The sequence below is a fragment of the Erythrobacter westpacificensis genome (assembly GCF_039542285.1).
Classification (GTDB): domain Bacteria; phylum Pseudomonadota; class Alphaproteobacteria; order Sphingomonadales; family Sphingomonadaceae; genus Alteraurantiacibacter; species Alteraurantiacibacter westpacificensis.
Genome location: NZ_BAABHV010000006.1, coordinates 1 through 57,671 on the forward strand (window position 1 = coordinate 1; position 57,671 = coordinate 57,671).

41 protein-coding genes, 1 pseudogene and 1 riboswitch (1 of these 43 running past the window's edge) are annotated in these 57,671 nt (G+C 64.1%); of the genes and pseudogenes, 27 read left to right on the forward strand and 15 right to left on the reverse strand.

Annotated elements, in window-relative coordinates; genetic code table 11:
* From ABFX23_RS03555 to gcvPB, 11 genes and pseudogenes are all read left to right on the forward strand, one after another.
* Positions 1-253 (forward strand): annotated as a pseudogene (locus tag ABFX23_RS03555) (hypothetical protein); the annotation flags it as partial.
* 790 nt (positions 254-1,043) lie between these two features.
* Positions 1,044-2,198, forward strand: a complete 1,155-nt coding sequence (locus tag ABFX23_RS03560) for a TolC family protein (RefSeq protein ID WP_346031750.1) — start codon at positions 1,044-1,046, stop codon at positions 2,196-2,198.
* Positions 2,191-4,320, forward strand: coding sequence for an ATP-binding cassette domain-containing protein (locus ABFX23_RS03565; RefSeq protein WP_346031751.1), 2,130 nt, complete (start codon positions 2,191-2,193; stop codon positions 4,318-4,320). The genes ABFX23_RS03560 and ABFX23_RS03565 overlap by 8 nt, the downstream gene beginning before the upstream one ends.
* Before the next feature lie 57 nt (positions 4,321-4,377).
* Positions 4,378-5,517 (forward strand): beta-barrel domain-containing protein, encoded by a 1,140-nt coding sequence (locus tag ABFX23_RS03570; RefSeq protein ID WP_346031752.1) that lies wholly within the window; start codon positions 4,378-4,380, stop codon positions 5,515-5,517.
* A 241-nt stretch (positions 5,518-5,758) separates the two neighbouring features.
* The gene (locus ABFX23_RS03575) at positions 5,759-6,004 is read left to right on the forward strand and encodes a hypothetical protein (protein ID WP_346031753.1); all 246 of its coding nucleotides are present in this window, start codon (positions 5,759-5,761) and stop codon (positions 6,002-6,004) included.
* Complete coding sequence (locus ABFX23_RS03580) at positions 5,935-6,156, forward strand: transposase (protein WP_346031754.1); 222 nt, start codon at positions 5,935-5,937, stop codon at positions 6,154-6,156. Before ABFX23_RS03575 ends, ABFX23_RS03580 begins: the two co-directional genes overlap by 70 nt.
* A gap of 417 nt (positions 6,157-6,573) precedes the next feature.
* Positions 6,574-7,331, forward strand: a protein-coding gene (locus ABFX23_RS03585; RefSeq protein ID WP_346031755.1) for an IS5 family transposase whose coding sequence is annotated in 2 segments (ribosomal slippage) — positions 6,574-6,910 and positions 6,910-7,331 — 759 coding nt in all. Because the reading frame shifts where the segments join, the coding sequence is not laid out codon by codon here.
* A 682-nt stretch (positions 7,332-8,013) separates the two neighbouring features.
* Positions 8,014-8,128, forward strand: a riboswitch (glycine riboswitch).
* 51 nt (positions 8,129-8,179) lie between these two features.
* Positions 8,180-9,310: a glycine cleavage system aminomethyltransferase GcvT gene (gcvT, locus tag ABFX23_RS03590; protein WP_346031756.1), complete on the forward strand. Its 1,131-nt coding sequence runs from the start codon at positions 8,180-8,182 to the stop codon at positions 9,308-9,310.
* Complete coding sequence (gcvH, locus tag ABFX23_RS03595; protein WP_346031757.1) at positions 9,310-9,684, forward strand: glycine cleavage system protein GcvH; 375 nt, start codon at positions 9,310-9,312, stop codon at positions 9,682-9,684. Before gcvT ends, gcvH begins: the two co-directional genes overlap by 1 nt.
* A gap of 3 nt (positions 9,685-9,687) precedes the next feature.
* Complete coding sequence (gcvPA, locus tag ABFX23_RS03600) at positions 9,688-11,049, forward strand: aminomethyl-transferring glycine dehydrogenase subunit GcvPA (RefSeq protein ID WP_346031758.1); 1,362 nt, start codon at positions 9,688-9,690, stop codon at positions 11,047-11,049.
* A 5-nt stretch (positions 11,050-11,054) separates the two neighbouring features.
* Positions 11,055-12,626 carry an aminomethyl-transferring glycine dehydrogenase subunit GcvPB gene (gene gcvPB / locus ABFX23_RS03605; protein WP_428831642.1) on the forward strand — a complete coding sequence of 524 codons (1,572 nt, stop codon included), beginning with the start codon at positions 11,055-11,057 and terminating at the stop codon, positions 12,624-12,626.
* A gap of 224 nt (positions 12,627-12,850) precedes the next feature.
* On the opposite strand, the gene ABFX23_RS03610 is transcribed toward gcvPB, so the two are convergent.
* The 6 genes from ABFX23_RS03610 to ABFX23_RS03635 all read right to left on the reverse strand — a co-directional run bounded on the left by ABFX23_RS03610 (position 12,851) and on the right by ABFX23_RS03635 (position 23,628).
* On the reverse strand, positions 12,851-14,272 hold the full coding sequence (locus ABFX23_RS03610) for a sugar MFS transporter (protein WP_346031760.1): 1,422 nt from the start codon (positions 14,270-14,272) through the stop codon (positions 12,851-12,853).
* Between the two features lie 114 nt (positions 14,273-14,386).
* Positions 14,387-16,783: a glycoside hydrolase family 3 protein gene (locus tag ABFX23_RS03615; protein WP_346031761.1), complete on the reverse strand. Its 2,397-nt coding sequence runs from the start codon at positions 16,781-16,783 to the stop codon at positions 14,387-14,389.
* 78 nt (positions 16,784-16,861) lie between these two features.
* Entirely contained in the window at positions 16,862-18,067 is a 1,206-nt protein-coding gene (locus tag ABFX23_RS03620; protein ID WP_346031762.1) for an MFS transporter, read from the reverse strand.
* A complete protein-coding gene (locus tag ABFX23_RS03625; protein WP_346031763.1) occupies positions 18,064-19,119 on the reverse strand; it encodes a LacI family DNA-binding transcriptional regulator in 1,056 nt (351 codons plus the stop codon). Before ABFX23_RS03625 ends, ABFX23_RS03620 begins: the two co-directional genes overlap by 4 nt.
* Positions 19,120-19,125: 6 nt before the next feature.
* Positions 19,126-20,100 (reverse strand): glycoside hydrolase family 16 protein, encoded by a 975-nt coding sequence (locus ABFX23_RS03630; RefSeq protein ID WP_346031764.1) that lies wholly within the window; start codon positions 20,098-20,100, stop codon positions 19,126-19,128.
* A gap of 180 nt (positions 20,101-20,280) precedes the next feature.
* Positions 20,281-23,628: a TonB-dependent receptor gene (locus tag ABFX23_RS03635; protein WP_346031765.1), complete on the reverse strand. Its 3,348-nt coding sequence runs from the start codon at positions 23,626-23,628 to the stop codon at positions 20,281-20,283.
* 268 nt (positions 23,629-23,896) lie between these two features.
* Between ABFX23_RS03635 and ABFX23_RS03640 the strand changes: the two genes are divergently transcribed.
* Both ABFX23_RS03640 and ABFX23_RS03645 read left to right on the forward strand, forming a co-directional pair.
* Positions 23,897-25,423 (forward strand): tryptophan halogenase family protein, encoded by a 1,527-nt coding sequence (locus tag ABFX23_RS03640; RefSeq protein WP_346031766.1) that lies wholly within the window; start codon positions 23,897-23,899, stop codon positions 25,421-25,423.
* Between the two features lie 58 nt (positions 25,424-25,481).
* Complete coding sequence (locus ABFX23_RS03645; RefSeq protein WP_346031767.1) at positions 25,482-26,195, forward strand: response regulator transcription factor; 714 nt, start codon at positions 25,482-25,484, stop codon at positions 26,193-26,195.
* A 76-nt stretch (positions 26,196-26,271) separates the two neighbouring features.
* Here the strand turns inward: ABFX23_RS03645 and ABFX23_RS03650 are convergent, their stop codons facing one another.
* The gene (locus tag ABFX23_RS03650; protein WP_346031768.1) at positions 26,272-28,980 is read right to left on the reverse strand and encodes a TonB-dependent receptor domain-containing protein; all 2,709 of its coding nucleotides are present in this window, start codon (positions 28,978-28,980) and stop codon (positions 26,272-26,274) included.
* Between the two features lie 94 nt (positions 28,981-29,074).
* Positions 29,075-30,655 (reverse strand): hypothetical protein, encoded by a 1,581-nt coding sequence (locus ABFX23_RS03655; protein WP_346031769.1) that lies wholly within the window; start codon positions 30,653-30,655, stop codon positions 29,075-29,077.
* Positions 30,656-30,928: 273 nt separating this feature from the next.
* Here ABFX23_RS03655 and ABFX23_RS03660 point away from each other — a divergent pair, with 273 nt between their 5' ends.
* The 11 genes from ABFX23_RS03660 (at position 30,929) to ABFX23_RS03710 (ending at position 43,178) form a co-directional block, all read left to right on the forward strand.
* A complete protein-coding gene (locus tag ABFX23_RS03660; protein ID WP_346031770.1) occupies positions 30,929-31,291 on the forward strand; it encodes a tetratricopeptide repeat protein in 363 nt (120 codons plus the stop codon).
* 186 nt (positions 31,292-31,477) lie between these two features.
* Positions 31,478-32,122: a lytic transglycosylase domain-containing protein gene (locus tag ABFX23_RS03665; protein ID WP_346031771.1), complete on the forward strand. Its 645-nt coding sequence runs from the start codon at positions 31,478-31,480 to the stop codon at positions 32,120-32,122.
* Positions 32,123-32,124: 2 nt separating this feature from the next.
* A complete protein-coding gene (locus ABFX23_RS03670; RefSeq protein WP_120077605.1) occupies positions 32,125-32,418 on the forward strand; it encodes a TrbC/VirB2 family type IV secretion system protein in 294 nt (97 codons plus the stop codon).
* 13 nt (positions 32,419-32,431) lie between these two features.
* Positions 32,432-32,713: a VirB3 family type IV secretion system protein gene (locus ABFX23_RS03675; protein ID WP_120077604.1), complete on the forward strand. Its 282-nt coding sequence runs from the start codon at positions 32,432-32,434 to the stop codon at positions 32,711-32,713.
* Between the two features lie 52 nt (positions 32,714-32,765).
* Entirely contained in the window at positions 32,766-35,204 is a 2,439-nt protein-coding gene (locus ABFX23_RS03680; protein ID WP_346031772.1) for a VirB4 family type IV secretion/conjugal transfer ATPase, read from the forward strand.
* Entirely contained in the window at positions 35,201-36,406 is a 1,206-nt protein-coding gene (locus tag ABFX23_RS03685; RefSeq protein WP_346031773.1) for a TrbL/VirB6 family protein, read from the forward strand. Before ABFX23_RS03680 ends, ABFX23_RS03685 begins: the two co-directional genes overlap by 4 nt.
* Complete coding sequence (locus ABFX23_RS03690; protein ID WP_346031774.1) at positions 36,406-37,197, forward strand: TrbG/VirB9 family P-type conjugative transfer protein; 792 nt, start codon at positions 36,406-36,408, stop codon at positions 37,195-37,197. Before ABFX23_RS03685 ends, ABFX23_RS03690 begins: the two co-directional genes overlap by 1 nt.
* Positions 37,198-37,220: 23 nt before the next feature.
* Complete coding sequence (locus ABFX23_RS03695; protein WP_346031775.1) at positions 37,221-38,369, forward strand: TrbI/VirB10 family protein; 1,149 nt, start codon at positions 37,221-37,223, stop codon at positions 38,367-38,369.
* A gap of 68 nt (positions 38,370-38,437) precedes the next feature.
* Positions 38,438-39,448 (forward strand): P-type DNA transfer ATPase VirB11, encoded by a 1,011-nt coding sequence (gene virB11, locus ABFX23_RS03700; protein WP_346031847.1) that lies wholly within the window; start codon positions 38,438-38,440, stop codon positions 39,446-39,448.
* Positions 39,449-39,498: 50 nt separating this feature from the next.
* Positions 39,499-41,694, forward strand: coding sequence for an RNA degradosome polyphosphate kinase (locus ABFX23_RS03705; protein ID WP_346031776.1), 2,196 nt, complete (start codon positions 39,499-39,501; stop codon positions 41,692-41,694).
* A complete protein-coding gene (locus ABFX23_RS03710; protein WP_346031777.1) occupies positions 41,691-43,178 on the forward strand; it encodes a Ppx/GppA phosphatase family protein in 1,488 nt (495 codons plus the stop codon). The genes ABFX23_RS03705 and ABFX23_RS03710 overlap by 4 nt, the downstream gene beginning before the upstream one ends.
* On the opposite strand, the gene ABFX23_RS03715 is transcribed toward ABFX23_RS03710, so the two are convergent.
* A complete protein-coding gene (locus tag ABFX23_RS03715; RefSeq protein ID WP_346031778.1) occupies positions 43,175-43,747 on the reverse strand; it encodes a nuclear transport factor 2 family protein in 573 nt (190 codons plus the stop codon). The two genes, ABFX23_RS03710 and ABFX23_RS03715, sit on opposite strands and share 4 nt — an antisense overlap.
* A gap of 80 nt (positions 43,748-43,827) precedes the next feature.
* On the opposite strand from ABFX23_RS03715, the gene ABFX23_RS03720 reads away from it, so the two are divergent.
* On the forward strand, positions 43,828-45,258 hold the full coding sequence (locus ABFX23_RS03720; RefSeq protein WP_346031779.1) for a carotenoid oxygenase family protein: 1,431 nt from the start codon (positions 43,828-43,830) through the stop codon (positions 45,256-45,258).
* Positions 45,255-45,575 carry a TraR/DksA family transcriptional regulator gene (locus ABFX23_RS03725; protein ID WP_346031780.1) on the forward strand — a complete coding sequence of 107 codons (321 nt, stop codon included), beginning with the start codon at positions 45,255-45,257 and terminating at the stop codon, positions 45,573-45,575. The genes ABFX23_RS03720 and ABFX23_RS03725 overlap by 4 nt, the downstream gene beginning before the upstream one ends.
* A gap of 217 nt (positions 45,576-45,792) precedes the next feature.
* Here ABFX23_RS03725 and ABFX23_RS03730 read toward each other — a convergent pair whose 3' ends face one another.
* Genes ABFX23_RS03730 through ABFX23_RS03745 form a run of 4 tightly spaced genes read right to left on the reverse strand, consistent with a single transcriptional unit; the run spans position 45,793 to position 51,260 of the window.
* Positions 45,793-46,656, reverse strand: a complete 864-nt coding sequence (locus ABFX23_RS03730; RefSeq protein WP_346031781.1) for an alpha/beta hydrolase — start codon at positions 46,654-46,656, stop codon at positions 45,793-45,795.
* A complete protein-coding gene (locus ABFX23_RS03735) occupies positions 46,646-47,764 on the reverse strand; it encodes an NAD(P)-dependent alcohol dehydrogenase (RefSeq protein WP_346031782.1) in 1,119 nt (372 codons plus the stop codon). The genes ABFX23_RS03730 and ABFX23_RS03735 overlap by 11 nt, the downstream gene beginning before the upstream one ends.
* Positions 47,761-49,200 carry an aldehyde dehydrogenase family protein gene (locus tag ABFX23_RS03740; protein ID WP_346031783.1) on the reverse strand — a complete coding sequence of 480 codons (1,440 nt, stop codon included), beginning with the start codon at positions 49,198-49,200 and terminating at the stop codon, positions 47,761-47,763. The genes ABFX23_RS03735 and ABFX23_RS03740 overlap by 4 nt, the downstream gene beginning before the upstream one ends.
* A 53-nt stretch (positions 49,201-49,253) precedes the next feature.
* Positions 49,254-51,260, reverse strand: a complete 2,007-nt coding sequence (locus ABFX23_RS03745; protein ID WP_346031784.1) for a TonB-dependent receptor plug domain-containing protein — start codon at positions 51,258-51,260, stop codon at positions 49,254-49,256.
* A gap of 104 nt (positions 51,261-51,364) precedes the next feature.
* Between ABFX23_RS03745 and ABFX23_RS03750 the strand changes: the two genes are divergently transcribed.
* Positions 51,365-53,545 carry an outer membrane protein assembly factor BamB family protein gene (locus tag ABFX23_RS03750; RefSeq protein WP_346031785.1) on the forward strand — a complete coding sequence of 727 codons (2,181 nt, stop codon included), beginning with the start codon at positions 51,365-51,367 and terminating at the stop codon, positions 53,543-53,545.
* Between the two features lie 579 nt (positions 53,546-54,124).
* On the opposite strand, the gene ABFX23_RS03755 is transcribed toward ABFX23_RS03750, so the two are convergent.
* Together ABFX23_RS03755 and ABFX23_RS03760 are read right to left on the reverse strand one after the other, a co-directional pair.
* Positions 54,125-55,594, reverse strand: coding sequence for an aldehyde dehydrogenase (locus ABFX23_RS03755; RefSeq protein ID WP_346031786.1), 1,470 nt, complete (start codon positions 55,592-55,594; stop codon positions 54,125-54,127).
* 16 nt (positions 55,595-55,610) lie between these two features.
* Positions 55,611-57,671: the 3' portion of a PQQ-dependent dehydrogenase, methanol/ethanol family gene (locus ABFX23_RS03760; RefSeq protein WP_346031787.1), read on the reverse strand. 162 nt of this gene lie beyond the right edge of the window; only the last 2,061 of its 2,223 coding nucleotides appear in the window; its start codon lies beyond the right edge, outside the window; the stop codon is at positions 55,611-55,613.

Genomic DNA, 57,671 nt, shown 5'->3' on the forward strand with positions numbered 1-57,671 from the left:
ACGCGCCCTTGTCTCCATCAAGGCGAGCGCTGCCTTCAAGAGGCAGCTTCCCAATGTGCTATGGCAGCGAGTTTATCTCTCGGGACATGGATCTGTGGGCTACCAGCACGGTGTTATCCTCGACCTTTCCCGCCTTGAGAAGCCCGCGGACGATGCGTCCATCGGAATGTTCTACAGCAAGCTGCTCAGTGAGTGCATGAATGCCCACTGGTTCCTGTCGCCGCAAGGCGCTTGCGAAAAGCTGAAGGTCTAGCGTAGGCACTACAACGAAGAACGACCGCACAGGGTGATCGGGGATATCCCTCGATCATTCCGGCAAACCCGAACGGTGCAATGAGCCCACCGAATCTTGGAAAGGCAGAAAACTCCAGGCCCGGGTGGCCCAACGTTGGGTAGCAGTGCAGGTTAGGGCCGGACTCTAATTCATCTTGGAGAAAAATCCGGGCACTTCACCGCGAGAAGCCGGGTAGCGAATGTGACCGTAGCGCAGGTACCGCGTTTTTCGCTTGCAACGTGGTTGGCAGCGACCTAACACGCGACAAAATTCCGCAGTTCTCGTGCCTTGAGCGTCCTCGCTGAAAGCGCTGATTTTTGAGAATGGCGGATCTCTTTTCACTGGCCTCCGGTTTGGTTGCCTCAGTTTGAAAGGTCGCTCGGCTGCTTAAACTGATAGAGCGATTGCCTTGACCAAAACTGACGGATGTGGAGCTCCTTCCGGAAAGGATCCGAACAGCGACATCGATTGACTCCGTCCAGCCCGCTGACGCAGCAAAGGAACCTGCAAGCTTTCGAGGCTTCGCCCGACCTTCAAACAGAATCTTATGTCCATGAAACTATACGAACCAGTCGGCTTCTCGCGCAATATCGGCATCCCCCAATTGCGTCGAACTTGCGCGCGTTACGTGCTAATTCTCGCTTCGAGCGCTTCTCTAATGAGTTTTTCCGCTCAAGGGCTGGCGCAGGATGTGTACGGCCCACCAGTTCCACCCGAAATGCGCAGCGAAGTTGCCAACCTACCTCCGCCCCCGGCTATACCCGATCGCTTGGCCGAACTCAGTAGCCAAGCGGTTGAAACTTATCCCGCGATAAGTGCTGCAGAGTCGGCAATCCGTGCATCCAGCGCCGATGTACGTGCGGCTAAATGGCTGCGATTTCCGAGTGTCAGCGTCGGAACGCGCATGGATGGAGGCCAGATCGGCAACCTCGATCCGCAACTGACTATAGAGCAACCGCTATGGGCAGGAGGACGCATCACAGGCTCAATCGATCGCGCTGAAGCTTCTCGAAGTGTCGCCATTGCTCAGCTTGAGGAGACGGCACAGGAGATCGCCCTTCAGGTCATCAATGCCTATTTCGATTATGTCCGTGCAGCGCGCAGGGAATCTATTCTGCGCGACAGCTTGGCAGAGCATCTGAGACTCGTCGAATCGATGGAAAGGCGTGTGGAACAGGAAGTGAGTCCGCAGTCTGACCTCGAGCTCGCCAGTTCCCGCGCTTCGCAAGTGCAGCAGCAGCTGAGCGTTACTACCGCTCAGACGTACTCTAGTCTCCAGCGGTTGTCTGAACTTACCGGGCGAGAGATTGTTGGGCCGTTAGCCGTTCCAGAATATGCGCCGAGCCTTCATCATCCAACCACCGATGATATGGTCGTGCAGGCCCTTTCTTGTGATCCGCGAAGAAGGCGGTTGACCGCCGAGATCGATATAGCCGAAGCGGAGAGGAAGATTGCAAATGCTTCCATCTTGCCTCAGTTGAATTTGCAGTTCTCACATGACGATGTCTTTGGCAGTCGATTCGGATTGGTACTCACAGCTCAAACCAATGGCGGGCTATCAGGTTTTGCCCAAGCTGAGGCTGCAAGGCTTCGGCGGGAATCAAGCGAATTGCAGGTAAACGTTGCCGAACGTGAGCTAAGGGAACTCGTGCTCCTCGACGTGGTTGAGAACGTCACCTCCAGTGCTACTATCGACAGCAGCGCCGCGGCCGCACTCTCTTCCGCAACCGTGACTGAGTCCTTTGTCCGGCAGTTTATCACCGGCAGGCGAACTTGGCTCGATGTAATGAACGCGGTGCGAGAGAGCACATCAGCACAGATCACTCTGGTCGACGCCGAAACTACCGCAATGGTATCTACAGCGCGATTGCTTCTGCGCACTTGCAAGTGGCGGCCCGAATTAATGGACAACAATGATGACTGACAGTCTTCTGACACTGGTGGAAATCTTCGCACGACAGCGAGGCGTGGAGATGCCACCCAACTGGTCCGCTGAAGTCGATCTAGATCGGGTTGAGGCCAAGGGCGCACTGCATAAACTGGCAGAGGACGCCGGATGGAAAAAGCCGATCAAGGTCGATGGCCGCCCGCGTCCAAATCAATTTCCTTTAATCGTCTTCCAGCCGACCCAAGGTTGGGGAATTGCCGAGCAGTGGGAGAGCGTTGATAGGCTGCAGGTCAGAACAGAAAAAGGCACACGGCGCTGGCAATACAGTTCGGAGATGCTGTTCTTCGAGCTCGCTTTGCCGCGCGCAGTGGAGCGCGATAGTATTCCCAGTTCGCTTAGTGTTTTCTGGCGAGCAATTTTACTTCGTAAAAAAGTATTTATAGTCGCGATAATCGCAACCGTAATCATAAATCTCATCGCTTTGGCAACAGCGATTTTTTCAATGCAGGTTTATGACAGGGTCATTCCTCTTGGTAGTTTTTCTACCCTTTGGGTGCTCACAGCAGGTGTACTCTTTGCATTATTGATCGATCTAATACTCCGCACGACACGGTCCTTGATGATCGAGCGAGAAGCGGCAGATATCGATGCCGAGGTTTCCGAATTCTTTTTTGCGCGCACACAGGCAATTCGGCTCGATGCGCGATCCGGAGGAATCGGGACTATGGCATCCCAACTGCGGGGTCTTGAGCAAATTCGCGGTTTGTTAAGCTCCGCTTCAATTTTTCTTCTAGCAGATCTGCCTTTCGCAATTTTCTTCATATTTGTGATTGCGAGCCTTGCAGGAATCGTTGCCATTATTCCGGTGATCAGTTTACCGCTAGCTCTCGGCTTGGCTTTTCTCTTTGCGCGGTTGATTCGCAAGGATGCCAACAAGGCGCAAATCAGCGGAAACCGAAAAAATGGCTTGCTCGTCGAATCTCTCGATGCGGCTGAGACGGTCAAGGCCAATCGGGGCGGTTGGCAGATGCTCGGGAAATGGAATGACCTCATGGATGAGGTCCAATTACACGAACTACCTGTTAAACGCTGGTCAGCAATCGCCGCATCGGCGTTCGGTACGTTGCAGCAGGTAGCCTATGTTGCGATCATTGTCGTAGGGGCAATTCAAGTCGCTGCAGGTGAAATGACGATGGGTGCGTTGATCGCCTGCGCAATTATCGCGGGGCGCATCAACGGACCATTAGTCGGCCAATTGCCAAACTTTCTCGTCCAGTGGAGCTATTCTCGTTCTTCTTTGAACGCCCTTGATGCCGTCCTCGCGCTTCCTCTCGACCGCCCGACAGAAGTAGATACGCTTCGTCCAGAGAAGCTCAGCGGCTCTCTTAACCTCAATAACGTGCAGTTTACCTACCCTGGTGCTCGCAACGGCCTGATGTTGCCTTCGTTGGAGATCAGAACAGGGGAAAGAGTCGCAATCATCGGTGGCATTGGCTCGGGCAAATCTACACTGCTTCGGATCCTTGCAGGTCTTTATGCACCGATGGAGGGCTCTGTAACCATCGGCGGTCTTGATATGAACCATATTGCAGAAGACGTATTGCGACGGCATATTGGGTTCTTACCTCAGGATATCAGGCTCTTGAATGGAACCCTGAGAGATAACGTGCTGCTTGGGATATCTCATCCAGGGGACGACGCACTTCTCTCAGTATCAGATGATATCGGCCTGTCTCAAATGATTGCCTCTCATCCGATGGGTCTGGACCTGCCGATATCAGAAGGCGGTCGCGGACTTTCCGGGGGGCAGAGAACCTTGGCAGGCCTTGCAAGATTAATGCTTGGGCAACCCAAAATATGGCTTCTTGATGAGCCTACGGCCAATCTCGACCGGGCAACGGAGGCGCGGGTCCTCGATGCGCTTAAGGGTGCGATCAATGAGGACAGCACTTTGGTGCTAGTAACGCACCGCCTGCAACTACTATCGCTCGTTGATAGGGTGCTAGTGATGGCAAACGGTCAAGTAGTGTTGGATGGTTCACCGAAGGATGTACTAGCTAAACTCCAACCGACAAAAAATGATCGGACGGCTCAATCGAAAAAGTTCGTTACGGTGCAAAGCACCAGCACAGAGGCTGCGGCGATTGCAGATCGGTGAGGTCGGGCCTACTTCGCATGATAGCCGGATTCGCAAGTGATAAAGTTGAAGAATTAGATGTTTAAACAATCCACACTCATTATCGGAACGGCATTTCTGGCCGTCGCGGGTTTTTTCGGATGGTCCTTTTGGGCTGAACTCGATCAGATAACCCGTGCTCCAGGCACCGCAATACCGAGCGCGAGGACTCAGATCGTCCAGAGCGCCGAGGGTGGCGTGATCAGTGAAATGCGTGTGCGAGCGGGCGATCGGGTCGAGAAAGGCGATTTGCTTGTCGTGTTGGAGAAGGTAAATCAGGCTGCAGCCGTAGAAGAAAGCGTAGCCACAGTTGCCGATTTGAAGACCCGCATGGCCCGTATTCAGGCTGAGCTGTTCGATCGTCCTCTGGCTTTTCCTCCTGATGTACAGAATCATCCAGAGTTTGTCGCCAATCAGACAGCTCTTTATCATCAGCGCCGCAGGGCTCTACGAGAGGAGTTATCGAACCTGAGTTCGATGCTCCAGTTGGTTAACGAAGAGCTCGAAATGAATTTGCCACTAGTTGAGAGCGGCGACGTTAGCCGATCCGAAGTGTTGCGCATGCAGCGGACTGTCGCAGACCTGGAAGGGCAGATTTCCAGCACTAGGAACACTTATCTGCAAGAACTGCAAACCGAATACGCGCAAATTCAGGGTGAGCTTGCGACGGCTGAGCAAGCCTTTGCGCAACGCCAACAGGCTCTGCAGCAAACAGAACTATACGCGCCCACGGATGGGATCGTCGTAAACGTCAAGTACACTACAATCGGCGCAGTACTCCAGCCTGGCGATGAGGTGCTACAGATCGTGCCGACCGGCGAAGAGTTAATCGTTGAAGCTCGGATCCCCCCTGGTGATATCGCGTTCATTCGGGCGGGACAAGAAGCCTCAGTCAAGTTCGATGCTTATGATTCAGCGATATACGGTGCGGCTGTCGGGACTGTCACCTACGTAAGCGCGGACACTTTAACGCAAGAAACCGAGGATGGGCCGGTGACCTACTACGCCGCCCATCTAGAAGTTGACACAAGCTCGATGCGCCCGAGGCCGGAACAAGCAATCCTGATACAGCCCGGCATGTCAGCAACGTCCGAAATCAAAACGGGCGAAAATACCGTATTCCGGTATTTGACCAAGCCAATCACCAAGACATTTGATGAAGCGCTTGAAGAGCGTTAGGCTGCGTTTTTAGAAGGAGTTCCAATTCCGCTTGGTTCTGATTTTGCCTTGCACAGCTTCGCTTCTAAGACTGGTTTATGCGGAGCAGTCATGTGGCGCGAGAATTGTCAGAGGCGGAATGAGAGCTGATCTGTCCTTTGCTGCCGCCTGAAAAATGTTGATGCACGCGGCCGGCGGGGGATAGCCGAAGTTTCTTCAACGGCGTGCCGCCGTACTGCGCCTCGGTTGCCCCTGGCGCGATATGCATGAGCGCTACGTCAAGTGGAACTCGGTCTATGTCCGGTTCCGGCGCTGGGCCGAACAGCGCGTCCGGGATGCTGGAAACGCGGGGCGATTTGGGTCTCACCGACGACTTGCAGCATATGATCGACAGTACCAGTGCTCGCGGCCACGTCTCGGAAGTGGGCGGAAAAGGGGGTGTGCGAACGCTCTTGCTCCATCACGCGGCGGTTTTACGGGCAAATCCACGCCCTCTGTCGAGCCGTAGGCGTACGAAGCACCCAGGGACTGCCTGTCAGCTTCGTCCTGACCGGCGGCGAGGCTTCCGATTACACCACTGCCGAACCGCTGATGGCGCTGCCATTACCCAAACCCACAGCACTGCTGGCAGACAAGGGCTACGATAAGAGCGCTTGCTGACCCAAGGCATCCTGATGATCATCCCGCCGCGCTCGAACGCAAGGTCCCCAAGCACCCAGACTATCGTCGCTATCGGGATCGCAGCCGCATCGAGCCAATGTTCGGCAAGCTAGAGCAGCAGCGACGTCTAGTAACCGCTACGACAAGCCCGTGCTCTCCTTTGAGAGCTTCCACTGCCTGGTCGCGCGCCTATGGCTGAAGCACTTTACCAAAACGGCCTAGAGTTGTTCTTTTACAAGCAAGAGGTACAATTTCAACATAGTGGACTAAGCGATGCCGTGCAACTCAACCTGCCGCTGTCACAAGCGCTCGATTGCCGTCGACCCCATTTGCGTGCACTAGGGTCCGGACCCATAAACGGGATTCACACCGGCGCTGCAATGTGATTCACGTGCCTCCAGCAAGGAGGCTTGGTGAATGGCGGATTTCTTCTGGTTTTCGGATGATCAGTGGGCGCGGATCGAGCCGCTCTTGCCGAACGATACGCGTGGGATGCCAAGGGTCGATGATCGGCGCGTGCTTTCCGGGATTGTCCAGGCTCTGAAGAGCGGTGGTCGCTGGGGCGATTGCCCGGAACATGTCTACGGTCCGAAGAAGACGCTCTACAACCGCTTCCGGCGCTGGGCCGAGCGAGGTGTGTGGGAACGGATCTTCGCCCAGCTCGCCGGGGTCGATGGCGTCCCTGAAAGGCTCTTCATCGACAGCAGCTGCATCAAGGTCCACCGCACCGCCGGCGGCGCAAAAGGGGGGCCTTGGCTCATGGTATCGGCATCACCAAAGGTGGCCGGAACACCAAACTCCACGCCGTCTGCGACGAGAAGGGCCGCCCGCACGTCCTCCTGCTGACGCCCGGCAATACGCATGATGCCAAGGTCGCGATCCAGACCATCGACGCTGTGCCGCCATCCGACTATCTGGTCGCCGACAAAGGCTACGACAGTAACGCTTTGCGTTCCTGGCTGATCGAACGCGGCACCATCCCGGTCATCCCGTCGAAGTCCAACCGCAAGGTGCAGATCGAGCATGACCGACAAATATACCGCCAGCGCAATGTCGTCGAACGCATGTTCTGCCGCTTCAAGGACTGGCGCCGCGTCGCCACCCGCTTCGACCGCAATATCAAGACCTTCATGGCAACCATCGCCATCGCAGCCTTCGTCACGTGGTGGCTCTAATGAGTCCGGACCCTAGTCGCTGGACACAATATGTAGCTTGCTGTGTACCCCGATCAAGCTGGTCAATTCTGGCCTCCCGAGCGCCCGACACCTATGTATCGGCCAACTGCGCCAGACATTTGCGCAAGAAGGCGTCTACGACGAACGGGATGCGGAAGCGTTGGCCGCAGGTTAAGCTGCCGGAGACGAAGTCGAAGAGCCCGCGCTGGTTCGGGCCATCCGGCAGAACAGCCGGTCTGCGCGTGCCCAGCTCCCGCTTGCGACCGCCGAGGCGAAGCACCCTAAATCCTACATAGCGATAGGTGCGCAGCAACTTTTTGTGGTGGGGTGCGATACCTTCCCGCGCCCGCAGGTAGCCTAGGCGGTGATAGCCAAACTGGCTACTTCCCGCCGCCGGTCCGCGTGTCCGGTGCTGCAGCTCCCCGTCATCTGCCGTTGCATGCCAGCGACCAGGGCTTTGTTGAGGGCAGATAACTCTAGAGGACAATAGGCAGCTTTCCTGCGCATTCGGACCTTCAGGTGATTGACCCGCAAGCCACAATGCAGCAAGGGCAACCTTGCTTGTCGATTCGCATTTGTGAAAATCGGCTGGGCGCGCGGGAGACATCTCTGGACCTTGTCCGGGGAGGCCGAAGGAGCAACCGCCTCGGAAACTCTCAGGCAAAAAGGACCGCGCATCTGGTTCAAGCACTCTGGAAAGCGCCGCGGGATTCGTCTGCGGCCACCGAAGGGGTAAGCGACGCGCCATCGGCAAGGCGTCGACAAGTCTCTCAGGTTCAAAGGACAGAGGGGGCATGGTGAAAGGGCCCGGTTGCCGGGCGCTGCCACACTGCGCCGGGAACTTGTCCATGAGTGAAAACGACGATTTCGAAGACCAGCCGTCAGAAAAGCTGCCGCTGGATAGCTGGCACCGCAATCACGGCGCGCGCATGGTGCCTTTCGCGGGCTACGAGATGCCGATCCAGTATGAAGGCATCAAGGCAGAGCACGACTGGACCCGCAGCCACGCCAGCCTGTTCGATGTAAGCCACATGGGCCAACTGGCCGTCAGCGGCGAAAAGGCGGCGCACGAACTGGAGAAGATCCTTCCCACAGCCGTCGCCAAACTGCCCGAAGGCCAGATGCGCTATTCGCTGCTGCTGACCGAGGCCGGCGGCATCATCGACGACCTTATCCTCACCAACACCGGTTCGCACTTCGCACTGGTGGTGAATGGTGCCTGCAAGTGGGACGATATCGCCCACCTGCGCGAACACCTCGATGACGATGTCACTCTCACCCATTACGACGATTTCGCCCTGCTCGCCTTGCAGGGCCCGGAGGCGGGAGACGTGCTTGAGGCGCTGGTGCCGGGCACGGCAAAGCTGTCCTTCATGCGCGCAGGCCTGTTCCAGTGGAACGGCCAGCACATCTGGGTCAGCCGGGCGGGCTACACCGGCGAAGATGGTTTCGAGATTTCGATTCACCAGTCACACGCCGCCGCCCTCGCCGATGCGCTGGCGGCAGACAACCTGGTGAAGCCCGCTGGCCTCGGCGCGCGCGACAGCTTGCGCCTGGAAGCAGGTTTGCCGCTCTACGGACATGACCTGACGCTGGATACGGACCCCGTCAGCGCCGGTCTCGGTTTTGCCCTTGCGAAGTCACGCCGCGAGGACGGTGGCTATATCGGCCATGCTCCATCGATGGCCCGGCTTGAAGACGGCGGCACCGCCAGCAGGCGCGTCGGCCTCGCGCTCGAAGGGCGCTTGCCCGCGCGCGAGGGGGCGAAGGTCTATTCCGGCGATGCGCTTGTCGGCACCGTCACGAGCGGCGGCTTCTCGCCCACGCTGGGCCATCCCGTCGCCATGGCTTTCGTCGAAACCGAACGCGCCGAGCCCGGCACGCAGCTGACTATCGATGTTCGCGGCAAGCGCTTGCCTGCGCGCGTCGTTCCCCTGCCTTTCGTCCCTCACAAATATGTCCGCAAAGGAGCCTCCTGATGCCCCGTTATTTCACCGAAGAACACGAATGGATCGACGTCGAGGGCGACAGCGCCACCATCGGCATCACCGATTACGCGCAGGAGCAGCTCGGCGACATCGTCTTCGTCGAGACCCCGCAAGCTGGCACGGAACTCGCCAACGGTGCAGAAGCCGCGGTGGTGGAGAGCGTGAAGGCGGCGAGCGACGTCTACGCACCGATTTCCGGCACCGTGACCGAGGGCAACGCCGCGCTGGATGACGATCCGGAACTGGTGAACTCCAGCCCCGAAGACGAAGGCTGGTTCTTCCGCCTCACCGTGTCCGATGCCTCCGAACTGGAAGGCCTGATGGACGAAGCAGCATACAAGGCATTCTGCGAAGGGCTCGACTGATCCATGCGCTACCTCCCCCTCACCCAGCCCGACCGGCAGGAAATGCTGGACGTTATTGGCGCGGCCAGCGTCGATGACCTGTTCGCCGACGTTCCAAGCGAGCATTACCTCGATGGTCCCATTGAAGGCCTTCCGCTGGCGGCGGGCGAGATGGCGGTGGAAAAGCAAATGCGGCGGCTGTCGAAGCAGAACCTGGCCGCTGCCGATGCGGCCTTCTTCTGCGGCGCGGGTGCCTATCGCCACCACGTGCCCGCCACTGTCGACCACATCATCCAGCGCGGCGAGTTCCTGACTGCCTACACGCCCTACCAACCGGAAATCGCGCAGGGCACGTTGCAGATGCTGTTCGAGTTCCAGACGCAGGTCGCGCGCCTCTATGGCTGCGCGATTGCCAATGCCTCGATGTACGACGGCTCGACCGCGTGCTGGGAAGCGATCGTGATGGCCGCGCGGCTGACCAAGCGGAACCGCCTTCTGATGAGCAGCGGCGTGCATCCGCACTACGTTTCCGTTGCCCAGACCATGGCTCGGTTCACTCCCGGCCATATCGACTACGAGCTGCCCGTGCTCGCATCCGATCCCGGCGATGCCGCGCTGATCGGGCGGATCGACGACGAAACGAGCTGCGTCGTGGTGCAATATCCTGACACAATGGGCCGTATCCCGGACCTGCAGCGGATCGCCGATGCCGCGCACGAAAAGGGCGCGCTGCTGATCGTCGTCAACACCGAACCCGTGGCGCTGGGCGCGCTGGAAGCGCCGGGCAACCTCGGCGCGGATATCGTGGTGGGCGAAGGGCAGGCGATCGGCGTCGGCCTGCAATTCGGCGGGCCGTACCTTGGCCTGTTCGCCATTACCAATCCCAAGCATGTGCGCCAGATGCCGGGCCGCCTGTGCGGCGAGACGGTGGATGCTGACGGCAAGCGCGGCTTCGTGCTCACGCTCTCTACCCGCGAGCAGCACATCCGCCGCGAGAAGGCGACCAGCAACATCTGCACCAATTCGGGCCTGTGCGCGCTGGCGTTCTCGGTCCACATGACCCTGCTCGGCGAGAGGGGCCTGACCGCGCTTGCGGCAGAGAACCACCGCCTCGCCTGCCATGCGGCAGACCGGCTGGAGAAAGTGCCGGGCGTCAGCGTCCTCAACGAGGCGTTCTTCAACGAATTCACCCTCGTTCTGAACAAGGAGGCCCGCCCGATCGTGCGTGCGCTTGCGGACAAGGGCGTGCTGGCCGGTGTCGCGCTGGGCCGCCTCTTCCCCGATGGCGAGGGCCGCGAGAACGGTCTGCTCGTCACCGTCACGGAGACCGTGACCGAGGACGATATCGAAACCCTTGCCAAGGCTCTCGAGGAGGCGCTGTCGTGAACAAGATGAATGCAAGCGGCTGGAAACCCGGCACGCCCGTCTCCGTAGACAACGAAGGCGACTACCCCACCGTCACCGGCAACAAGGCACTGATGCTGGAAGAGCGGCTGGTGTTCGAACTGGGCACGCGCGAGACCTGCGGTGTCGACCTGCCCGAGCCGGACGCCGATGCGCCGAACCGCCTCGGCAAGTTCGCGCGGCAGAAGCCACTCGACCTGCCCGGCCTTTCCGAGCCGGAGACGGTGCGTCACTACACGCGCCTCAGCCGCCAGAACTATGCCATCGACCTTGGCCTGTTCCCGCTGGGCAGCTGCACCATGAAGCACAACCCGCGCCTGAACGAGAAGGTCGCGCGGATGCCCGGCTTTGCCGACGTTCATCCGCTGCAACCGGTCGACACAATCAAGGGCGCGCTGGGCGTGATCGACGAGCTTTCGCACTGGTTGATCGAGCTGACCGGCATGAGCGCCGTCGCCATGAGCCCAAAGGCCGGTGCGCATGGCGAACTGTGCGGCATCCTGTGCATCCGCGCCGCGCTGGAAGCGCGCGGCGACATGCGCAAGGTCGTGCTCGTTCCCGAAAGCGCGCACGGCACCAACCCTGCCACTGCTGCCTTCGCCGGTTACGAAGTGGAGAACATTCCCGCAGGGCCGGATGGTCGCGTGGATCTTGTTGCGCTGAAGGCCCGCCTCGGCCCCGATGTGGCGGGCGTGATGATCACCAATCCCAACACCTGCGGCCTGTTCGAGAAGGACATGAAGGCGATCTCGGATGCGGTGCACGCAGCGGGCGGCCTTGTCTATTGCGACGGTGCCAACTTCAACGCAATCGTGGGCCGGGTGCGACCCGGCGACCTTGGCGTGGATGCCATGCACATCAACCTGCACAAGACCTTCTCTACCCCGCACGGCGGCGGCGGCCCCGGCTCCGGCCCGGTCGTGCTGTCCGAAGCGCTGGCCCCCTTCGCGCCCCTGCCCTTCGTGGTGAAGGATGCGGATGGCGAGATCCGCCTGGTGGAAGAGGAGAACGTGGGCGACGAGTTCCCCGGCAGCTTTGGCCGGATGACCGCGTTCCACGGGCAGATGGGCATGTTCACCCGCGCGCTCACCTACATCCTCAGCCACGGCGCCGACGGCCTGCGGCAGGCATCGGGCGATGCCGTGCTGAATGCCAACTACCTGCTGCGCAGCCTCGACGACGTGCTGGATGCGCCCTTCGGCGAAGCCGGGCACTGCATGCACGAGGCATTGTTCAGCGACCACGGCTTTGCCGAGGGCATGTCCACGCTGGACATTGCCAAGGGTCTGATCGACGAAGGCTTCCACCCGATGACCATGTACTTTCCGCTGGTGGTGCATGGCGCGATGCTGGTGGAGCCCACCGAGACCGAGAGCAAGGCCACGCTCGACCAGTTCGTAACCGCCATGCGCTCGCTGGCGGAGCGGGCGAAGGCGGGCGACGAGACGCTGAAGTCCGCACCCCACCATGCCCCGCGCGCCCGACTGGACGAGGCGCACGCCGCGCGCAAGCCGGTGCTGGCTTGGGATGGATTTGGGCAGGATCAGGACGACGCCTGATCGGGCGGCCACTCGGCGCTAACCTGGAACACATGGAACACGGTCCTCTGGTGAAAACCCCGGGACCGTCATCCTGCGCGGCCCGCGTTGGTCCCAAACAGCGTCAAATCTGGATATCGGCGTGACTGCATGACTGACGCCGAAGCATGACGTGCAGCTCGTAGGAAAGCGGCGGCGCACCCGTAGGTACGCCGCCGCCTCTGCTATCAGCAATGTCGCCGCGATCAGGCCGGGCGGCGGGCGAAAATCCCGAAGCCGGCGATGATCGCGTAGCAGACTATCGGGATCACCATGGCCAGCGCCAGGTTGCCGCCGGTGGCATCGGCCACCACCCCGTAGAGCAGCGGCACGACCGCGCCGCCGAAGATGGCGACGTTGATGATGCCCGATCCGTCGGCCGCGAGCGGCCCCAGCTTCTCGCAGGCGAGCGAGAAGATGGTGGGGAACATGATCGAGTTCATCAGGCCCACGGCCAGCAGCGAATAGGCCGCGACTTCGCCCGACGTTAGCGCCGAGATGACGATCAGCGTGATCGCGCCAGCGGCATTGAAGGCCAGGATCTTGCCGGGGCTGAACACCCGCAGCGCAGCCGAACCGATGAAGCGGCCGACCATGGCTCCGCCCCAGTAGAGGCCGATCATCCAGCCGATCACTCTCTCCGGTTCGCCCAGCACACGTTCGGTGGACAGGTAGTTGATGACGATTGAGCCGATGGACACCTCGGCACCCACGTAGAGGAAGATGCACAGCGCGCCGTAACTGAAGCGCGAACGACGCAGCAGTTCGTTATCGTAGAGCCACAGCACCGGGGCCGCGAGAATGATGAGCACGCCCAGCCAGCCGCTCACTTGCAGGGCCACGAACACGCCGATGGCGGCCAGCGCCAGCCCGATCAGGTATCGCTTGGAGGAGACGAGCTCGCCCTCGCCCATGGTCTTCGCATCGTGCGGCAGGCGGTTGCGGAACATCCACACGGCGGCGGCCACCAGCGCGATCAGCGCGGCAACGCCGAGGTAGCCCTGCCAGATCGCCTCGCTCTCCGCGGCGCGGTAGGCCTGCAAGGCCGCGCCTTCCAACTGGTCTGCCGAAACGTCGGCCAGGCTGCCGAGAATTACGGCCGCCCCGACGATGGGAAAGACCGTGGTACCCAGCGAGTTGAACGCCTGCGCGAAGGTGAGGCGACTGTGCGAAGTAGACGGCGGGCCGAGCAGGCTGATAAGCGGGTTCGCCACCACCTGCACGATCACCACGCCGCTGGCGAGGATGAACAATGCACCAAGGAAGATGGCATAGGTGGCCGTCTGGCTGGCGGGGATGAACAGCAGGCAGCCCACGATCATCGTGCAAAGCCCGGCCACCGCGCCGCGCATGTAGCCGATCTTCTTCACCAGCTTCGCGCCGGGAATGCCAATCAGCAGGTAGGCGGCGAAGAAGCAGAACTGGATCAGCATCGCCTCGGTGTAGGAAAGCGTGAACAGCTCGCGCAGCTTGGGGATCAGCACGTCATTGAGCGACGTGATCCCGCCGAAAATGAAGAACAGGCCGAAGACGAAGTATTGCAGGCCCGGCGCGTTCACCGGGGGCGTATCGTCGTCCACCGCCGGGCGGGGATCGGTGCTGCTGGAAACATCGGGCGCCAGGGCCATGTCATTCTCCCTTGTGGCGGCCTGCCTTTTCGCCAGGCAGGTCCGCAAGAAACGGTAGTTATGGTCTGCCGCGACTGCCGCCGCAATCGCGAAAGACCGTTACGGATACGTATTCTAGAACGAGCACTCGGCGCCTTCTGGCAGTTCTGCGCGAGAGACCTCGGCGATGCGGAAGGAAATGTCCGCCTCCGTCGCAAAGGTGATGCTCTCGCCCAGCGTGCCCGCGCAGGCCTCGGTAATCACCATCTCGCGCCAGCCCTTCTCGAAAGCGTGGGCGAAATGCGGCGTCAGGTCGACGATGCCGTCGCCGCTTGTCAGCGTGACGGGGCCGGAGGGCCGCGCCAGCACTTCGTAGGTGATGCGGTAGGCACCGCCGCTGTCCTCGTCCTGCGCCAGCGTCAGCTGCGATCCTGCCGCCAATGCGATCTGGCGCGAATCCTCCTGCGCGTTGCGATCGTATCCGCGTGCGGTCACGCCGCCTGCGCTGCCGAGCAGGCTGGGCAGGGTTCCGGTTCCGGCAGTGGCCGTCACGCCCTCGCCAAGGCGGCCCGATCCGAACAGCTCGCGCGAGGGGCCGACCAGCAGCGCAGCGCAATCCTCGCGCAGCGTGCCGATGGGCGAGGTATCGGCGAGCGAACGCCCATAGCCGAAGGGGAATTGCGCGCCCTCCGGATTGTTCAGCGGTTCGCCTTCGCACTCGGCGGGCCAGTTGAACGACAGGCGACCCGTGGCTTCCTTCGCTCCGGTGAGAATGTCGGCAACGCCAGCACCCTCGCTGCCGGGCAGCCACGATGCGACGAAAGCGTCGGAAGCGTTGATCTCGCGGTTCATCCACAGCGGGCGACCCGAAAGGAACACGGCAACGGTGGGAATGTCCTGCGCCTGGAAGCTGCGGAGCAGCTCAAGGCCCTCCTCGTCGCGGAAGACGAGATCGGGACGGTCTCCTGCAAACTCGGCATAGGGACGCTCGCCGAACACGACCACGGCCACGTCCGGGCGCTGGGTGAAGCTGCCGTCTTCCGAAAGCGTGGCGGTACCACCGCTGCCTTCGATGGCGCTTTCCAGCCCTTCCCAGATGGAGGTAGCGTTCGGGAACAGCTCGCGGTCCAGCTCGCGTCCGCCCTGCCAGGTCAGCGTCCAGCCACCGGCCGCCTGGCCGATGTTGTCCGCCGCTGCGCCAGCCACCAGGACATTGGCACCGGCGGCAAGCGGCAGGACTCCGTCGTTCTTCAGGATCACCTGCGAGCGAGCCACGGCTTCGCGCGCGATGGCGCGGTGTTCGGGCGAGGCCAGCAGCTCGAACTGCCCGCCAACGCCGCGCTCCGACGGACGCTCCACGTTGTCGCCCAGCAGACCGGCGCGGTATTTCACGCGCAGCACGCGGGTCACGGCCTCGTCCACGCGGGCCATGGGGATGGTGCCATCCTCGACTTGCGCGATCAGGGTTTCCATCAGGCCCTTCCAGTCGTCGGGCACCATGTAGATGTCGAGGCCCGCCAGCAGCGACTGCGGGCAATCGGTGACGGTGCAACCGGCCACCTGACCGTGGCCGTTCCAGTCGCCGACCACCAGCCCGTCGAAGCCCATCTGCCCACGCAGCACGCCGGTGAGGAGTTCCTCGTTGCCGTGCATCTTGCGGCCGTTGATCGAGTTGAAGCTGGCCATGATCGCCTCGACGCCCGCCTCGATCGTGGCGGGATAGGGATAGGCATGAATTTCCATCAGCTCGGCAAGGTCGCCGGTGACTTCGCCCTGATCAACGCCGTTGTCCGTGCCGCCATCGCCGAAGAAGTGCTTGGCCGTCGCGATCACGCGTCCGTCGCCGAGGAAATCGGCATCGCCGGGCGTGCCCTGCAGGCCCTCCACCAGCGCGGCGCCCAGCGTGGCGACCAGTTCCTTGTTTTCCGAATAGCTTTCGTAGGTGCGCCCCCAGCGATCGTCCTGTGCCACAGCCACGGTGGGAGAGAAGTTCCAGTCGATGCCGGTCACCTCAATCTCAACGGCGGTCGCCTGCCCGATGCGGCGCACAAGGTCCGCATCGCCCGCCGCGCCCAGCGCGATGTTGTGCGGGAAGATGGTGGCACCCATCACGTTGGTGTGGCCGTGCACGGCGTCGGTGCCCCACATGGTCGGGATGACGGGCTCGCCGTTTGCCAGCGGCTGCACCGAGGCATCGAACATCTCATCGGCGTAGCGCAGCCACTCGCTGGCGGGCGCGTATTCGTCACCATAGGGGCCGCCGTTGCCGCCGTTGAGGTAGCTGCCGAAGCGGTAGCGCTCCATGTCTTCCGGCGTGAAGGAATTGATCTGCGGCTGGATCAGCTGGGCGATCTTGCGCTCCAGCGACATGCGCGAAACGATGTCCGCGATCACGGCGTCTTCGCTGTCCGCTACCGCTGTCGGCGTGACCGCAGCCGTCGTGGTTTCCGCTGGCACGGTCGCACATGCCCCCAGGCCAAGACCCAGAGCCGCCGCTGCCACACCTGCACGCAATCCAATCCCGAAACGCATTGACTTCCTCTTATGTTGGGAACGTTCACAATATCCCTACACGCAAACGCCGCTTTGGCAAGCACCTATTCGAACAGGCTATTCGGGACGCGGGATCGAGAAGAGCAGCGCGGCCGCCAGAATCACCAGCACGGCGAGCACCACGAACAGGCCGCCGAAGCCGAACACCGGCACCATGGCCAGCGTGAGCCCCGGCATCACCAGCGAAGGCACGGTGTTGGTAAGATTGAACAATCCAAGGTCGCGCCCCCTGTGCTGCGGACGCGGCAGCACGCGCAGGGTCTGCGCCGAATGCAGGGCGAGGAAGATGGAGGAGGCAAGGCCGAACACGGCATAGCCTGTCAACGCCAGCGGCAGGTCCGCCGCGCCCGCCATGCCGAGCAGCGCGGCACCGGTCACGGCGGCGCAGATCGCCAGCGGCAGGATCGGGCGATTGGCCCTGTCGGCCCAGCGGCCCACCAGCAAGGTTGCGGGAACCGCCAGGAACAGCACCACGCCGAACACCTGCGCCGCGTCGTTGTCCTCGATCCGCCCCGAAATGGAGCGCAGCCAGATGTAGAGGTAGGCGAACAACGCGGCCTCGGCGATCTGCACCAGCAGGCGGGCGATCCACATGCGCACCACCACCTGCCGCGGGCGCGGATCGACAGGCCCTTCCCGCCTCGGCACCGACGCCATCAATTCGGGAAACGCGCGCGGTCGACCGAACAGCAGCAGCGGCAGCACGCACGCCGCCACCAGCACGGCGACCAGCGCCAGGCGCGTGTCCGGTCCGGCTAGGCCCGGTATAGTCACCAGCACGCCCGATGCAGCGCCCATCGCCGGGGCAAGCGAAAGGAGGCCGCCGAGGAAGCCCTTCTGCCTGTCGGGCACAAAGTCGCCGGCCAGCGCGGCCAGCGGAGCCAGCATCATGTTGAGGCCAAGTTGCCAGGCCACCAGCAGGCCCAGCAGCGCGGGCAACCCCTCTGCGAGGGCCATCGCGGGCAGCAGAGCGCAGGTCAGCACCAGCCCCGCCGCGACCCACAGGCCGCGCTTGCCGGTCTTGTCCGAAAGCCAGCCGAACAGCACGTTGGAAAGGCTCGCCATCACCGCGCCCGCGAAAGCGCAGTAGGCCAGCCAGCTGACGTGCTGGCCGCCCGCCATCGCTTCCACCCGCACGGGCAGCAGGATGGTGAGGAAGGGGACATAGGCCATCGCCCCGCCTGCCGCGGCGAGGGCATAGAGCAGCATGAAACGCAGGTGCTGCCGTTCGCCCGCAGGCTGCGCGGCGAGCTGCTCGCTCACGCGGGTTTCGGCAGCGGCGCGACCGATTCGCGTTCGACCAGCCCGCCTTCGACCACCACCGGCATCGGCGGCAGTTCCTCACCCCGCTGCGTCTTGATCAGCAGTTCCACCGCGCGCGAGACGGTTTCCGCGATCGGCTGGTCTATCGCCGTCAGCGGCGGACGCACGAAGCGGACGACCGGCGTATTGTCGAAGCTGATGATCGAGAGGTCATCCGGTACGACCAGCCCCATTTCGTGGGCCACCGTATTCGTCGCCATCGCCATCTGGTCGTTGCTGGCGATGATCGCGGTGGGACGATCCGCCTGCCCCAGCAGGATGCGCGCCGACTGTTCGCCCGAGGCGAAGCTGAAATCGCCGCGTTCGCACAGGCCCTCGGTATCGAGACCGTGGGCCTCCATCGCGGCCAGCCAGCCATCCTTGCGCCACTGGCTGATAATGTACTCCCGCGAACCGGCGATGAAGCCGATGCGGGTATGGCCCTTCTCGACCAGGTAATCGGTCGCCATGCGCGCCAGCTGGTCGTCCCCCATGGTGATCGCCAGCCCGCCGTTCAGGCGCGCGCCGATCTTCACGTAGGGGATCTTGTGCTTGTCGAGCAGACCGGTGATCAGCTTGTTCTCGCCGTGCGGGGGGGTGAGGATCACGCCATCAGGCTGCAGAGCGGCAATCGCCCCTTTCAGCTCCCGCTCCACGTGATCCGAATGGGTATCTACCAGTTCGAACAGCAGGCGATAGCCATATTCGGCGCATTTCAGCATTCCGCCCAGCAGCATCTGGTCGATCCAGTCGCTGCCCTCGCGCGCGCGCCAGTCCTCTATCGTGCGCTCGCGATCGTTCAGCGCGAGGATGATGTAGCTGCGCGAGCCGCTCATGCGCTGCGCGGCGATGGAAGGCACGTAACCCAGCTTGTCGATGGATGCCTGCACCCGCTCCTTCATCTCCGGGCGGACGTTGGCCTCGTTGTTGATGACGCGGCTGACCGTCTGCAGGGAAACCCCTGCATCGGCGGCAACATGCTTTATGGTCACGGATTGTCGGCGGCGTGCCATGATGACTCAGTTTCCTGTACAGCCTCGACCGGTAGCGGCATCGGCATCGCATTGCCAGACGCGCACCCAGTCGACTTCCAGTTGCTTGGGAAAACCCTCGGTGGAGACGCCGCCAAGCGCGGTCGATTCCGGCCAGTTTCCGCCCACGGCAAGGTTCAGGATCAGGTGGAATTCGCGGTCGAACGGGGCCAGCGGATCGCTGCTTGCCCCGGTCCACCATTCAGAGGAATCGATGGATCCGTAGGGCACCCCGTCGAGCTCCCATGTAAAGCGGCCCTCTTCCCAGATCACGGCGTAGGTGTGCCAGTCGCCGTCCAGCACCTGCGGCGCGGAAACCTCGCGATTGGTGTATTCGTTGCCCGGCACCTGCGCGCCGTAGTGCAGCGTACCGAGGATCGAGTTCTCGCCGCCCTCTTCGCAGGTGTCGCATTCCACGCCGAGGTTCACCGCTTCGAGAATGTCGATCTCTCCCGACAGCGGCCACCCGCCATAGACCTCGTCTTCCGGCAGCATCCAGAACGCGGGCCACACGCCCTGCCCCTGCGGCAGGCGCGCGCGCATTTCGAAGCGGCCATAGAGCCAGTCGGCCTTGCCCTTCGTGGTGATCTTGCCGGAGGTGAATTGTTGCGTCTTCTGGTCGTCGGGATCGTCCTGGAACGGGGCCATGTGCGCGGGCCAGGCATCGCCTGTGTAGCTCTCCTCTCGCGCGGACAGCACCAGCGCGCCGTTCTCCACGCGCACGTTCTCGGCCCGCGCGGTGTAGCATTGCCGTTCCCGGTTCCCGCCGCCCCAGCAATCGGCAATGACATTCCAGCGCGAAGTATCGAGCTGAGGCGCGTCGAATTCGTCCGCCCAGACAAGCTGCCAGTTGCCGGTTGGCGCCTGAGATGTTGGGGGGGTCGGCGTCGCCGTGGAAAGCGGCGGCGGCATGTTGGCCGAGGGCGCCTCTCCGCCACCGCAGGCGGCGAGCGTGGTTGCCATCAGCGAGAAGGCGCTTGTTGCGCGCCAATCAGGCCAGCCTGCGATCATCGGTCCGTTCTTCCCTCTTCCGCCGTGCCAACCATCCCATAGCGGATAGCCGCAAGACACTGAAAAAATGGGCCCCCGCGTGGGAGCACGCGGGAGCCCATCTGGTCATCTCATCCGGAGGAGCTCCGACCCTTAGAAGTCGAAACGGACGAGGAAGGTGAAGCGGCGGTCGTTACGGAAGGCGGAGCGCGTGACGCGCGTGCCGTCGTAATCGATCACCTGGGAGGTTTCGGTCACTTCATCGAGCAGGTTCACGCCCTGCACACCGATCTTGATGGAGTCGGTGATGTCGTAGAAGATCGACGCGTCCAGCTGGCCGGTAGCTTCCTGCCAGATCGGCGAAAACGGGAAGATGTCGTCTCGCGGCGTGATCAGGAAGGCCGAACGCCAGTTGTAGGCACCGCGCAGCGCCAGCGGACCACGCTCGTAGAACAGCGTCGCGTTGACGGTGTGCTCCGAAATGCCCTGCAGCGGCTGGCCACCCACGAACGGGCCACCGTTGAGCGGAGCACCTGCGCTTGCCACCGACGGCGAACCGATGCCGGAGATCAGCGGGTTCGGGAAATCGTTGCCGTTCACATAGGTGTAGGTGAACTGGCTTCCCAAACCGCCGAGGATACCGGGCAGGAAGTCGTAGGTCTGTTGGTGGGCGAACTCGAAGCCGTACAGCGTGCCGCTGATGTCGTTGGCCGGACCGTTGATGATCACGTCCTGCGAAAGGCCGCTGGGTGCTGTGTAGTTCACGATGCCCGTACCGCGGCTGACGATGCCCGTAATGTCCTTCACGAAACCGGCAAGGGTGATCGAGCCGACATCGTCGAAATACCATTCGGCCGACAGGTCGTAGTTCCACGATTCCACCGGCAGCAGGTTGCGGTTTCCGGTATCGATGCTGAGCAGCGGCCCGGAGTCCACGCGGCCGCTGAAGCCTAGCACGCCGCCGGCGCTGAAGAGCTGCAGGTCCGGACGCGAGATGCCCTTCGACACTGCGCCGCGGATCACCCAGCCCGTGCCGCTGTCCAGGCGGATGTTGAACGCGGGCAGCCAGTGATCGAAGGTAATGTCGCGATCGTCGGGAATTGCTTCGCCGGTGAACAGCGTGGCGAATTCCGCGAGGCGGGCACCCGTCAGGTTGCAATAGAGGCGTTCCTGACCCGGAGGGGTCGGAGTCTGGCACAGGGCCTGGATCTCCGCCACCTGCACCACGCCGTCGCCGTTGCCGCCGATCGACGGATCGTCGAACTGGTTGGCCTGCGGGAAGCCGACCAGTGCATCCGTGTTCACTTTCGTTTCGACATAGCGCAGGCCGATGTTGCCAGCCAGCGACCAGCCGCTGCTGAAATCGTGGCCGAAGTCGACGCGGGCGTAGGCAGCCTTGGTGATTTCGGAAACACCGGAGATTTCCGGCGGGCAGAACGGATCGCAGGCAATGGTTTCGCCGTTGACGGGGTTCGTGTAGGTGCGACCGGCCACGCCGAGATTGAAGCGCTCGGGCGAAACCGAGAATTCCGAGATTTCATCCCACTGCGGCTGCACTTCACCGGCAAGGTAATCCGCCAGGAAATCGTCGCCGCCATAGAACCATGCCTGGCCCATGGGGATGGGCGTCGCCGCTTCGCCGCGCTGGAAATTGTCGGCGAAGGGATCGCGTAGGTTCGAATAATCCGGGAAATCGTCGGTGTAGGCGCCGCCCGCAATGGCGAATTCCTGCCCCGGCAGGCCGGTGTAGAAGCGACCGGGAATGAAGCCGTTGCCGAACGGACCCGGACCTTCGGAGAAGCAGCCCGCGCCTTCACCCCAGGGCGCGCAACCGCCACGGCCCGTCCACGGTGCCGAGAGGTTGCCCCAGGTACTGAAGTTGGTGTTGCGGGTGGTGCGATCGCGGTCCGCCCAGCGCGCGCCGAAGGCAGCCTTGCGGAAGAACCCGTCGCCGATGTCGTATTCGACGTCGCCGCGCAGCGTGTACATCTCGCCATCGTTCTGCTCGCGGCTGTCGAGGCCGAAGAAGTAATAGGTGTAGAAGCCGCTGGAAAAATAATCGTCCGGCGCGCCCATGGGCTTGAGGAACTGTACGTTGGGCGTTTCGCCCGTCAGATCAAGGTCGATATCGGCCCAGGTGCTCATGGCCCCGAACACGGAGTCGCGGGAAAGGTCGGACTTCACGACCTGGCCTTCGAAGTTGAAGCGCAGGCGATCCGTTACTTCGAAGAACACGTCGATTGAATAGTCTTCGGTGACGGTCTCGGTGTCACGAAGGAAGCGCAGGGAATCGACCGGAATACCGCCCCAGCCAAACGGGGTCGCATAAGGATCACCGACGAAATCGGTCAGGATGCCGGTCTGGAACAGGCCGTTCTGGTCATAGGTGAATTCAGTGCCGGGCCGCGCCTCAGGCGAAGCAATGCCGTCGTCCATGCGGCCGAGCAGGGCATATTCCTCGGTGAAGAAGTTTGCCTCCGACCGCAGGTACTCGGCGGTTACCAGGAAGCGGCCGTCGTTGCTCTCGTACTGCGCCACCGCGGAGATCGCCTCGCGGTCACGGTCGAGATCGGTCGTGCGCACACCGGCGTACTGCGGCACGATGACCGAGCCAGTGGGCGGGAAGTTGCTTTCATCGTAGTTCTGGACATCGCCGAAGCCGCCCGAGTTCACGTCGAACACGCGCAGACAGCCGCCCGAGAGGTCGGCGTTGCGGTAGCACGGATCGGCAACCTGAGAGGCGTCGGTACGGCTCTGCAGTTCGGAATAGGAATAGGACAGCTGCAGGCCGAAGGTGCCGATGGCGCTGTCGAAGGTGTTCGAACCCAAAATGTTGAACGTGGGCGACCACTCTTCACGAAGGTCGCCGTAGTTCGCTTCGATCGAGCCGGCGATGTTGAGGCCCGGATTGTCGAGCGGCTTGCGCGTCACCAGGTTCACGAGACCGGCGATCTGGCCTTCGATCATGTCGGCGGTGGTGTTCTTGAACACTTCCACGCGGCCCACGAGTTCGGGCGACACGTCCTCGAAGCTGAGGCTGCGGCCACCGGTGGCGGAGAAGATGTCACGCCCGTTCAGCTCGGAACGCACGTAGGGCAGGCCGCGGATGATGACGCCGGTACCTTCGACCGAGAAACGGTCGGGGTCGGAGGTCTTCTCGAAACGGCCGATGTTGACGCCGGGAACGCGCTGCAGCGCCTCGGTAACCGAACGGTCGGGCAGAGCGCCCACGTCTTCGGCGGTGATCACGTCGACCACGGTGTCGGCGTTTTCCTTGAAGTCCTGCGCCGACTGCAGCGAGGCGCGGAAGCCGCTGACGATGATGACGTTTTCATCCGCGGGCATGGCCTCGCCGGATTCCTGCTCCATCTCTTCTTCGACGGTTTCCTGCGCGTGGGCCACGTTGGCGGCCACCATGCACAGGGCAAGGCCGGAAACCCCGGCAAGTGCGCGGCCGCGGCGGCCGAAGGCTACAGTACGACTATCGATTCGAGCTGACACAGAATGCTCTCCCCTTTGATCCGCCAGCATTTTCGCCCGCGGTATCGCTCCAAAACTCGCAGCGCCCATGCGGCGCTTCACGCTCTGCATACCGATATTGTGAGCGTTCACAATAGCAAAAATGAACGTTCCCATTTGCTGATGCATGGTGTAACATTTTTGCATTACCCGGCCTCGTCGCCCTCTGCATCTTCGGCTTTCGGGCGGGTTTTACGAACAGGGGGCATTCAAGCTAGAACCGGGGAAACGGGAAATTGGCGAGAGACTGATGACTATTGAAAAGATCGTGATTGTCGGCGGCGGCACCGCAGGATGGATGGCGGCCGCACCGCTGTCTCGCCTGATGCAGGGCGGGCGGAATGGGGGGCACAAGCTGTCGGTCACACTGGTCGAATCCGAAGTCATCGGCACCGTCGGCGTGGGCGAGGCCACCATCCCGCCCTTCCGCGAGTTCAACCAGGCGCTGGAGATCAGCGACCGCGAGATGCTCTCCAACGTGCAGGGCACGTTCAAGCTGGGCATCCAGTTCGAGAACTGGGGCGCGAGGGGCGACAAGTACATCCACCCCTTCGGCAACTACGGCTACACCATCGGCGGCATGTCGTTCCACCAGGTGTGGCACCACATGAAATCGCTGGGCGACAACCGCCCGATCCAGGCCTTCAACGTGGAAACGATGGCTGCCTACTTCGGCCGCTTCATGCGCTCTGCCGACGTGAAGCGCGACGACCTGCCGCCGGTCAACTACGCCTACCACCTCGATGCCGGGCAATACGCGAAGTTCCTGCGCCGCTATGCCGAGGCGCGCGGCGTGGTCCGGCAGGAAGGCAAGGTCTGTGATGTCGAGCGCGATGCCGAGAGCGGCGACGTTACCTCCATCCAGCTGGAAGACGGCACCCGGATCGAAGGCGACCTGTTCATCGACTGCACCGGCTTTCGCGGCTTGCTGATCGAGCAGGTGCTGGAAACGGGGTACGAGGAATGGACGCACTGGCTGCCGTGTAACCGCGCCGTGGCCCTTCCCTGCAACCGCGACGACGGATCGCCGCCCCCGCCCTTCACCCGCGCCATCGCGCACGGCGCGGGCTGGCAGTGGCAGGTGCCGCTGCAGCACCGCAACGGCAACGGGCACGTCTATTGCGATGCCTTCATGTCGGCGGACGAGGCGACCGATATCCTGGTCAACAACATTGCGGGCAAGCCTACGGCGGATCCCAACCACCTGCGCTTCGTGACCGGCCGCCGAAAGAAGTTCTGGAACCACAACGTGGTGGCGCTGGGCCTTTCGGCAGGGTTCATGGAGCCGCTGGAATCCACCTCCATCCACCTGATCAACACCGGCATCAACAAGCTGATCGCCATGCTCAACCTCGACGGGGTGAGCGAGGCGACGCGCAACACCTTCAACCGGCTGACCGGCAAGGAATACGCGCGCATCCGCGACTTCTTGATCCTGCACTACAACGCCACCAGCCGCGACGACACCGAGTTCTGGAACTACTGCCGCACGATGAGCGTGCCCGACAGCCTGACCGAGAAGGTCGAGCTGTTCCAGACCACCGGCCAGATCTTCCGCGAGGAGGACGAGCTGTTTACCGAGACGAGCTGGGCCGCGGTGATGATGGGTCAGGGCATCCCGATGCAAGGCAACATCGCCATGGCCGATACGCTGGACCGGGGCGAGACGAAGAACGAGCTGGACGAGATCGAGAAATCGATCCGCTTCTTCGTCAAGAACATGCCGCCGCACGCGGAATACATCGCGAAATACTGCCCCGCCCCGCCGGTTGGCTGACGCAAGGGTGCGGCAACGAGAATTTGCCGCGCGTCTGTCATAGATCGGTCATGCAGGCTTGGCACTTACCGAACCGGAATTCACCGGGTCGGGGCCAATGGACCGTATCAGCATTTTCACGACTGACGCCGCGGCGGCACGCTTTGCCGAGTTCACGCAGGGCGAGGCCGTGTTCGTGTTCCGCCACTTGCCCCCCGAGGGACCGATGGCGCTGGTGGACGGACAGGCCTGGGTCTTCGTCGACTGGGTGATGGATAGCCTGTCGGGCCTCGAGATGGTGCGCCGCCTGCGCGCCGACCAACGCATGCAGGATGCCCACATCACCATGGTGCTGGAGGAAGACGATCCCGAGGATCGCCGCCGTGCGCTGAAGGCAGGGGCGGACGACTACGCCGTCGGCCCGCTGGACCGGCAGGCCATGCTCGACCGGGTGCTGGCGCTGTTCGCCCAACGCGCCTGTGCCCGCCGGGTGCAGATCATGGAACTGGGCGACCTGCAGATCAACGTCGCGGGCGAGCAGGCACGCTGGCAGGGCGACCTCGTCTGCCTGCGCCCTAACGAATTCCGCGTGCTACGTTTCATGGCGGAAAACCCCAACCGCGTACTTACCCGGCAGGAACTGATCGAGGCGCTGGGCAAGGATGGCGATCCCGATTACCTGCGCACCGTCGATGTGTGGATCAAGCGGCTGCGGCAGGGACTGCGGCAGGCAGGGGCCGGGCACCTGCTGCGCACGGTTCACGGGCGCGGCTACGTTCTCGACCTGATCTGATCTTTCCTATCGCCAATCACAAAAGGGACCCCTCGCACCCTGGCGAGAGGCCCCTCCCCTGTTTGCTGGACCTATCTTAGAACGTGAACGACAGCGATGCCGCCAGCTCGGTGCCGCGGTCGTAGGTGTTGATCTCGGCCCGGTTCACGCCGTCGGTCTGGAATTCCTCGTTGCGGCGGTTGAAGATGTTGCGCGCTTCCAGCTTCAGTTCCGCCTCGCTACCCAGCAGGGCAAAACCCTGCCGCGCGACGAGATCGACCGTGAGGCCGGGGTCTTCCACGATATCAGGGAGGCCCGAGGTGCCGCGACTGGTCACGCGCTCGCTGGCATAATTCACCAGCACGGTGAACTGTTGCAGCGTATCCACGTCCTCCAGGCTCATCTGGAAATTGACGAGGTGGTCTGACTGGCCGGTCAGCGGAACGCCGTCCACGAACAGGTTGCTGGCCGCCGTGTCGCCGCCGGGGAACAGGCGGGTGATGTCGCCTGCCTCAACCGAGATTTCGGAATTGGTGTAGGTGTAGTTGCCCAGCACCACCAGTTCCTTGCTCTCGAAGAAGCCGCCCCAGTTGTAGAGATCGAAGGTGTACTGCGCGTCGGCCTCCACACCCCACAGCTTTGCACTGGGGGCATTGGCGAAGCTGGTGAGCTGCGCATTGTCGGAGAAGCTGGAGAAGGCCTCGATCGGGTTCTCGATATCCTTGTAGAAGCCTGCCACCGAAATCCGGTCGCTGCCGCCGAAGTAGTATTCGCCGCGAAGTTCGAAGTTGGTCAGGCGGCTGTCCACCAGGAACGGGTTGCCGTTGAACTGGCGGTTGGTTTCCGGATCGTAATAGGTCTGGAAGATCAGCTCGCGGAACTGCGGGCGGGCCAGCGTCTTGGAGGCGTTGGCGCGCAGTTGCAGGTTGTCCATCGGCTCTACCGTGATCGTGGCGGCGGGCAGCCAGTAATCGTTGTTGAGCGCGGTGGAACTGGCAGAGTTCAGCGGCGTGTTGAACACTTCCACCGGGTCCACCGTCTGCTCCGCGTCCTCGTAGCGAACGCCGATATCCAGCAGCACGCCCAGCACCGGTTCCCACTCGATCTTGCCGTAACCGGCATGGACGGTGAGCGCGGACGCGAAGGCCGGGTCCGACTGGGTGGATTCGATCAGGCCGATGTCGAAGTAGTCGATGATCGCATCGCCCAGCAGCAGGTCCGGCCGCAGCAAGCCCACGCCGTCGGGGAAGCTGGTGGGCGCGTTGAACAGGAACTCGCGCCGTTCGGAAAAACGCTCGGTATCGCTGTAGGCATAGCCGACGGTCAGGCCCAGTCCATCAAGGACCGGGTAGCTGACATCGATGCCGCCCGCGTAAAGCTCTTCCTGCAGGTCCGAGAAGACGACCGAGGCATCGCCGGTCTGGCGGTCCAGCACGTTGATGAACTGGTCGCTCAGCGGACCGTTGGCGTTGTCGCGCACGTAGGTGAAGGTGTATTCGTAGGGCGCCTCGCGGTCGGTGCGGGCGTAGCCGCCGCGCAGGTCGATGCCGAGATCGCCGAATTCCAGCTCCGCTACCAGTTGCGTGTCGATCAGCTGGCGTTCGAACCACGCCGTCTGCTGCTGCACGAAGGAATCGTCGTCCTGAAAATCCTCGCCGGTGGAAAGGCGAGCGAGTTTCGAGGTGTCGCGGATGAACAGGTTGGTCCAGCGAAACTGGTGGTCGCCCACTTCCAGGCCGAACCCGAGCAGCGCGTTCACCAGCACCGAATTGTCCGTCACCACGTCGCGGAAATCGCTGTCGAGGGTGAAGTCAGCAAGGATCGACTGCGAGGTGATGTCGCGCGTGCGCCAGGAATTGCTGACCGACGCGGTGGCAACGATGCCCAGCAGGCCGTCACCGAACACGTCGAGCGAGGTGCCCGCGGTAAGGCCGGCGGACCAGTTGGGCTGCACGTCGCCGATCTGCTGCACCAGGATAAGGTTCGGGTCGCCAAGCTGCTTGGCAATATCGAGCTGCGTGAAAGGCGCGCCGTTCACGTTCTGCTCCGGATCGAGCGGCACGTCGCTCATGCGGATGCCGCTGTCGAAGAAGGTCTGCAGCGCGGGCGGGACGTCGCGCGTGCCATCGTCGAACCCGAACCAGTCGTAGTCGGAGCCGTAGTAGGACAGGCCGCGCTGGTAGGTCGTCTCGGTATTGCCGCTGATCCCGGCGCTGATTTCGAGGAAGCTCTCATCCGGCACGGCGCGGGTGGTGAGGTTGATCACGCCGCCACCGAATTCACCGGGGAAGTTGGCGGAGTAGGTCTTCTGCACGAGGCTGGAGGCGACCACGTTGGTGGGGAAGATATCCAGCGGCACCACGCGGCTCAGCGGCTGCGGCGAAGGCAGCGGCAGGCCGTTCAGCAATGCCAGCGAATACCGGTCGCCAAGGCCGCGCACGTAGACGAAGCCCTGCCCCTGCACGGAAAGGCCGGTCACGCGGCCCAGTGCGCCCGCGATGTCGCCTTCGCCCGTTCGTGCGATCTGCTCTGTCGAGAGGACGTTGACCACCTGGGTGGAATTGCGTTCCGGGTTACGGTTGATCCGCCCCGTCACGATGATCGAGCCACCGGGGATGGAGACGTCCGTATCCTGGAAGTCGTCCTCCTGCGCCTCCGGCTCATCGTCCAGCAGTTCGTCCCGCTCCACGTCTGTTTGCGTGGGCGATACGGCGCTGCCTGCCGAATCCTGTGCGAAGGCCGCGCCCGGAATGGTGAGCGCGGTGGTGAGCAGAAGCAGCCCCGCCAGCCGCTTGCCAGTGGTCATTGTCGTGACTCCCCTATGAGTCGATCAGGTAAAAAGGCGGGAAGGGGAAGCGCGCCGGGAATTGCCCCGCTTGCGCTCCCCCTTCCCCGTTCAATCAGAGAACCGGGATCTGCGTGCAGAGGCCGGTGTTGTTGCCGAAGGCCACGGCCGAGGAGTCGCAGGTCCAGCCCTGGGTCCAGTCGTCGGATGCCGTCACCGCACCGATGAAGGTGGTGGCGTTGAAGAAGCTGGACAGCGCGGTCGGATCGAAGATCGGCGTGTAGCCATCTTCGCTGGCACCGTTCAGGTAGCCGCCCGCGATCGTGTGCGTGTAGTCCTTCGTGTTGCCCGTGCCGGCATCGAAGATCGCCTCGGCCTGCGCGGCGGTGGCACCGCCGTTGCTGCCGTTGCGGAAGTTGGTGGCGCAATCGAGTGCGACCGAGTTGAAGCGCACGGTGCCCACATCGTCCAGCCCGGCGTTGGCCGCGCGGATGGTTTCCTCGTCGTCGATACGGATGCAGGGGGTGGAGCCCGAGGCATCGAAGATCACGCCGTTGTAGAGACCGTAGTCGGCACCGCCACGGATACGCACCACCTGGTCGGCGGCGCGGCGCTGGATGAAGGTGAAGTTGCTGATCGTGGTGTTCTGGCGCGGGGTCTGCTCTTCCAGGCCGTTGCTGGAGTCCGCTTCGATGATCGTGTCACCGATGCCCGCCCGCTGCGCCGCGATCACGAACTGCATGTTCGCCTTCACGCCGGTGTCGGTATCGAGCGAGTCGTCTTCCGCACCTGCAACGATGAGGTTGGAGATGTTGACGATGCCGCCGAAGAATTCGACGCCGTCGTCCGACGAGTTGACCGACTGGATGTGGCTGAGCTGCGTGCCCGAACCGGTGCCGCCCGTGGTGAGCGACTGCAGCTCGTTGTCACCCGAAAGCACGAAGCCCGAATAGCGGATCTGCACGTAGCTCATCGAGCCGGAGCTGTCGTCCGGCGTGGCGCCGCCGAAGAAGCTGGGGGAGGCTGCGCCTTCCACCTGGCGTTCGCAGTCCACGCTGCCCGGGGTTGCGGCAGGCTCGAAACAGTCCGTCACCGGAGCACGACCCGAAAGCACCACGCCGCCCCACTGGCCCGAGGAGTTCTCGTTGTTCAGGCCAACGATGTTATCGCGGCTGGTGAAGATGATCGGCTTGTCGGGCGTACCGTTGGCGTCGATCGTGTTGCCGCGCGTCACGTTCAGGAACGAGGAACCGGCGGCGTAGATGATGACGCCCGGCTCGATGGTGAGTTCGACATTGGTGTCGGACAAGCCGTCGCTCGCATCCGGAGCCGGGCCACCGTCGGTGCCCACGTTCACCTGGCCGGGCAGGCGATAGAGCAGGCCGTCGATCTGGCGCAGGGTGGAAGAGGCGTTGAAGCGCTGCGGCGTGGCGCACACGCGCCATTCATCGCCGTTGCTGTTGGAAATGGTGCCCTCGTCGGTCAGGCCCTGCGGGTCGCTGATGGTGGGGCAACCGGCTGCCGGAGTGATGGTCGGCGCGGGAGTTGCGGTCGGCGCAGGCGTCGGCGCGGGTGCGGGCGGATTGTTGATGATGACATTGCCGCCGGTGCCCGGCGAAGCGATTTCCTCGGCACCGCAAGCGGCGAGCGCCATGGCGGAACAACCAAGGATCAGGAAGCGAGAAAGATTAGTCACGGCGAGCGGTCCCCTCAAAAAACCGAGAATCGAAAAAAGAAGCGAAGCGAAATGCGATGTCGCGAGGAGACGGCTAGGCGGGCCAAATGACACTTTGGCGACCATGTGACGGATTCGTGTTACGGATTGTCACATTCGGGGCAGGCAACTGCTTTTGAACGGAAAATTCTTTCCACAGAGCGCGATATTGCACTTTTGTGACATTGTGACGGTTTTGTTGCAGTTGCGGCGCGCCGGGCGCATTATTGTCGGCAAGAGTTTGGGAGAACCATCATGTTTGCCACCACTACCCTTGCCTTCCTGATGCTGGTGCAGGCCGGACCCTCTGCCGCCACCACCCCGTCGGAAATCGAAACCCGCGACGTTGCCTACGAAACCCTCGCCTCGGGTGAAGCGCGCGCCGCCATCGAACGCCTGGAAGCTGCCCGCGCAGAAAACCCCGGCGATCCGGCACTGCTGATCAACCTCGGCGCTGCCTATGCCGCAGTGGGCGAATACCAACTGGCCGAGCAGGCCTATCGCGAGGCCATTGCCAGCGATGATCGTTACGACCTCGAACTTGCCAGCGGCGAGTGGGTCGATTCCCGCCAGGCCGCGCGCCTTGCCCTTCTGTCGCTGGACTCGACGACCGATTAATCGGTCCGACAGACCATATTATATAGGGCCGAGCTGCCGATAGAGCGCGCCGGTTCCAGCAACTGCCCGGCTGGCTTCGGCTCGCCGGGCTTTTGCTATATGGCGACGCGATGGGGGCGAATTGGCCTGCACTGTCATGCCGTTGTCATTTGTTGTAAGCATTGGGGCGGCTTTGGAGGGTCCCACATGATTCTGCGTTTCTGCACATCCACGCTCGCAGCTGCGGCGGCCGCCGTGTGCGCGCTGCCGGCGCAGGCCGATGTGCTGGAAGTGTCCGCAGACGGGGAAGCGCAGTGGATCGCCGGGCCGCTAGGCCGGACGGACATGAATGCCACCCACAATTTGCCCGCCGCGCCGCTGGCGGAAGTGCCGGTGGAAGTGATAGCGATCGTGCCCGACAGCGCCGTTGCCATCACGGCGGACCATTCCTCCGCCATCCCGCCCGCCTATGCCGCCCACGTGGCGCAGATTGCCGAGCGTTTCGACTTGTCGCCCGCGCTGCTGGAAGCCGTGGTCTGGCAGGAAAGCCGCTGGCGTGAGAACGCCGTGTCGCCCGCGGGTGCGCGCGGCCTTGCCCAGCTGATGCCCGGCACCGCGCGCGACCTTGGCGTGGACCCCGACAACCCGCTCGCCAACCTGGAGGGCGGCGCGCGCTACCTGCGCGAACAGCTCGACCGGTTCGATGGCGACCTGGAAAAGGCTCTTGCCGCCTACAACGCCGGACCCGGACGGGTGATCCGTTCGGGCGGCATCCCGCGTATTCGTGAAACACAGGTCTATGTATCCTCGATCATGGGCCGCCTTGCAGACCATTCCCGGAGTTCCGACTGACAATGAACGTTTTTTACCGCCTTGCCGCTGCTTTCGCGGTGCTGATCGCGCCTACGGCTGCCTACGCGCAGGACCCGGCGGGTTCGGGCCCGATCAACAATGCGCTGGCGTGGATGCAGAACACCCTGCTCGGCAGCGTGGCCACCGCGGTCGCGGTGATGGCCGTGGCGGCCGTCGGCTTCATGATGCTGACGGGCCGGATGAACTGGCGCTTTGGCGCAACGGTGATCCTGGGCTGCTTCATCATCTTCGGTGCCGCCTCCATCGTAGCGGGCATCCAGGGCGCGGCAGGCTGAGGGAGCGGGATCGATGCAGCTTGTCCGCCACCGTGTCCATCGTGCGCTCACCCGGCCGCAGATGTTTGCGGGCGTGACCTTCAACTATTTCATCATCAACGCGCTGGTGACGACGGAGGCCTTCCTGATCCTGAAGAGCCTGTGGATCCTGCCGATCCCCGTCATCATGCACGTGATCGGATACTTCGCCTGCCTTCGCGAACCGCGCATCTTCGACCTGTGGCTGACCAAGGTCAGCAAGTGCCCGCGGGTACGGAATTACAGCCGCTGGGGCTGCAACAGTTACGCCGCGTAAGCCGCGCGCCATTTGAACCGCCGCCCGCACGTGGGCGGCATGGAGTGAGACCATGAAGAGCAAGCTGCCCAAGTTCCGGCTGGGAGCCGCCGCCTGGAGCGCCAAGGAAGCGCAGGCGGGCGAGCGCCTGCCCTATGCGCGGCTGGTCGATGAAAACGTGGTGCTACTGCGCGATGGCTCGCTGATGGCGGCGATGCAGGTGCCCGGCCTGTTGTTCGAGACGGAAGATACAGAAGCGCTGAACGCCCACGCGCAGACGCGCGAAGTGATGCTGCGTTCCAACCTCGATGCGCGCTTCGTGCTCTACCACCATGTGATCCGCCGCCGGGTGAGCGTGGAGCTGGACGCCAGTTTCGAAGATCCGCTGTCCGCCCACATCGACGCGCGCTGGCGCGAAAAGCTGTCGAGCGGATCGCTGTTCGTGAACGACCAGTTCGTCTCTCTGGTGCGCCGCCCGGCGCGCGGCAAGGCGGGCCTTGCCGAAAAGGCGAGCAAGCTGTTCAAGCGCCGCAACGAGGAAGAGCCGGTCGATCCCAAGGACCTGCGATCCTTGCGCGGCGCATTGCAGGCGCTGGCCGCCAGCCTCGGCGATTACGGCGCGCAGCCGCTCGGTGACTATGTCGGCCCCTCGGGCAACACCAACAACGAAGTGCTGGAATTGCTCTCCGCGCTCTACAACGGCGAGATGCGCCCGGTGCGCCGCCCCGATTTCGATACCGATGTCGGCAACATGCTGCCCTATCGCCGCGCCAGCTTCGGCCTCGACGCGATGGAACTGCGCGGCAGCGGCGGGGCGGACTTCGCCTCGATCCTGAGCCTGAAGGACTATCCGAACGCGACCAGCCCCGGCCTGCTCGATGGGATGCTGCGCCTGCCCTACGAGATGATCGTGACCGAGAGCTTTGCTCCGGAAGAACGACAGACCGCGCGCGAGAAGATCGACCTTGCCATCCGCCGCCTGAAAAGCGCCGACGAGGAAGCGCAGAGCGAGCGCGCCGAGATGATGGCCGCGCGTGACGAACTTGGTGCGGGCTCCGTGGCCTTTGGCGATCATCACCTGACCGTGCTGGTGCGCGAGCGCAACCTCGAACGGCTGGACGATGCGACCGCGTCGGTCGCCGCTTCGCTGGCCGACACCGGCGCGATTGCCGTGCGCGAGGACACCAATCTGGAGCCCGCGTTCTGGGGCCAGTTCCCCGGCAACGAGCAATATCTCGTGCGCCGCGCGATGATCTCGACCGCCAACATGGCGAGTTTCGGCAGCTTGCATGGCTTCGCGCTGGGGCAGGCCGAGGGGAACCACTGGGGCGAGGCGGTCACGCTATTGCAAACGACCAGCTCCACCCCGTTCTTCTTCAACTTCCACACCGGCGATCTCGGCAACTTCTCTGTCATCGGGCCTTCGGGTTCGGGCAAGACCGTGGTGATGAATTTCCTTGCAGCCCAGGCGCAGAAGTTCAGCCCCCGCACCATCCTGTTCGACAAGGATCGCGGCGCGGAACTGTTCATTCGCGGCATCGGCGGCAGCTACGACCGCATCCGTTCGGGCGAGCCGACCGGCTTCAACCCGCTCGCCCTGCCCGATACGCCCGCCAACCGCGGCTTCCTGCGCGACTGGCTTTCGGTGCTGCTGAAGGCCGAGGGGCCGGAGGAACACGCCGCCATCGCCTCTGCCGTGGACGCGGCCTATGCCAACGACCCGTCGCTGCGCCGCCTCAAGTATTTCAAGGAACTGGTTTCCGGCGCGCGCCGCCCGCAGCCGGGCGACCTTGCCGATCGCCTGTCCGCCTGGATCGAGGATGGCGAGAACGGCTGGCTGTTCGACAACGAGGCCGACAAGCTGGACCTCTCCACCCGCGTCATGGGCTTCGACATGACCGCGCTGCTGGAGAACCCCAAGCTGCGCACGCCGGTGATGATGTACCTGTTCCACCGCATCGACGAGCGGCTGGACGGGCACCCCACGATGGTGCTGATCGACGAAGGCTGGAAGGCGCTGGACGACGAGGTGTTCGCAGCCCGCATCCGCGACTGGCTCAAGACGCTGCGGAAACGCAACGCGCTGGTCGGATTTGCCACGCAGTCCGCCCGCGACGCGCTGGACAGCCGCATTTCCACCGCATTGGTGGAGCAGACGGCCACCATGGTTTTCATGCCCAACGCCCGCGCCCGTGCGGAGGACTATTGCGAAGGCTTCGGCCTGACCGAGCACGAATTGGCGCTGATCAAGAGCTTGCCCGCGCACAGCCGCTGCTTTCTCGTGCGCCAGCCCGATGCCAGCGTCGTGGTCCGGCTCGACCTGTCGGGCGCGCCCGAAGTGCTGACGACCCTCTCTGGCCGCGAATCGAGCGTGCGCCGCCTCGATCTGCTGCGCGAGGCCGTGGGGGACGATCCCGCGCAGTGGTATCCCGCACTCACCAACCGTCCGTGGCCTGGAAGCGGTCAGTCGCAGGACGATGACGACGGCTTCAACTGGCAGGCCGCGGAATGAGCGTCACCACTCCTACCAGCGGCGTTGGCGTCGAATGCATGCGCGCCATGGAAGGCGTGGGCGCTGGCATCGGCGCATCTCTTCGCGGCGTGGACTGCGCCGCCAGCGAGATGGCGCAGGCCGCCTTCAACAACCTGTTCGCCAACGGCGCGATGGGCACCACGCTCACGCTGGCGCTGACGCTGTTCGTCGCCTTCATCGGCTTCGGCCTCATCACCGGGCGCACGCGGCTTGGCCTGTCCGCTCTCACGCCCAAGATGGTGACCGTGGGCCTCGTGGCCACATTCGCCACCAGCTGGATCGCGTTCCAGGCGGTGTTCTGGAACCTCGCCGTCGGCGCGCCGGACTGGATCGCCACCTCGATCATGGGGACCGACGGCTCCGCCACCACGATCTTTGCCGACAAGCTGGACGTCGTCATGCTCTCGCTGATGGAAGCATCGGGCGGCGATGCGATGGACAACAACATCTCGATCTTCTCCCCGCCGGGCCTGCTGTGGTCTGGCGGAACCATGCTGCTGCTGGGCACCGTCGGCGTGCTCGCCACCTGCAAGATCGCGCTTGCCATCCTGATGGGGCTTGGGCCGATCTTCATCCTGCTCGCCCTGTTCGACGGCACGCGCGGCCTGTTCGTGGGCTGGCTGAAAGGCGTTGTCCTGATGGCGCTGGCCCCGCTGTTCGCCGTGCTGGGTGGATCGCTGATGCTGGAACTGGCCGTGCCGGTCCTCTCCAGCCTGATGGCAACACCCGGCCAGATCGATGTGCGCCCGGCCATGGCCTTCTTCATGATCGGGGCTGTACACCTGGCGCTGATGTTCATGGTGCTGAAGGTCACCACCACGATGGTGAGCGGCTGGAACGTGTTCGGCCTCGCCACCAGTGACCGAGCCGACGAGCGCGGCGGCTTCGACACCGCCCGCAGCCCTGCCACCGCTCCGGTTGCTCCCGCCGTCACCAGCACGACCGCGCGCGACCGTGCAGCGCAATCCACCCCGCCCGCCTCGCGCGATATCCGCGTGACGGCGAGCGCCCCTGCGGCCGCGAACGATACCGGCGGCACTTCCACTGTGCGCGAGACGAAGATCGTGCAGGCCGGTGGCGGCGCCGATCAGGGCCGCAGCGGCTCCACCTCCCCATCGCGTGCGCGCGGCATCGGCAGCCGCTTCAAGAGCGCACCCGTCCGTTCTTCGGAGAAAATGTAATGTTGCGTAATGGCATTGCCGCGATGCTGCTGGCATCCGCCCTCCTGGCCGCTCCCGCCGCCGCGCAGGACCCGCGTCTGGTGGAGCGCCTCTACGATCCCACCCAGGTCGTGCGGATCGAGGGCAAGGTGAACGTCCAGTCGACCATCCAGTTCGGCGAAGGCGAAGTGATCGAGAATGTCGCCATCGGCGACAGCCAGTCCTGGCAGGTCACGCCCAATCGCCGCGCGAACCTGCTGTTCGTGAAACCGCTAGCCCCGCGCGCGACGACGAACATGACCGTCGTCACGAACCGCCACACCTACCTGTTCGACCTCGTATCCAGCCCGTCTACCCGCACGCCGCTCTACGTACTCACCTTCACCTATCCGATCGAGGTGGAGCCGGTGGAAGAGGAAACGCAGCTTGCGTCGCGCCCGACCGGCGAGCAGCCCAACGCCGTGGAAATGGCCGCCGCGAACGACGACTACGCCGTGCTCGATCCCATGCGCCTGAATTTCGAATGGGCCACCAGCGGCGACCGCGCCCTGCTGCCCGAACGCATCTACGACGATGGCACCGCAACTTTCCTCGCCTGGCCCACGGGCACGCCGATGCCTGCCATATTGGTGAAAGATCACGAGGGTACCGAAGGCCCCGTCAACTTCGCCGTGCGCGGTGACACCATCGTGCTCGACATCGTGCCGGGCGAGATAATCCTGCGGTCCGGCGACAATGCGGCACTGCTGGTCAACGAGGGCACTCTCGGCGCGGCCAATGCCGATGGAACGGCTCAGCAACAGGGCGCCTGACCGGCGTAACGGAGAATAGCACCATGAAACTTGCCATGCGCCTTCCCGAGAAGAACGTCGGTCACGCCAACGATGCGGACCCACGCGATGCGGAGACCACGGAGGTCATCGACCTTGCCAGCCGCACGTCATACCCGGCAGTGGCGAACCGCAAGAGCAGCAAGGACGCGCTCGGCCTGCTGGCCGGTGTCGGCTTCGTCGCACTGCTGGGCGCTGCGACGCTGTGGGGCCTGAACGCCGGACGCGGGGACGATGCCGCGACCACGGCAGAGGCCGCGCAGCCCGCTCCGCCGCCGCCCGCGCCGGTGGACATGGCCGCTTCGCCCACCGATGGCCTGCCCAGCGCCAACGCAGGCGCCGTGCCCCAGGCCGATCCGGCGCCCGCGCCGGTACTGGCCCGCGCGCCCGATGGCACCACTGCTGTGGGCCCTGCCACCAATCCCTATTCCTCGCCCACGCTGGTTTTCGACGGCGGCACCGCGCCCGCCTCTGCCGCGGCCAATGCCGCTGCCGCCGAAGCTGCGGCGGCGACGCCCGGCAACACCGTCGTTCCCGGTGGCGGTGCGGCCAATGAATTTGCCGCCCGCATCGGCGGCGTCGGCGGCGGCCCCGCCGTTGCCATGCAGGATGTGAACCCCGCCACCACGGTGACGCAGGGCACGATGATTCCGGCGATCCTGGAAACCGCGATCAACACCGATGTGCCCGGCTTCGTGCGCGCCGTGGTGAGCCAGGACGTGCGCAGCTTCGACGGCAGCCGCGTGCTGATCCCGCGTTCCAGCCGCCTCGTCGGCCAGTACCAGTCCGGCCTCCAGGCGGGCCAGCGCCGCGCCTACGTGATCTGGCAACGCGTGATCCGTCCTGACGGCGTGACCGTCTCTATCCAGAGCCCGGCCACCAGCTTCGATGGCACGGCGGGCCTCCAGGGCGATGTGAACACGCACTTCTTCAGCCGCTTCGGCAGCGCCATGCTGCTCTCTGTGATCGGCGGGCTGACCACCGTCGCCAGCGGCGGCGCCTCGGTGATCCTGGGTGGCGGCGAATCTGCTGCCAGCACCGCCCTTCAGCAGGACGGCCAGCGCCCGCCCACCGTGCGCGTGCGTATGGGTGAGCCGATCCGCGTCTACACCGCGCGCGATCTCGATTTCAGCCAGGCCCCGCAGGTTCGCTGAGGTCCATCGTGTCGGCGGAAATCCATCATTTGGGCGACAAGCCGGAGCGTGACGAAGAAGGCAGGCCGATAGCGGCAGGCCCTCCCGCCGATGCGCCGCAGGTGCCCAAAACTGCTTCGGGCGGTTCTGTCTATCTCGACGCCTATCTCGCGCCGTTCAAGCATTGGCTGGAGCGGGACACCGTCACCGAAATCCTCGTCAACAAGCCGGGCGAGATGTGGGTGGAAGACGCCGCCCATCCCGGCATGCAGCGCGTGGAACTGAACGCGGTCGACGACAAGCTGATCCAGCGCCTGGCCGAGCAGGTGGCGCGCATCAGCCACCAGGGCATCAACCGCGAGCATCCATTGCTGGGCGCGACGCTGCCGGACGGCGCGCGCATCCAGTTCTGCGGCCCGCCTGCCACGCGCAAGCACTGGGCCATGGCCGTGCGCCGCCACCGCCGGCTGGACCTGCCGCTCGATGCCTACGACGCGGGGCCGCTGGTGCAGCCGAGCGAGGCCGACATGCCCGATCCGCAGGCTGCGCCGATCGCGTTCCTGCGCGCCGCGATCAAAGCGAAGAAGACCGTGCTGATCTCCGGCGGCACCTCCACCGGCAAGACCACCTTCCTCAACGCCATGCTGGGCGAAATCCCGCGCGAGGAGCGGGTGGTGATGGTGGAGGATACGCCTGAACTGAAGTTCCCCGGCGCAAACGCGGTGGGCCTCGTCGCGGTGAAAGGCGAACTGGGCGAGGCCAAGGTGACGGCCAACGAACTGCTGCAATCGGCCCTGCGCCTGAGGCCCGACCGCATCGTGCTAGGCGAATTGCGCGGCGCGGAGAGCGTCAGCTTCCTGCGCGCGATCAATACCGGCCACCCCGGCAGCTTCTCCACCATCCACGCGAACAGCTTGCGCGGCGCGCTGGAGCAGCTGAGCCTGATGGTCATGCAGACCGGCATCGGCCTGACGCGCAGCGACACCATCGCCTATGCCGCCAGCGTGATCGACGTGATCGTGCAATTGAAGCGTGCCGAGGGCAAGCGCGGCATCGCCGCCATTGCACGCGCCAGCGATCTGGTGGAAACCTGGAACTGACGGGCACGCGGCGATTCACCGTTGCCCTTCCCTGACATTTTCGAGGACCGATGAGCACCGCCCCCGATACGCCCGAAGCCGAGCAATCCGCCGCGATCGATCCGGAACAGCTTTCTCCCGAGGAACGCTATTTCAACCGCGAGATGTCGTGGCTGTCGTTCAACGAACGCGTGCTGGAAGAGGCGCGGCGGGCGTCCTACCCGCTGCTGGAGCGGATGCGCTTCCTCTCCATTTCCGGCAGCAATCTCGACGAATTCATGATGATCCGCGTGGCCGGACTTGCCGGGCAGGTTCGCAGCGGCGTGGCGGAAATGTCGCTCGACGCGCGCACGCCCAAGCAGCAGCTTGCCGCGCTCAGCGCCCGGTTCCGCGAGCTGGAAGAACGCCAGCAGGCTGCCCTGCTGGAACTGCTTCCGCTGCTGGCCGAGCAGGGCATCCACATCAAGGGCGAGGACCGGCTGGACGAGGCATCCGATGCCTGGCTGCGGCAGTATTTCCTCGATCATATCATGCCGGTCATCACCCCGCAGGCGATCGACCCCGCGCACCCCTTTCCCTTCGTCGCCAACCTCGGCATCGGCGCGCTGTTCAACCTGACGCGCAACGAGGATGGCAGCCAGCTGGTGGAAATGGTGCTGATCCCCAGTGCCCTGCCGCGCTTCGTCCGCATTCCGGAAGAGGTGGCAGGCGACGAGGCGATCTACGTCGCCATCGAGCGGCTGGTGGTGCGCTTTGCCGACCTGCTGTTCCCCGGCTTCACCATTAACGGCGACGGCGTGTTCCGCGTGCTGCGCGACAGCGATATCGAGGTGGAGGAAGAGGCCGAGGACCTCGTGCGCTATTTCCGCAGCGCCATCCAGCGCCGCCGCCGCGGGCAGGTGATCATGCTGGAGATCGACGAGGGCTTCGATGCCGAGGCCGAGGAACTGCTGCGCGACAAGCTGGAGCTGGAGCAGGCATCCATCACCAAGACCAGCGGGATGCTGGGCATCGTGGGCCTTGCCGAGGTGGTGGAGGAAGACCGGCCGGACCTGAAATTCCCGCCATTCTCCCCCCGCTACCCGGAACGCGTGATGGAGCACGATGGCGACGTGTTCGCCGCCATCCACGAGAAGGACATGGTGATCCACCACCCCTACGAGAGTTTCGAGGTGGTGGTCGATTTCCTGCGGCAGGCGGCAGCCGATCCCAATGTCGTCTCGATCAAGCAATCGCTCTACCGCGCGGGTCAGCAATCTTCCGTCATCAACGCGCTGTGCGAGGCCGCGGAGAACGGCAAGTCCGTGACCGCAGTGGTCGAACTCAAAGCCCGCTTCGACGAGGAGCAGAACCTCAAGTGGGCAGGCGAGCTGGAGCGCTCCGGCGTGCAGGTGATCTACGGCTTCATCGACTGGAAGACCCACGCCAAGATCAGCATGGTCGTGCGACAGGAAGACGGCGGCTATCGCACCTACTGTCACTTCGGCACCGGCAACTATCACCCCGTCACCACCAAGATCTACACCGATCTCAGCTACTTCACCGCCGATCCGGCGCTGGGGCGCGATGCGGCAAAGCTGTTCAATTTCATCACCGGCTATGTGGAGCCCGACCGGCTGGAGCGGCTGGCCATATCGCCGCTGAACCTGCGCGACAGGCTGCTGGCCGATATCGAGGCGGAGATCGCTTTCGCGCGCAAGGGCAAGCCCGCCACGATCTGGTGGAAAATGAACCAGATCACCGAGAAAACCGTGATCGACAAGCTGTACGAGGCCAGCCAGGCGGGCGTGCAGGTGGTGATCGTGTGCCGCGGCATCTGCTGCCTGCGCCCCGGAGTGCCCGGCCTGTCGGACAATATCACGGTGAAATCCATCATCGGCCGTTTCCTGGAGCATGGCCGCATCTACGCTTTCGGCAACGGCCAGCCGCTGCCCAGCGACAAGGCCAAGGTCTACATCTCCAGCGCGGACGTGATGGACCGCAACCTTTATCGCCGGGTGGAAGCGCTGGTGCCGATCATCAACGATACCGTGCACGATCAGGTGCTGGAACAGGTGCTGCTGGCCAACCTGCTCGACACCGAGCAGAGTTGGCTGCTGGATGGCGAAACCGGGGATTACGAGCGCGTGGAAAGCGAGCCCGGACTTGAGGAAGACGGATTCAACTGTCACGAATACTTCATGACCAATCCGTCCCTGTCCGGCCGCGGAGACGCGCTGAAGGAAGATCGCATTCCCAAGCTGACGCTGCGCAAGGGAGCCGTATGACGGCGACCTTCGCCAGCCAGCGGGCGAAGAATGCCGTAAGACCGCAGCGCGCGGTGATCGATATCGGCTCCAACACGGTGCGACTGGTGGTCTATTCCGGCCCGCAGCGCGCGCCCGATGTCTGGCTCAACGAAAAGGTGACGGCGCAGCTCGGCCGTGACCTGGCACGCACGGGCAAGATGCCGCCCGAAGCCATCGCCATCGCCATGCGCGGGCTCAACCGTTTTGCCACGATCCTCAAGGATATCGAGGTGACGAACGTGCGCGCCGTGGCAACCGCCGCCGTGCGCGATGCGAAGAACGGGCCGAAATTCGTGAAGCAGGTGGAGGCGCTCGGCCTCAAGGTGGAAGTGCTTTCCGGCGAGGAGGAGGCCATCACCTCAGCCTACGGCGTAATCGGTGCCTTCCCCGGCGCGACGGGCGTGGTGGCGGACCTTGGCGGGGGAAGCCTGGAACTGGTGGCCATCGGCGATGGGGAGGCTTCGCACGGCGTCAGCCTGCCGCTCGGCACCCTGCGGCTTCCGGCCTTGCGCGAGAGCGGGACAAAGGCGTTCAACAAGACGATCAAGGGCGCGATGGGACGCGCCGACTGGGCAAAGGTGCACCCCGGTCCGCTGTTCATGGTGGGCGGCACCTGGCGCGCGCTGGCCGCCTACGCCATGCACAAGACCAAGTACCCGCTCACCGATCCGCAGGGCTTCACCCTGTCCGTGGCCGAAGCGGACAAGTACGCGAAGAAGCTGGCGCAGATGTCGCCCGATAAACTGTCGAACATTCCCGGCATTTCCTCGAACCGTGCGGAAGGCCTGCCCAACGCCGCGGCCATGCTGCGCCCGCTGATGGCGGCGCTGAAGCCGGAAGGCCTGGTATTCTCCTCTTGGGGCCTTCGCGAGGGCGTGCTCTACCGCGACCTGTCGGACGGCGCGCAGAAACTGGACCCGCTGCTGGCGGCGATCTCCCACTTCACCGAACCGCGCGGCGCATCGCAGACCATGGCGGCGCAGATCGCCGCATGGACCTCCGACGCTGCCCGTTCCGGCACGAACGGCAGCGAGCGTTTGCGGCTGGCTGCGATCATGCTGGCGCAGGCGCAATGGCGGCTGGAGCCGAACATGCGGCTGAAGCACTCGATAGACTGGGCGCTCGACAAGCGCTGGCTTGGCATCACGCACAAGGGCCGCGCCATGCTGGCCGCAGCCCTGCGCGGGGCGAACGGCCAGCTTGCCCCCATGCCCGAACTGGAAGCCGTAGCGAGCCCGGAAGCGCTGCACGAAGCCACCGCCTGGGGCCTCGCCTATCGCCTGTGCCGCCGCCTCGGCGCAGGCTCGCGCCTGTCGCTGCTGTCCAGCAGGCTTACGCGCGAGGGCGACGTGCTGAAGCTGTGGCTGGAGCCGGGCCGCGCGCAACTGGTGTCCGAACAGGTCGAGACCGAACTGGCGAAACTCGCCGGGTGGCTCGGCTGCGAGGGGATCGTCGAGGCCTAACCGTCCTCGAACGGATCCTTGGTCTGTTCGTCGAAGGGCCGCGTGTCGGCGGGTTCGCTGCGATAGGGCGGGCGCTGCGGCAGATTGCGCTCGCCTTTCCACGGCACCTGGTCCACCTCGGTCCACGCGTTCACCGTCAATCGCCAGAATTTCCAGCGGCCGTCTTCTTTTATGAGCCGGTCGTCCCGTGTGCCGATGCCGAACACGAAATTGGTGCGATAGTCGGCGTTCCACTGCACGATCTGGAAGAAACAGCGTACCCGCGCGCCTTCGGGATGGGGGTCCATGATGAACTGGTTCATCAGGTGCTGGCGGCCATACCACCAGTGCTGGCGATCGTACCACAGCGAACGCAGGTTCTCGCGGATGGCATCGTGCCCTTTCACGCGCCCCTGCCACAGGTGATCGAACTCCGCATCGCGGGCGAAAGTGGCGATGGCCTGCTCCTCATCCGCCAGGTCTATTCCCCAGGCGTAGCGGGCGTAGAGTTCCTCGATCTCGCCACGATCCTCGGCCGGCATCACCTGCGGCACGCCGTCCTGCCAGCACGCGCTCTGGCTTGCGTTCATTGATTTTGTCTCCCGTCAAATACCCGCTTGCAATGCGACGCCATAACCCTTTCAATCAAGGGGTAACACGGGAGAGAGCAATGCCGGAAGTATTTCACCCCTTCGCCAGTTTCGGGCTGCAGGAGCGCAAGCCCATGCGGTTCGAGGCAGATGTGTTCGAATGCGAGGTGGAGGGTGAAATCCCGCCGGAACTGGAAGGGTCCTATTTCCGCAGCGGGGGCGACCGGCAGTATCCCAGCCTCGAGGATGACATCATTCTCAACGGCGATGGCATGGTGAGCGCGTTTCATTTCGAGGACGGACACGTGTCCTTCCGCAGCCGCTACGTGCAGACAGAGCGCCTGAAGGCGGAGCGCGGTGCGCGGCGGCGCCTCTATGGCCATTACCGCAACAAGTACACCGACGATCCCAGCGTCTCCAACCTTCCGCAGCGCGACAACACCGGCAACACCTATGCTTTCGAGCATCACGGCAAGCTCTTCGCCCTGCGCGAGGACTCCCGCCCCTACGAGCTCGACATGGACACGCTGGAAACGAAAGGCGTCGGCGATTTCGGGGACCTGAAAAGCACCGCGCTGACCGCGCATCCAAAGATCGACCCGGAAACCGGCGAATGGTGGAGCTACGGCGTCTTTGCCGACGGAGAGCCGAGCACGACGGCCAGCCTCCACGTGTTCGACAGGGACGGGAAGTTGGTGCGCGAACAGATGTTCGAAACGCCCTACCCCGGCCTCAGCCACGACTGGGGCGTGACGCGCGAGCACCTGGTCTTCCCGATCATGCCGCTGGTGGCCGACGATGCCCGCCTGCGCAAAGGCGGGGCCTATTACGAATACGATCCGGACCTGCCAAGCAAGTGGGGCGTAATGCCCCGCGACGGGGATCCGGCGAAAGACATGCGCTGGTTCGACATTCCCGGCCTCGTGATGGGTCACGTGATGAACGCCTATACCGAGGGCGACCGGGTGATCCTCGATACGCCTGCGTCCCCCGGCAACTGTTTCAGCTTCTTCGCCGACAAGGCGGGCCGCTTCCCCACCATGCCGGAAACGATCACGCAGATCACCCGCATCGTCTTCGATCTTTCGAAGCCCGATGACGAGGCGGTGAGCCTGCACCCTGTCGAGGGCGCGCTCGGCGACATGCCCAAGATCGACGACCGCTTTGCCATGTCGAAGCATTCGATCGGCTATTTCGCCCTGCGCGATTTTCCGCAGATGGGCGTTGGCCAGATCATGTGGGACCAGGTTGGCCTTGGGGGCGAACTGCGGGTCCACGAACTCGCCGGCGCCGCCGCGCAGGAGCCTGTCTTCATCCCGCGCAGACCGGATGCGCCGGAGGGCGATGGCTTCATCCTCACCGTGGTCGACCGGTTCGAGGAGAAGAGAGCCGACCTGCTGATCCTCGACGGCAACGATGTCAGCAAGCCGCCGCTGGCGACCATCAAGCTACCCTTTGCCATGCCCATGGCCTTCCACGGCTGCTGGGTTCCTTCGGAGAAAGCTGCATGAGCAACGACAAGTACAAGGCCCGCCTGGAAGAACAGTTGAGCGAACTGGAAAGCCGGCTGGAGCGGATCGAGCGCGATCTGGACGAGCCGCACGATCCCGATTCAAGCGAACGCGCAGTGCAGATGGAGGACGACGAGAGCCTGGAAGCCCAAGCCCGGCTGGTGACGCGCGAGATAACCTCGACCAAGCGCGCGCTCGATCGCATCGAGAAGGGCGAATACGGCTATTGCGTCGAATGCGGGGAGGAAATTTCCGACGGGCGGCTGGAAGCGCGGCCCGAATCAGCGCTCTGCATCAACTGCGCGAAAAAGGGATAGCGGCGAATTCACGCGATTTTCCGGATACATCCCCTGGTCCATGTGTTGAAGGCCACGTGACCGGGGGGAAACCGGAAAGTTGAAAGTGAAATGCGTGATCTCGTGGGGATCGCCCTCATTGCCCTGGTCGTAATCGGATGCCTCGTCGCCTACTGGCAGATGCAGCGCGCCCGCAAGCGTCGTCGCAAGGAAGCCTACTGGCCCTGATATCGGCTAGCTAGCCTGTCACCCTGTTCACGAATCCTGCGACCATGCGCTCCACCTCCGTCTGGCTGCTGCCGAAGGACAGGGCCGGCGTCAGGTGATTGTGGCCGGTGAGGTAATGCATCTCGGGCAGACGGCCCTTGGTTGCTGACCATTGCGCGACCACTTGCGCAGCCTGCTTCTGGAAATCGTCGGGATCGAATTCCGCCACGCTGAACTGCATCGGCACGCCCGATGCCAGCAGCCCCGCCAGAGCGGAAGCCGGTCCCCAGCCCTTCACGTCCTCGCCGTAGTAGGCCTTGTTGAAATCATTGTGCGCGCTGGTGCGCGTGTCGTAGATGCCGCTGAGGAACATGGCCCCGGCGATGCCCTCTGCATGTTCGCGCGCGTGGGCGAGATAGTTCGCCACGTGGCTGGCCCCTGCGCTCTGGCCCATCAGCACGATTTTCGCCGGATCGCCGCCGTGTTCGCCCACGTTCAGCCGCAGCCATTCGGCCAGCAGGCGCAGGTCCTCCACGCCGCTGGGGAAGCGATTGGCGGGCGCGAGGCGATAGGTCGCCGTCACGCCCACCCAGCCCATCCGAGCGGCGAAATCGCCGATGTTGGAATAGAACGGAGAGCCCTCCGTATGCTTGTCCCCCATCACGAAGCCGCCGCCGTGCAGGAACACCAGCACCGGCGCGCCGGAGGGAGAGCCTTGCGTAAACAGGTCCAGCCGGTGCCGTTCGTCAGGGCCATAGGCGATGTCGCGCGTTATCTGCGTTTCCCCAGCCACCCCCTTGTTCAGCGCCTTCATCATGACCTGGGTGCCGCCCAGCATTTCGGGCGAGAGTTCCGTTCCCAGCGCTTCCAGTTCGGCTCGCATATCAGGCGTCATCTTGGCTCTCCATCAACAGGACAGGCTTGATCGCGGCGCCGCTCTTCGCATCGGCGAAGGCGCGCTCGATCTCGGCAAAGGGATACATTTTCAGCATCCGGTCGAACGGCAGCAGGCCCTGCCGCCAGTACTCGGCCAGTTGCGGCAGGAAGGTGCGCGGATTGGCATCGCCGCCAAGGATGCCGCGCAATTGCCGTCCGCCCGCCAGCATCGCGAACATCTGCGGCGACCACGGCCCGTCCTTGCCCGGCAGCGGCGCGGCGACGAACCCGGCGGTGCCGTTCATCGCCAGCACTTCCAGCGCAAGGGTATGCACCGCGCCCGCATTGGTGGTGTTGAAGGTGTAATCCACGCCGCGGCCCGTCACCTGTCGGATGGCCTCGGCAAGCCCGTCCTGGTCGCCGCGGAAGGTGTCGGTCGCCCCGAATTCGCGGGCCAGTTCCAGCCGTTCGTCAGACAGGTCCACCGCCACGATCCGCCTCGCCCCCACCAGCTTCGCTGCCATCACGGCAGACAGGCCCACGCCCCCGGTGCCGAATACCGCGATGGTATCGCCGAAGCCGACTTTCAGCGCCTCGATCACGCCGCCAGCTCCCGTCACGACTCCGCAGCCGAGGGGCCCGAGTTTTTCCAGCGGCAGGTCTTTCGCCATCTTCACCGCCGTGCGCTGGGGCACGATCGAATGGGTGGCGAAGCTGGACTGGCCGAAGAAGTGCGAATGTACCGTCTCGTCGCCTGCACAAAGCGCGGTGGAGCCATCCAGCCGCTTGCCGCCGAAGCACAGCGGCATGGCAAGGTCGCAATAGGTCGGACGACCGGCGAGGCAGCTGGGGCACTGCCCGCAGGAATTGCCGGACAGGATCACGTGATCGCCCACGGCGAAGCCCGTCACGCCCTCGCCCAGTTCCTCCACCACGCCCGCGCCCTCGTGGCCCAGCACGATGGGCTGGGGCGAGTGCCTGCCGGGATGTTCGTGCAGGTCCGTATGACAAATGCCGGTGGCGACGAGGCGGATGCGCATCTCGCCCGCGCGCGGCGCTTCCTGTTCCAGTTCGACCAGTTGCGGCGCGTCGCCGCCCCGTCCGGAGAGGGCTGCGGTGATCTTCATGCGCCTTCTCCGAGATGATGATCGTTGCGGATATCCGCGACCTCGCCGGTCTGCGTCAGCAGGCTCTTGCGCCTGAGGAACCGGCGCAGGCTTTCCGGCCCGATGCGCGGCGCACCGTGACCGGACCAGCCGAAGCTGTCGGTGCCGAACGTGCGCATCTTGGCAAAGGTGAGGAAGGTGTCCTGCAGGAAGATGCCGCCCGCGTTCAGCCGCCGCCCGATGGCCTCGGCTTCCTCCGCGCTGCCCGCGATCACGCTGGCGGTGAGGCCGAACTGCGTATCGTTGGCGAGGCGCACGGCTTCGTCGGTGTCGGAGTAGGCCATGACCGGGATCGTCGGGCCGAAGGTCTCATCCTGCATGATCGCCATGCCGTGCGTCACCCCGGTCAGCACCGTGGGGCGCAGGTAGCGGCCGCCGCCGATATCCTCGATCTCGCCGCCGCATTGCACCTTTGCGCCCTTGGCGACGGCATCGGCAATGTGGCCCGCCACGATATCCGCCTGCGGTCCGTGGGTGAATGGCCCGATATGCCCCCCGCGCGGGTTATCGGCGTTGAGGCGCACCTCGCCCGCCTTTTCCACCAGCGTTGCCACGAAGGCATCGTGGATCGCCTCGTGCACGTAGACCCGCTCCACCGAATAGCAGACCTGCCCGGTGGCATAGACCGCGCCGCGCAGCACGGCGGTGGCAGCGCGCTCGATATCGGCGCTTTCGGTGACGATGCACGGGTCCTTGCCGCCCAGTTCGAGGTGGCAGGGGATCAACCGCTCCGCACAGGCCACGGCGACCTTGCGCCCGGTGGGGACGGAGCCTGTGAAGCAGACCGTGTCCGCCTGCTCGATCACCGCCTGCCCCACCGCGCCCGGCCCGGCGACGTAATCGAACACGGCGGCGAGTTCGGGCACTTCGCGCACGGTTTCGAACAGGGTTTCGATCACGCGCGGCGTCACTTCGGAGGGTTTGAGCAGGACCGAAGAGCCCGCGAACAGCGCGGGCACGGCGTCGAGCAATGCCAGCATCAGCGGCGCGTTCCACGGGCTGATGACGCCCACCAGCGGATAGGCCACCACCTGCGACTGCACCCTCACGCTGGGCATCGAAGGGCTCATCGCGTCATAGTCCAGCGCGGCGAAGGCCTTTGGCGCGTCCTCCAGCCAGCCACCGATATTGCCCATGGTGATGAAGCCCTGGAGGTAGCTGGTGTGGCAGCCGCCGGTGTCGTGGGCATCGGCCTCGCCGATATCGGCGGCCCGCGCCTTCACCGCCTGCAGCCAGCGCGCCATCACACCGCAGCGCCCGCCTACGCCCAACGCTTCCCACGCGGGCTGCGCCTCGCGCAGCGCCGCGGCCTTTGCCGCCACATCGTCCCGGCTGGCCGGGGTGATGGCATGATCCGCCGTCCCGGTTCGCGGGTTGATGACTTCCAGCTTGCCCATCTTGCTCTCCCTGTTCGATGGCCAGCCTAGGCTGCTTGCAAGGTTTTACCTATTCAAAAACCGTAGCGCAGGCCGATCCAGAATGTTTGCGGCGCACCGAGATCGAGATCGCCGCCGCTGTTGCGGGTGACGATCTCTTCGTCGAGCAGGTTTTCCGCCCGCGCGACGGCCGACAGCGGACCGAACAGCGGCACCTGCGCGAAGAGGTCTACCGTGGTGGCGGCGGGCAGCGGCTCGGTTTCCTGGTCGCTTTCGAACTGCTTGCCAACGTGGCGCAGCGTTGCTGCCAGCAGCGCGCCTTCCGCAGGCTCCCAGCTGGCCGTCGCACTGGCGGCGAAAGTGGGCGTCTGCGGCGGCAGGTTGCCGTCGAGCACGGAAGCGGGGCCTGTGCCCTCGATCTCCGGCGAGAGGAAGGTCAGCGTGCCGTCGAAGCCGAATTGCCCGGCATCCACGGATGCGGCCAGTTCCAGCCCCTGCGCGTCGATCGCATCGAGATTGCGGCGCTGGCGCAGGTTTTCTGCCAGCGTCACGTTGGCGATGGCATTCTTCACCTTGTTATCGAAGAAGGTTGCGGACAGGCGCATCCAGTCGGCAGCGGCCAGGTCCATGCCGAATTCCCAGCCTTCCAGCCGCTCCGGTTCCAGCTGGGCATTGGCCTGCGTCACCACGGGGAACACCACGAAGGGGCGGTAAAGTTCGTTGATGGTGGGCAGGCGGAAACCGCTGTAGGCCGCCGTGCGCAAGGTGAGCTTGCGGCTCATCTGCAGGCGGGCACCGGCGCGCCAGGTCACCTCCCAGTCGGAACGGTCGGCGAAGGTATCGTCGGTCACCACGGTGCCGTCCGCCTCTACGGCGCGGTAGAAACCGTCATTGATCGAATAGCGATCCGCGCGCAGGCCACCCGTCAGGGTGATCGGGCCGTAATTCCAGTCGTAATCGGCGAACAGGCCGAGATCGTCGTTGTTGCCCCCGGCAAAGCGGTTCTCTGTCAGGTTGCCGCTGAAGGAGGAGTAGGCGTCCTCGAACAGGTCGCCCTCGCTGCGGCGATAGTCGACGCCAAGGCGCAGGGTGTGGTTCTCGCCCAGCGGCGGGCGCACCTCGATCTTGCCGCCAAGACCGCTGGCGGGCGTATCCTTCTGGTCCAGCACGCGCACGAAGCGGGTGGAGGAGATGATGACGTTCGAGAAATTGCGCCACTGGGCATAGGCCAGCGCGTCCACCTGCCACGGCCCGCGTGAGACGACGCGCAGCGACACGTCCTCGCCCCGGATGCGGCTGTCCGCGCCTTCGAAGCGCAGGGTGCGGTTATCCTCGAACGCGAGGCCGCGGAGCTGCACTTCCAGGTTGTCGCCAAGCTGCTGCACCACGCGGCCACTGGCGGACCAGCTATCGTAGGCGGCACGCGCGGTGGCGGGCACGCGGTCGGCCTCCGGCGTGGTGTAAAAGCCCTTGCCCCGGTCCCAGCGTCCGCTGGCGACGGCATAGCCGCCGTCCCACGACGGCGCGATGGTGGCGGAGGTCTGCGTGCCGCCGCGATCGTTCACCAGTGCCTGACCGCTGACAAGGCCCAGCGTCTGCGGATCGGCGCTGGTCAATTCGATGGCACCCGCCAGCGCGCCCGCGCCGAACGGCCCGGTGCCGCCGCCGCGCGTCACCCGGATGGAGGAAAGCCGCTCGGGCGCGATGGCGTTGAACGGCACGTAGCCGAAGAAGGGATCGACCATCGGCACCCCGTCCAGCAGTACCAGTGCCCGGCTGGAAGCGTTGCCGCCCAGCGCGCGCAGGGTTGCGCCCTGCGCCGTGGGGTTGGAGCTGCGGCTGTCGGAGCGGCGGAACTGCTGGAAGCCGGCAACGGAATTCAGCGTATCCTCCAGCGTGCCCGATCCGGTGGTGACGATCTGCTCGCGGTCCAGCTCGATCACCGAATAGGCGGGAACGGAGGGCGCATCCTCCAGCCCTTCACCCAGCACGATGATGGGATCGCCCACGGGCTCGTCCTGCGCGAATGCGGGAGCGGAAGAAAGCGTTGCTGCGGCACTGGCGAGAAGCAGGTATTTCATGATGACTCACATTCGAAATTGATTTTGTCCGGCTCTCTAGCGGCGAATGCTTGCCGCGTCACCCCGCCTTTGGCACTAAGGCGGCAGGGAGAGGGATATCGGCGATGGGAAAATCCGGAAAATTCGCGCTCGGCTGTGCTCTGGCGGCGCTGGCGATAACGCAGGTGGCGGCGCAGACGGTGCCCGATTTCGCCCCGGTCACCGATGCGGAAATCCAGCAGCCCGATCCGTCGGATTGGCTCAGCTGGCGGCGCACGCTGGATAGCTGGGGCTATTCCCCGCTCGACCAGATCGACACGAGCAACGTGCAGAACCTGCGCCTCGTCTGGGCGATGCCGCTCAACTCCGGCCACCAGGAAGGCACACCGCTGGTGCGCGACGGGATCATGTATTTCCCTGGCCCGGCGGACACGATCCACGCCATCGACGCAAAAAGCGGCCAGCTCATCTGGCGTCATGCGCGCGACCTGCCGGAGGATATCGGCAACTACCTGCCGGTCTACGATACCACCCGTAACGTCGCGCTCTATGGCAACCTCGTCATCGGCAATTCGGCGGACAACTATCTCTACGCGCTCGACGCCCGCACGGGCGAACTCGCGTGGGAGACGCAGATTCTCGACTATCGGCAGGGCGCAAAGCAATCGAGCGGGCCGATCATTGCCAATGGTCTCGCCATCACCGGGCGATCATGCGAGCCGGAGGGCGGACCGGCGGCCTGCGTAATCGTCGCGCACGATGCGCAAACGGGCGAGGAAGTCTGGCGCACGCCGATCATCGCGCAAGGGTCCGATCCCAACGATGCCACCTGGGGCGGCGTGCCGCTGGCGGACCGGCAACAAGTCGGCGCGTGGATGATCCCCAGCTTCGATCCCGAACTCGGCCTTGTCTACATGGGCACGTCGGTCAGCGCGCCGACGCCGAAGATACGGCTGGCGGGCAATGACGAGACCTATCTCTACCATAATTCCACACTCGCGCTGGACGTGGAGACGGGCGAGATCGTCTGGCACTACCAGCACCTGGTAGACCAGTGGGACATGGACCACACGTTCCCGCGCATGCTGATAGACCAGCAGGTCGCGCCCGATCCGGCAGACGTGGAATGGATGGCCCCCGATATCGAGCCGGGCCGCACCTATCGCACGCTGTCGGGCGTGCCTGGCAAGACCGGCGTGATCTACACGCTGGACCGGGAGACGGGGAAGTTTCTCTGGGCGCGTCCCACGCTGCAGCAGAACCTCGTCGGCCACATCGACGGCGCGACCGGGCGGGTGACGGTGAACCCAGAGACCATCCCTAGCCGCTACGGCGAGAACATCACTATCTGCCCCGCCCCCACCGGCGGCGCGAACTATTACGCCCCCGCCTACAGCCCGCTGACGCAGACGATGTATTTCCCCCTCACCAACACCTGCGCGGAAATGTCCGCGCTGGACCCGGCAGATGGCGACACGGGCATCTACGGCATCGCCACGCGCGCCTACGCCAACCCGGAGGCGGGCGGCATGATCGGCGCGATCCACGCGGTGAACGCGGTGACGGGCAGGAGCGAGTGGACCTACCGGCAGCGCGCGGGCACGCAGTCATTGCTCACCACCGGCGGCGGTCTGTTGTTTGCAGGCGATGCGGAAGGCTTCGTGCTAGCGATGGACCAGCGCAGCGGCGAAGTGCTGTGGTCGATGAACGTCGGCTCCTCGGTCATGGGCTATCCGGCGACCTTCGCGGTGGACGGGCAGCAGTATCTCGCTGTCTCGACAGGCTTCTGGCTAAGCGACAATTTCACCCCCGAAATCCAGCACGGCCGGCAGAACACGCTGTTCGTCTTCGCCCTGCCCGAGGCTGGTATCGGCCACCGCGGGCCTCAGCGGGAGCAGGTGAACCCGGCGGGCGCGATGGGATCGGCCGATGCGCCTCCTCCGGGCAGCAATATCGGCGGTTTCAGCCGCGCGGCCTCCAGCGGAGTGTTCTCCGCCGCGCAGGCCGAGGCGGGCCTCGCCGTCTACCAGCGCGCCTGCGCCGCCTGCCACGGACCGGACCTGCAAGGCGCGGGCGGCGTCGCCCCCATTCGTGGGGCCGCCTTCCTGAGCCGCTGGCGCGGTCGCAGCGTGGCGGAACTGTTCGCCTACACCCGCGAGGCCATGCCGATGGGCGCACCCGGCTCGCTGAGCGATCCCGACTACCTGGCGGTGACGGCCTACATGCTGAAGCAGAACGGCTTCCCGGCGGGCGAGACGGCGCTGGACCCGGACGAGGCTCTGCTGGCGGCCATCGGGATCGATTGAGGCAGGAGGCTGAGAATGGGTAGGGAACTACCTCACCGTTTCAACGCGGAAATGCCTCGGCCACAAGAAGTATCGAACCACCCGTATAGTGGCAGTAACCCATTACCATTATTGCACCGGGCCATTGAGTTTCGCATTGCCCAACGCGCCCTACAAACAGTGTGCGTTTAGGCCGGTCAGGTGGCTCGCCTATGCTGTCCCACTGCGCGTAAATCCCTATCCGCTCACCTCTGAGCCGATCGGTTGTATTCGAGAGTCGAAACCTAGCATCGCTCGACGAACCAAAGAGCGCCCGTCCTGACCAATATCCCTCTACCTTGACGCACTCGCCGATCAGTCCTTCGGCGTCGGCAGCCAAAACTGAAAAGGATACAGGTCTAGCAACGGCTTGGTTGCAGTCCGTTGGGTTCGACCAGGCGCTCATTATAATCTCATCTTGCGCGGTTTCATCAGCCTTCTGGGCAGACGCGTTCAACCCCGCGGCAAGAGTTGCGACGCCAGCAAACAAGGCGACCAATCGAATAAACATGCTTATTGATACCATCTATCAATTAGACAGCAATCTGGTCGGTCGGATGGTTAGACCTCCACACTCGCATCCGTGAGGATCGTCTTCGTCTCGACATAGCCCCAGATGCCCTCGTCGCCGCCTTCGCGGCCGATGCCGGATTGCTTGAAGCCGCCGAAGGGCGCGGTCCATTCCATGCGCATGCCGTTCTGGCCGACGACGCCCGTGCGTACGCGGCGCGCGATGTCATAGGCAGCCTGCGCGTCGTTGGTGAAAACACTGCCGTTGAGGCCGTAGTCGCTCTCGTTGGCGATGCGGATGGCGTCTTCCTCGTCCTCTGCCGGGATCAGGCACAGGACGGGGCCGAAGATTTCCTCCTGCGCGATCTTGCTCTGGTTATCGACGTTCGCAAACAGCGTGGGCTCAATATAATAGCCCTTGTTCATGTGGCTGGGGCGATGGCCGCCTGTCACGAGGTCCGCGCCGCTCGCCTTGCCCGCCTCGATATACATCTCGATGCGTTCGAGCTGGCGGTGCATGGCGACCGGGCCGAGCTGGGTGTCCTCGTCCTCGGGATGGCCGATCTTCACGCCTTTCATCACGCCCGCGATGGCCTCGGCCAGTTCGTCGTGACGGGCGCGTGGCACGATGGCGCGGCTCAGCATGGCGCAGACTTGCCCGCTCATCACGGTGATGGTGTTGCCGAGGATGTTCGCCGCCGCCTCGATGGGGAAATCGTCGCGCACGATCGCCGCGCTCTTGCCGCCCAGCTCGAATGTCGCGCGCACCATGCTGCCGCCCGCAACGCTGGCGATGTGCTTGCCCGCAGCGGTCGAGCCGGTGAAAGTGATCTTGTCGATGTTGGCCGAATGGATCAGGTGGTCCGCCGCCTCGCGATCGGACGGAACGAGGTTCACCGTGCCTGGGGGCATTCCCACGGCTTCGGCCGCCTCGGCGATGATATAGGCTTCCAGCGGGGTTTCGGGCGACGGTTTCATCACCACGGTGCAGCCCGCGATCAGGGCATAGAACGCCTTGTTGGCCATGATCGCGAACGGCCCGTTCCACGGCGCGATGGCGACGACGACGCCCACGGGCTCGCGCACCACGGTGACGGTGTCCACCGCCATGCCGGGGCGCTGCTCTGTCCAAGCGAAGCGTTCGCCAAGGCTGGCAATCCCGCGCAGCCCAGCCACGCCGCCTGCGTGCATCGGGCCTGCCGCGCTCGCAAGCCCGCCCACCTGCGCCGTCCACGCCGCCGCCAGTTCGGGCACGCGGGTTTCGAGGTAGTCGACCATTTCCATCAGCTTGGCCTGACGCTCCTGCGGCGAAAGGCGCGGCCACGGACCATTGTCGAAGGCATCGCGCGCAGCAGCCACGGCTGCGTCCATGTCGCGATTGCCGGCATGGGCGACGCGGGCGATCACTTCCTCGCTGGCGGGGTTCACCATCTCGATGGAGGCGTTGGACTGCGGCTTCACCCACTCTCCGCCGATGAACAGCTTGTCCGGGTGGGCGATGTTGACGTTTTCGGGGGTCATTGCCTTGTCCTCCGGCTCAGTAGTTCGAAAGGATGGTGAGCGACTGGGTATCGAGCGGCAGGCCCTCTGCCTGCAACTGCAGGTCACGCTCGCGCAGCGGGCCCTGCACACTGATCAGCCAGGCGTGGATCGCTTTCACGTCCTCCTCGCTCAGCCGATCCGCAAAGTGCGGCATACCGCGACTGACGAACAGCCCACCGCGCACGATCTGCTGGAACCCGGCGTGGACGCCGCGGTTCATCCGGCGAAGGTCCGGCAGCGGGGCGCGCGGCTGGTTCGAATGGCAGATGGAGCAGTTCGCGGTGAACAACGCCGAACCTGCCGCGATCATTTCCGGCGTGGCGTCGGCATATTGCGCGGGCGGCTCCGGCGCGGGCTGCAAGGGCGGCAGGTCTTCGGGGATAGCCACCTGGCCGCCGTCCAGCCGGAAGACGAGGATGCGATTGGCATTGCCCTTGTCATAGGCTGCGGCATAGCGCGGCACGAAGCCCCAGCCACCCCCGCCCCAGCCGGTCTGCACGGCCACATACTGCACGCCGTCGACCATGTAGGTCATCGGGGCGGCCATGATGGTGGAGCCTGTCTCGATGCTCCACAGCACCTCGCCGGTATCGGCATCGCGGGCGGTGACGGTGCCCGCCGAATTGCCGTGGAAGACGAGGCCGCTCTGGGTGGCGAGCACGCCGAAACGATCCTGCCAGCCGAGGCCGTCTACCGCCCATTTCGTCTCGCCGGTCAGCGGGTCCATTGCCCGCAGCTGGCTCGAATAGGGCTGGTCCAGCACCCACTGCCACGAATCCTCCGCCTGCACGGCAGCGCGCAGCGGCGGCGGCAGCGTTTCGGCGGCGGCCTCGAGATCGCTGGTGAAGATGATGGCCGCGCCCGCGTTCAGGAATTTCTCCTGACGCTCCACGTTGTCGATCGGGCCGGGCAGGAACAGCAGGTTCCCCATGTCCAGCACCTGCGCGAAATAGGTGTTGCGCGTTGGGTCGAACGCGGCGGGATACCAGTTCCGCGCGCCGGGCGATGCGGGATAGACGATCTTGGGGCCTTGCGAATAGTCGCTGTCCTCCATCGTCATGGTGAAGCTCTGGCTGGCAACGTCGAAACCGCTGGCCCAGTTGGTGCGCACGATGGGATTGGCCGCGTGGGCAAAGCCGGTTTCCCGGTCGACCACGAAGAAGAAGCCGTTCTTGGGCGTGTGCAGGATAACCGGCCGCTGCTCGCCGCCGATTTCCATCGTGGTCAGCGTCATCGGCTGGGTGGCCGTCAGGTCCCAGTTGTCCTGCGGGGTTTCCTGGAAATGCCAGTTCATCCGTCCCGTCTCGCGGTCCAGCGCGACCAGCGAGTTGAGGTAGAGGTTGTCGCCGCCGCCGGGCGAACGGATCGCCTGCGGATAGGGGCCGCCGTTGCCGGTGCCCACGATCACCTGATCGAACTGCGGATCGTAGGTGATAGCATCCCAGGCGGTGCCGCCGCCGCCGATGTCCCAGCGGGTTTCCTCGCTCCAGGTTTCCAGCGCGGCGTCCAACTCCGGATGCTCCTGCGGGCCGGTGGCGGGGTCGCGCGGCACGGTGTAGAACCGCCAGGCCTGGCGGCCGTCGGCGATGCGATAGGCGGTGACATAGCCGCGCGCGTCGTATTCGCTGCCGCCGTTGCCGATCACCACGATGTCGCCCGCCACTTCCGGCGCGCCGGTGGAGGTATAGCCGCGCGTGTGATCCACCACGGTGTCGACGCTCCATTCGATGGCGCCGGTTTCAGCGTTCAGCGCATAGAGCATCCCGTCGAGCGCGCCGACCATGACCTTGCCATCCGAGACGGCGACGCCGCGGTTGGCCTGGTCGCAGCAGGCTGAGCGGTTCACCTGCATGTCCAGCTCTGGCGTAAAGGTCCACAGTTCCTCGCCCGTCGCGGCGTTCAGCGCGTAGACCCGGCCCAAGTTGCCGGAGGTATACATCACCCCGTCGATCACCACCGGCGTCGCTTCCTGCACGCGGGCGGTGCCAAGGTCGTATTCCCAGGCGAGGCCGAGGCGCGACACGTTGGCGCGGTTGATCGTCTCCAGCCGCGAGAA

Excerpts from the sequence above, each read along its gene's own strand:
- ABFX23_RS03565 (WP_346031751.1), top strand. The coding sequence starts at position 2,191 with ATGACTGACAGTCTTCTGACACTGGTGGAAATCTTCGCACGACAGCGA.
- ABFX23_RS03570 (WP_346031752.1), top strand. The coding sequence starts at position 4,378 with ATGTTTAAACAATCCACACTCATTATCGGAACGGCATTTCTGGCCGTC.
- ABFX23_RS03575 (WP_346031753.1), top strand. The coding sequence starts at position 5,759 with ATGCATGAGCGCTACGTCAAGTGGAACTCGGTCTATGTCCGGTTCCGG.
- gcvT (WP_346031756.1), top strand. The coding sequence starts at position 8,180 with ATGAGTGAAAACGACGATTTCGAAGACCAGCCGTCAGAAAAGCTGCCG.
- gcvH (WP_346031757.1), top strand. The coding sequence starts at position 9,310 with ATGCCCCGTTATTTCACCGAAGAACACGAATGGATCGACGTCGAGGGC.
- gcvPA (WP_346031758.1), top strand. The coding sequence starts at position 9,688 with ATGCGCTACCTCCCCCTCACCCAGCCCGACCGGCAGGAAATGCTGGAC.
- gcvPB (WP_428831642.1), top strand. The coding sequence starts at position 11,055 with ATGAATGCAAGCGGCTGGAAACCCGGCACGCCCGTCTCCGTAGACAAC.
- ABFX23_RS03610 (WP_346031760.1), bottom strand. The coding sequence starts at position 14,272 with ATGGCCCTGGCGCCCGATGTTTCCAGCAGCACCGATCCCCGCCCGGCG.
- ABFX23_RS03615 (WP_346031761.1), bottom strand. The coding sequence starts at position 16,783 with ATGCGTTTCGGGATTGGATTGCGTGCAGGTGTGGCAGCGGCGGCTCTG.
- ABFX23_RS03625 (WP_346031763.1), bottom strand. The coding sequence starts at position 19,119 with ATGGCACGCCGCCGACAATCCGTGACCATAAAGCATGTTGCCGCCGAT.
- ABFX23_RS03630 (WP_346031764.1), bottom strand. The coding sequence starts at position 20,100 with ATGGCAACCACGCTCGCCGCCTGCGGTGGCGGAGAGGCGCCCTCGGCC.
- ABFX23_RS03640 (WP_346031766.1), top strand. The coding sequence starts at position 23,897 with ATGACTATTGAAAAGATCGTGATTGTCGGCGGCGGCACCGCAGGATGG.
- ABFX23_RS03650 (WP_346031768.1), bottom strand. The coding sequence starts at position 28,980 with ATGACCACTGGCAAGCGGCTGGCGGGGCTGCTTCTGCTCACCACCGCG.
- ABFX23_RS03660 (WP_346031770.1), top strand. The coding sequence starts at position 30,929 with ATGTTTGCCACCACTACCCTTGCCTTCCTGATGCTGGTGCAGGCCGGA.
- ABFX23_RS03665 (WP_346031771.1), top strand. The coding sequence starts at position 31,478 with ATGATTCTGCGTTTCTGCACATCCACGCTCGCAGCTGCGGCGGCCGCC.
- ABFX23_RS03670 (WP_120077605.1), top strand. The coding sequence starts at position 32,125 with ATGAACGTTTTTTACCGCCTTGCCGCTGCTTTCGCGGTGCTGATCGCG.
- ABFX23_RS03675 (WP_120077604.1), top strand. The coding sequence starts at position 32,432 with ATGCAGCTTGTCCGCCACCGTGTCCATCGTGCGCTCACCCGGCCGCAG.
- ABFX23_RS03680 (WP_346031772.1), top strand. The coding sequence starts at position 32,766 with ATGAAGAGCAAGCTGCCCAAGTTCCGGCTGGGAGCCGCCGCCTGGAGC.
- ABFX23_RS03685 (WP_346031773.1), top strand. The coding sequence starts at position 35,201 with ATGAGCGTCACCACTCCTACCAGCGGCGTTGGCGTCGAATGCATGCGC.
- ABFX23_RS03690 (WP_346031774.1), top strand. The coding sequence starts at position 36,406 with ATGTTGCGTAATGGCATTGCCGCGATGCTGCTGGCATCCGCCCTCCTG.
- ABFX23_RS03695 (WP_346031775.1), top strand. The coding sequence starts at position 37,221 with ATGAAACTTGCCATGCGCCTTCCCGAGAAGAACGTCGGTCACGCCAAC.
- ABFX23_RS03705 (WP_346031776.1), top strand. The coding sequence starts at position 39,499 with ATGAGCACCGCCCCCGATACGCCCGAAGCCGAGCAATCCGCCGCGATC.
- ABFX23_RS03710 (WP_346031777.1), top strand. The coding sequence starts at position 41,691 with ATGACGGCGACCTTCGCCAGCCAGCGGGCGAAGAATGCCGTAAGACCG.
- ABFX23_RS03715 (WP_346031778.1), bottom strand. The coding sequence starts at position 43,747 with ATGAACGCAAGCCAGAGCGCGTGCTGGCAGGACGGCGTGCCGCAGGTG.
- ABFX23_RS03720 (WP_346031779.1), top strand. The coding sequence starts at position 43,828 with ATGCCGGAAGTATTTCACCCCTTCGCCAGTTTCGGGCTGCAGGAGCGC.
- ABFX23_RS03725 (WP_346031780.1), top strand. The coding sequence starts at position 45,255 with ATGAGCAACGACAAGTACAAGGCCCGCCTGGAAGAACAGTTGAGCGAA.
- ABFX23_RS03730 (WP_346031781.1), bottom strand. The coding sequence starts at position 46,656 with ATGACGCCTGATATGCGAGCCGAACTGGAAGCGCTGGGAACGGAACTC.
- ABFX23_RS03735 (WP_346031782.1), bottom strand. The coding sequence starts at position 47,764 with ATGAAGATCACCGCAGCCCTCTCCGGACGGGGCGGCGACGCGCCGCAA.
- ABFX23_RS03740 (WP_346031783.1), bottom strand. The coding sequence starts at position 49,200 with ATGGGCAAGCTGGAAGTCATCAACCCGCGAACCGGGACGGCGGATCAT.
- ABFX23_RS03745 (WP_346031784.1), bottom strand. The coding sequence starts at position 51,260 with ATGAAATACCTGCTTCTCGCCAGTGCCGCAGCAACGCTTTCTTCCGCT.
- ABFX23_RS03750 (WP_346031785.1), top strand. The coding sequence starts at position 51,365 with ATGGGAAAATCCGGAAAATTCGCGCTCGGCTGTGCTCTGGCGGCGCTG.
- ABFX23_RS03755 (WP_346031786.1), bottom strand. The coding sequence starts at position 55,594 with ATGACCCCCGAAAACGTCAACATCGCCCACCCGGACAAGCTGTTCATC.